This is a genomic window from Fructobacillus apis, assembly GCF_023893635.1.
GTDB lineage: Bacteria > Bacillota > Bacilli > Lactobacillales > Lactobacillaceae > Fructobacillus > Fructobacillus apis.
On the sequence record NZ_JAMWYK010000004.1, the window covers coordinates 1 to 57,065 of the forward strand.

57 protein-coding genes, 1 pseudogene and 3 riboswitches (1 of these 61 running past the window's edge) are annotated in these 57,065 nt (G+C 48.4%); of the genes and pseudogenes, 50 read left to right on the plus strand and 8 right to left on the minus strand.

The window, feature by feature from the left end:
* Positions 1–100: 100 nt before the first annotated feature.
* The 7 genes and pseudogenes from NFX39_RS06455 to NFX39_RS04225 all read left to right on the plus strand — a co-directional run bounded on the left by NFX39_RS06455 (position 101) and on the right by NFX39_RS04225 (position 4,861).
* Positions 101–1,262 (plus strand): annotated as a pseudogene (locus NFX39_RS06455) (tyrosine-type recombinase/integrase).
* 316 nt (positions 1,263–1,578) lie between these two features.
* Positions 1,579–1,800 carry a hypothetical protein gene (locus NFX39_RS04200; protein WP_252443312.1) on the plus strand — a complete coding sequence of 74 codons (222 nt, stop codon included), beginning with the start codon at positions 1,579–1,581 and terminating at the stop codon, positions 1,798–1,800.
* Positions 1,781–2,350 carry a hypothetical protein gene (locus NFX39_RS04205; protein ID WP_252443314.1) on the plus strand — a complete coding sequence of 190 codons (570 nt, stop codon included), beginning with the start codon at positions 1,781–1,783 and terminating at the stop codon, positions 2,348–2,350. The genes NFX39_RS04200 and NFX39_RS04205 overlap by 20 nt, the downstream gene beginning before the upstream one ends.
* A 111-nt stretch (positions 2,351–2,461) precedes the next feature.
* The gene (locus NFX39_RS04210; protein ID WP_252443316.1) at positions 2,462–2,959 is read left to right on the plus strand and encodes a YbhB/YbcL family Raf kinase inhibitor-like protein; all 498 of its coding nucleotides are present in this window, start codon (positions 2,462–2,464) and stop codon (positions 2,957–2,959) included.
* Between the two features lie 46 nt (positions 2,960–3,005).
* Entirely contained in the window at positions 3,006–3,191 is a 186-nt protein-coding gene (locus NFX39_RS04215; protein ID WP_252443318.1) for a hypothetical protein, read from the plus strand.
* 102 nt (positions 3,192–3,293) lie between these two features.
* The gene (locus NFX39_RS04220; RefSeq protein WP_252443320.1) at positions 3,294–4,265 is read left to right on the plus strand and encodes an amidohydrolase family protein; all 972 of its coding nucleotides are present in this window, start codon (positions 3,294–3,296) and stop codon (positions 4,263–4,265) included.
* A 17-nt stretch (positions 4,266–4,282) separates the two neighbouring features.
* The gene (locus NFX39_RS04225; protein ID WP_252443479.1) at positions 4,283–4,861 is read left to right on the plus strand and encodes a uracil-DNA glycosylase family protein; all 579 of its coding nucleotides are present in this window, start codon (positions 4,283–4,285) and stop codon (positions 4,859–4,861) included.
* A 43-nt stretch (positions 4,862–4,904) separates the two neighbouring features.
* Here NFX39_RS04225 and NFX39_RS04230 read toward each other — a convergent pair whose 3' ends face one another.
* Complete coding sequence (locus NFX39_RS04230; protein WP_252443322.1) at positions 4,905–6,017, minus strand: SLC13 family permease; 1,113 nt, start codon at positions 6,015–6,017, stop codon at positions 4,905–4,907.
* Positions 6,018–6,583: 566 nt separating this feature from the next.
* On the opposite strand from NFX39_RS04230, the gene hisS reads away from it, so the two are divergent.
* From hisS to NFX39_RS04245, 3 genes are all read left to right on the plus strand, one after another.
* The gene (hisS, locus tag NFX39_RS04235; protein ID WP_252443324.1) at positions 6,584–7,891 is read left to right on the plus strand and encodes a histidine--tRNA ligase; all 1,308 of its coding nucleotides are present in this window, start codon (positions 6,584–6,586) and stop codon (positions 7,889–7,891) included.
* On the plus strand, positions 7,891–9,675 hold the full coding sequence (aspS, locus tag NFX39_RS04240; RefSeq protein ID WP_252443326.1) for an aspartate--tRNA ligase: 1,785 nt from the start codon (positions 7,891–7,893) through the stop codon (positions 9,673–9,675). Before hisS ends, aspS begins: the two co-directional genes overlap by 1 nt.
* Before the next feature lie 249 nt (positions 9,676–9,924).
* Complete coding sequence (locus tag NFX39_RS04245; RefSeq protein WP_420842957.1) at positions 9,925–10,791, plus strand: YitT family protein; 867 nt, start codon at positions 9,925–9,927, stop codon at positions 10,789–10,791.
* A 36-nt stretch (positions 10,792–10,827) separates the two neighbouring features.
* Here the strand turns inward: NFX39_RS04245 and NFX39_RS04250 are convergent, their stop codons facing one another.
* On the minus strand, positions 10,828–11,205 hold the full coding sequence (locus NFX39_RS04250; protein ID WP_252443328.1) for a GNAT family N-acetyltransferase: 378 nt from the start codon (positions 11,203–11,205) through the stop codon (positions 10,828–10,830).
* 142 nt (positions 11,206–11,347) lie between these two features.
* On the opposite strand from NFX39_RS04250, the gene NFX39_RS04255 reads away from it, so the two are divergent.
* The 23 genes from NFX39_RS04255 (at position 11,348) to NFX39_RS04365 (ending at position 31,700) form a co-directional block, all read left to right on the plus strand.
* On the plus strand, positions 11,348–12,025 hold the full coding sequence (locus NFX39_RS04255; protein WP_252443330.1) for a DUF6198 family protein: 678 nt from the start codon (positions 11,348–11,350) through the stop codon (positions 12,023–12,025).
* A gap of 111 nt (positions 12,026–12,136) precedes the next feature.
* Positions 12,137–13,327 carry an MFS transporter gene (locus NFX39_RS04260; RefSeq protein WP_252443332.1) on the plus strand — a complete coding sequence of 397 codons (1,191 nt, stop codon included), beginning with the start codon at positions 12,137–12,139 and terminating at the stop codon, positions 13,325–13,327.
* Between the two features lie 180 nt (positions 13,328–13,507).
* Positions 13,508–13,858: an MmcQ/YjbR family DNA-binding protein gene (locus tag NFX39_RS04265; protein WP_252443334.1), complete on the plus strand. Its 351-nt coding sequence runs from the start codon at positions 13,508–13,510 to the stop codon at positions 13,856–13,858.
* Positions 13,859–13,984: 126 nt separating this feature from the next.
* Positions 13,985–14,173, plus strand: a complete 189-nt coding sequence (rpsU, locus tag NFX39_RS04270) for a 30S ribosomal protein S21 (protein ID WP_213808379.1) — start codon at positions 13,985–13,987, stop codon at positions 14,171–14,173.
* A 94-nt stretch (positions 14,174–14,267) separates the two neighbouring features.
* Entirely contained in the window at positions 14,268–14,714 is a 447-nt protein-coding gene (locus tag NFX39_RS04275) for a GatB/YqeY domain-containing protein (RefSeq protein ID WP_252443336.1), read from the plus strand.
* 71 nt (positions 14,715–14,785) lie between these two features.
* Positions 14,786–15,676, plus strand: coding sequence for a CvfB family protein (locus NFX39_RS04280; RefSeq protein ID WP_252443338.1), 891 nt, complete (start codon positions 14,786–14,788; stop codon positions 15,674–15,676).
* On the plus strand, positions 15,676–16,563 hold the full coding sequence (xerD, locus tag NFX39_RS04285) for a site-specific tyrosine recombinase XerD (protein WP_252443340.1): 888 nt from the start codon (positions 15,676–15,678) through the stop codon (positions 16,561–16,563). Before NFX39_RS04280 ends, xerD begins: the two co-directional genes overlap by 1 nt.
* A gap of 8 nt (positions 16,564–16,571) precedes the next feature.
* The gene (locus NFX39_RS04290; protein ID WP_252443342.1) at positions 16,572–16,928 is read left to right on the plus strand and encodes a riboflavin biosynthesis protein RibT; all 357 of its coding nucleotides are present in this window, start codon (positions 16,572–16,574) and stop codon (positions 16,926–16,928) included.
* On the plus strand, positions 16,903–17,694 hold the full coding sequence (locus NFX39_RS04295) for a segregation and condensation protein A (RefSeq protein WP_252443344.1): 792 nt from the start codon (positions 16,903–16,905) through the stop codon (positions 17,692–17,694). The genes NFX39_RS04290 and NFX39_RS04295 overlap by 26 nt, the downstream gene beginning before the upstream one ends.
* Positions 17,672–18,382, plus strand: coding sequence for an SMC-Scp complex subunit ScpB (gene scpB / locus NFX39_RS04300; protein ID WP_252443346.1), 711 nt, complete (start codon positions 17,672–17,674; stop codon positions 18,380–18,382). The genes NFX39_RS04295 and scpB overlap by 23 nt, the downstream gene beginning before the upstream one ends.
* A 42-nt stretch (positions 18,383–18,424) precedes the next feature.
* Positions 18,425–19,174: a pseudouridine synthase gene (locus NFX39_RS04305; RefSeq protein WP_252443348.1), complete on the plus strand. Its 750-nt coding sequence runs from the start codon at positions 18,425–18,427 to the stop codon at positions 19,172–19,174.
* Positions 19,175–19,299: 125 nt separating this feature from the next.
* A riboswitch (FMN riboswitch) is annotated at positions 19,300–19,433 on the plus strand.
* A gap of 80 nt (positions 19,434–19,513) precedes the next feature.
* The gene (locus NFX39_RS04310; protein WP_252443350.1) at positions 19,514–20,101 is read left to right on the plus strand and encodes an ECF transporter S component; all 588 of its coding nucleotides are present in this window, start codon (positions 19,514–19,516) and stop codon (positions 20,099–20,101) included.
* Between the two features lie 72 nt (positions 20,102–20,173).
* A complete protein-coding gene (locus NFX39_RS04315) occupies positions 20,174–20,659 on the plus strand; it encodes a peptidoglycan-binding protein LysM (RefSeq protein ID WP_252443352.1) in 486 nt (161 codons plus the stop codon).
* 17 nt (positions 20,660–20,676) lie between these two features.
* Positions 20,677–21,354, plus strand: coding sequence for a (d)CMP kinase (gene cmk / locus NFX39_RS04320; protein WP_252443354.1), 678 nt, complete (start codon positions 20,677–20,679; stop codon positions 21,352–21,354).
* 204 nt (positions 21,355–21,558) lie between these two features.
* Positions 21,559–22,749: a 30S ribosomal protein S1 gene (rpsA, locus tag NFX39_RS04325; RefSeq protein WP_252443356.1), complete on the plus strand. Its 1,191-nt coding sequence runs from the start codon at positions 21,559–21,561 to the stop codon at positions 22,747–22,749.
* Positions 22,750–22,809: 60 nt separating this feature from the next.
* Positions 22,810–24,120: a ribosome biogenesis GTPase Der gene (der, locus tag NFX39_RS04330; protein WP_252443358.1), complete on the plus strand. Its 1,311-nt coding sequence runs from the start codon at positions 22,810–22,812 to the stop codon at positions 24,118–24,120.
* A 179-nt stretch (positions 24,121–24,299) separates the two neighbouring features.
* The gene (locus NFX39_RS04335; RefSeq protein WP_047974521.1) at positions 24,300–24,575 is read left to right on the plus strand and encodes an HU family DNA-binding protein; all 276 of its coding nucleotides are present in this window, start codon (positions 24,300–24,302) and stop codon (positions 24,573–24,575) included.
* A 236-nt stretch (positions 24,576–24,811) separates the two neighbouring features.
* On the plus strand, positions 24,812–26,149 hold the full coding sequence (locus NFX39_RS04340; RefSeq protein WP_252443360.1) for an FAD-dependent oxidoreductase: 1,338 nt from the start codon (positions 24,812–24,814) through the stop codon (positions 26,147–26,149).
* 442 nt (positions 26,150–26,591) lie between these two features.
* Positions 26,592–28,049, plus strand: coding sequence for an ABC transporter substrate-binding protein/permease (locus tag NFX39_RS04345; protein WP_252443362.1), 1,458 nt, complete (start codon positions 26,592–26,594; stop codon positions 28,047–28,049).
* Entirely contained in the window at positions 28,042–28,785 is a 744-nt protein-coding gene (locus NFX39_RS04350) for an amino acid ABC transporter ATP-binding protein (RefSeq protein ID WP_252443364.1), read from the plus strand. The genes NFX39_RS04345 and NFX39_RS04350 overlap by 8 nt, the downstream gene beginning before the upstream one ends.
* Positions 28,786–28,889: 104 nt before the next feature.
* Positions 28,890–28,979, plus strand: a riboswitch (TPP riboswitch).
* 88 nt (positions 28,980–29,067) lie between these two features.
* On the plus strand, positions 29,068–29,640 hold the full coding sequence (locus tag NFX39_RS04355; RefSeq protein WP_252443366.1) for an ECF transporter S component: 573 nt from the start codon (positions 29,068–29,070) through the stop codon (positions 29,638–29,640).
* A gap of 6 nt (positions 29,641–29,646) precedes the next feature.
* Positions 29,647–31,035 carry an ABC transporter ATP-binding protein gene (locus NFX39_RS04360; RefSeq protein WP_252443368.1) on the plus strand — a complete coding sequence of 463 codons (1,389 nt, stop codon included), beginning with the start codon at positions 29,647–29,649 and terminating at the stop codon, positions 31,033–31,035.
* Positions 31,032–31,700, plus strand: coding sequence for an energy-coupling factor transporter transmembrane component T family protein (locus NFX39_RS04365; protein ID WP_252443370.1), 669 nt, complete (start codon positions 31,032–31,034; stop codon positions 31,698–31,700). Before NFX39_RS04360 ends, NFX39_RS04365 begins: the two co-directional genes overlap by 4 nt.
* Positions 31,701–31,739: 39 nt before the next feature.
* On the opposite strand, the gene NFX39_RS04370 is transcribed toward NFX39_RS04365, so the two are convergent.
* Entirely contained in the window at positions 31,740–32,609 is an 870-nt protein-coding gene (locus NFX39_RS04370) for a LysR family transcriptional regulator (protein WP_252443372.1), read from the minus strand.
* A gap of 118 nt (positions 32,610–32,727) precedes the next feature.
* Between NFX39_RS04370 and NFX39_RS04375 the strand changes: the two genes are divergently transcribed.
* The 5 genes from NFX39_RS04375 to NFX39_RS04395 all read left to right on the plus strand — a co-directional run bounded on the left by NFX39_RS04375 (position 32,728) and on the right by NFX39_RS04395 (position 38,671).
* A complete protein-coding gene (locus tag NFX39_RS04375) occupies positions 32,728–34,068 on the plus strand; it encodes an amino acid permease (RefSeq protein ID WP_252443374.1) in 1,341 nt (446 codons plus the stop codon).
* Positions 34,069–34,183: 115 nt separating this feature from the next.
* Positions 34,184–34,948 carry a pyrroline-5-carboxylate reductase family protein gene (locus NFX39_RS04380; protein WP_252443376.1) on the plus strand — a complete coding sequence of 255 codons (765 nt, stop codon included), beginning with the start codon at positions 34,184–34,186 and terminating at the stop codon, positions 34,946–34,948.
* Positions 34,949–34,996: 48 nt separating this feature from the next.
* Positions 34,997–35,467: a PH domain-containing protein gene (locus NFX39_RS04385; protein WP_252443378.1), complete on the plus strand. Its 471-nt coding sequence runs from the start codon at positions 34,997–34,999 to the stop codon at positions 35,465–35,467.
* On the plus strand, positions 35,457–36,974 hold the full coding sequence (locus tag NFX39_RS04390) for a PH domain-containing protein (protein WP_252443380.1): 1,518 nt from the start codon (positions 35,457–35,459) through the stop codon (positions 36,972–36,974). Before NFX39_RS04385 ends, NFX39_RS04390 begins: the two co-directional genes overlap by 11 nt.
* A gap of 353 nt (positions 36,975–37,327) precedes the next feature.
* Positions 37,328–38,671 carry an MFS transporter gene (locus NFX39_RS04395; protein WP_252443382.1) on the plus strand — a complete coding sequence of 448 codons (1,344 nt, stop codon included), beginning with the start codon at positions 37,328–37,330 and terminating at the stop codon, positions 38,669–38,671.
* Between the two features lie 104 nt (positions 38,672–38,775).
* On the opposite strand, the gene NFX39_RS04400 is transcribed toward NFX39_RS04395, so the two are convergent.
* Genes NFX39_RS04400 through NFX39_RS04410 form a run of 3 tightly spaced genes read right to left on the minus strand, consistent with a single transcriptional unit; the run spans position 38,776 to position 40,373 of the window.
* On the minus strand, positions 38,776–39,309 hold the full coding sequence (locus NFX39_RS04400; protein WP_252443384.1) for a GNAT family N-acetyltransferase: 534 nt from the start codon (positions 39,307–39,309) through the stop codon (positions 38,776–38,778).
* 49 nt (positions 39,310–39,358) lie between these two features.
* Positions 39,359–39,880 carry a GNAT family N-acetyltransferase gene (locus NFX39_RS04405; RefSeq protein WP_252443386.1) on the minus strand — a complete coding sequence of 174 codons (522 nt, stop codon included), beginning with the start codon at positions 39,878–39,880 and terminating at the stop codon, positions 39,359–39,361.
* Between the two features lie 49 nt (positions 39,881–39,929).
* Entirely contained in the window at positions 39,930–40,373 is a 444-nt protein-coding gene (locus NFX39_RS04410) for a MarR family winged helix-turn-helix transcriptional regulator (protein ID WP_252443388.1), read from the minus strand.
* 217 nt (positions 40,374–40,590) lie between these two features.
* On the opposite strand from NFX39_RS04410, the gene NFX39_RS04415 reads away from it, so the two are divergent.
* From NFX39_RS04415 to pyrE, 8 genes are all read left to right on the plus strand, one after another.
* Positions 40,591–40,983, plus strand: coding sequence for a tautomerase family protein (locus tag NFX39_RS04415; protein WP_252443390.1), 393 nt, complete (start codon positions 40,591–40,593; stop codon positions 40,981–40,983).
* A gap of 346 nt (positions 40,984–41,329) precedes the next feature.
* Positions 41,330–42,259 (plus strand): aspartate carbamoyltransferase catalytic subunit, encoded by a 930-nt coding sequence (locus NFX39_RS04420; RefSeq protein ID WP_252443392.1) that lies wholly within the window; start codon positions 41,330–41,332, stop codon positions 42,257–42,259.
* Positions 42,256–43,518, plus strand: coding sequence for a dihydroorotase (locus tag NFX39_RS04425; protein WP_252443394.1), 1,263 nt, complete (start codon positions 42,256–42,258; stop codon positions 43,516–43,518). The genes NFX39_RS04420 and NFX39_RS04425 overlap by 4 nt, the downstream gene beginning before the upstream one ends.
* 10 nt (positions 43,519–43,528) lie before the next feature.
* A complete protein-coding gene (locus NFX39_RS04430) occupies positions 43,529–44,635 on the plus strand; it encodes a carbamoyl phosphate synthase small subunit (RefSeq protein WP_252443396.1) in 1,107 nt (368 codons plus the stop codon).
* Positions 44,619–47,777, plus strand: a complete 3,159-nt coding sequence (gene carB / locus NFX39_RS04435) for a carbamoyl-phosphate synthase large subunit (RefSeq protein ID WP_252443398.1) — start codon at positions 44,619–44,621, stop codon at positions 47,775–47,777. Before NFX39_RS04430 ends, carB begins: the two co-directional genes overlap by 17 nt.
* A gap of 1 nt (position 47,778) precedes the next feature.
* A complete protein-coding gene (locus tag NFX39_RS04440; protein WP_252443401.1) occupies positions 47,779–48,705 on the plus strand; it encodes a dihydroorotate oxidase in 927 nt (308 codons plus the stop codon).
* A 98-nt stretch (positions 48,706–48,803) separates the two neighbouring features.
* Entirely contained in the window at positions 48,804–49,517 is a 714-nt protein-coding gene (gene pyrF / locus NFX39_RS04445) for an orotidine-5'-phosphate decarboxylase (protein WP_252443403.1), read from the plus strand.
* 108 nt (positions 49,518–49,625) lie between these two features.
* The gene (gene pyrE / locus NFX39_RS04450; protein WP_252443405.1) at positions 49,626–50,255 is read left to right on the plus strand and encodes an orotate phosphoribosyltransferase; all 630 of its coding nucleotides are present in this window, start codon (positions 49,626–49,628) and stop codon (positions 50,253–50,255) included.
* Positions 50,256–50,360: 105 nt separating this feature from the next.
* Here pyrE and NFX39_RS04455 read toward each other — a convergent pair whose 3' ends face one another.
* Together NFX39_RS04455 and NFX39_RS04460 are read right to left on the minus strand one after the other, a co-directional pair.
* Positions 50,361–52,046: a glycoside hydrolase family 13 protein gene (locus NFX39_RS04455; RefSeq protein WP_252443408.1), complete on the minus strand. Its 1,686-nt coding sequence runs from the start codon at positions 52,044–52,046 to the stop codon at positions 50,361–50,363.
* 122 nt (positions 52,047–52,168) lie between these two features.
* On the minus strand, positions 52,169–53,542 hold the full coding sequence (locus tag NFX39_RS04460) for an MFS transporter (RefSeq protein WP_252443410.1): 1,374 nt from the start codon (positions 53,540–53,542) through the stop codon (positions 52,169–52,171).
* Positions 53,543–53,791: 249 nt separating this feature from the next.
* Between NFX39_RS04460 and NFX39_RS04465 the strand changes: the two genes are divergently transcribed.
* The 4 genes from NFX39_RS04465 to brnQ form a co-directional block, all read left to right on the plus strand.
* A complete protein-coding gene (locus NFX39_RS04465; RefSeq protein WP_252443413.1) occupies positions 53,792–54,196 on the plus strand; it encodes an alpha/beta hydrolase in 405 nt (134 codons plus the stop codon).
* A complete protein-coding gene (locus NFX39_RS04470) occupies positions 54,193–54,648 on the plus strand; it encodes an alpha/beta hydrolase (RefSeq protein ID WP_252443415.1) in 456 nt (151 codons plus the stop codon). The genes NFX39_RS04465 and NFX39_RS04470 overlap by 4 nt, the downstream gene beginning before the upstream one ends.
* 138 nt (positions 54,649–54,786) lie before the next feature.
* A riboswitch (TPP riboswitch) is annotated at positions 54,787–54,883 on the plus strand.
* A 79-nt stretch (positions 54,884–54,962) separates the two neighbouring features.
* The gene (gene thiT / locus NFX39_RS04475) at positions 54,963–55,535 is read left to right on the plus strand and encodes an energy-coupled thiamine transporter ThiT (RefSeq protein WP_252443417.1); all 573 of its coding nucleotides are present in this window, start codon (positions 54,963–54,965) and stop codon (positions 55,533–55,535) included.
* A 734-nt stretch (positions 55,536–56,269) separates the two neighbouring features.
* Positions 56,270–57,065: the 5' portion of a branched-chain amino acid transport system II carrier protein gene (gene brnQ / locus NFX39_RS04480; RefSeq protein ID WP_252443419.1), read on the plus strand. The gene runs 536 nt beyond the window's last position; 796 of the gene's 1,332 nt are visible here — the first part of the coding sequence; it begins with the start codon at positions 56,270–56,272; the stop codon falls past the right edge of the window.

Here is a 57,065-nt window from a genome sequence, read left to right on the forward strand (position 1 = left end):
GTGATATTTTTTGCATAAAAAGCTCCTATGATTAAATTATATCGAACATTTTTGTCCATAATTTAATCATAGGAGCCATCCCCGCTATCGGAGGTAAACAATGCAATTAAAAGAATTGAATACAAAGGATGGAAAGACTTGGGAGGTAATAGGTTATCTTGGTAAACATCCAGACGGCACGAGGGCACGAGTAAAAAAGCGTGGTTTCTTGTCCCGAAAGGTTGCACGAGACTGGTTTAATAACGAGATGGCACTGTTTAAGGCTGGGGAAAGCGAGTACAACAAAAAAGAGCGCCCGGCCGTTTTAACGGTCAAGGCACTCTATGAGCTTTGGCTAGATAGTTACCAAAGTACTGTAGAAGAAAGCTCACTTAACAAAGTACTAAGCTACTTTGATATACACATTTTACCTGTATGGGGCGATACTCCAGTAGATGAGATAACCCCTATCGCTTTACAAAAATATCTTACCACAATGCAGGCCAAACTCATCAAGTATAAAAAGCCAGTGTTGTACTTTCGTAAAGTGGTAGATATGGCCGTACGCATGGATATGATAGCAGTAGATCCTTTTACCAAGGTTGTGTTTCCCAGAGAGGCGAACCAAAAAGAAAAAGCGATCCATGAACCTTGAAGAATTTAGGCGGTTTGTTGAGGTGCTTGATAGTCAGTACCGAATTATTAACCACCAGGCCTATGTTTTACTTAGGTTGGCAGCTTTTACCGGTATGCGTTCCGAGGAACTAATCGCCTTGCAGTGGAAGCATGTAGACTTTGATGGTGGCTATATAACCATCGAGCAAGCCATAGGGAGAGGCCTACACGGTGTAGGGTATTTGAAAGAGCCAAAATCGTCAGCAAGCTATCGAACAATTAAGATAGCCTCTGACATGGTCAGGGTATTAGCCGACTACTATGATGAAAGTAGTTTTAAAAAGCCAAATGACTTTGTTTTTAATAACGAAGGACATTTTGTACAGCCAACCAGACCTAAAAAGTGGATGGATGACGTCAAAAAACGCTACAACGTGGCTGAGGGGATAACACCTCACGGCCTACGCCATACATGGGCAACCCTTGCCCTTGAACGTGGCGCAACCGTTAAACAAGCACAAACCTATCTAGGCCATGCTGATGCCTCAATTACGCTAGATATTTATAGCGAAGTGACCAAAGAGGCCAGCGAAAAACAGCAAGCGTCCTTGATGATATCGTCCCAAAAATTGAATAAAATAACACATAAATTAACACAAAACCCGTAAAACGTTGATATGACAGGCTTGTTTGGAATCCCGCTATCTCCTTAAGACGATAAAAAGAGGATGAGCTTGGGCTCATCCTCTTTTTTGTTATCGTTATGTGATAAATCAGAGGAAAGAGGATGAGCTCAGCTCATCCTCTTTTTATTTTGCGTGTCCTAAACGACATTAAAAGACGAAATCTTTTGACAGGGTAAGTGGATGGTCATAAGCTACAGGTGTAAATGACACTAATTGTTAAATCACTGCCGAGTTTGTGATTGATTCGAAGGCATTGCAGTGGTTTTTACAGATTGAAAAATGAATAAAGGAGAATACCATGACAGGGAAAGAAAAAAGTCTGGAACTAGCTCGAAAATTTAAGGAACAAGCAAAGACAGAAACCGTTGAGGATGTGCTTGAACGTTACCGTAGGGCTTTTTTTCCAACGGAGGAAGAGTCGGACGAAAATGCAGCTAAGTTGAAAGCTCGTTTTAAGAAAATTGATGAAGATGCTGATCGTTTTATGAAGGCGGTGAAAGATGGGAGAATTAAACTTTGATGTTTATCCGGTTTCGTCATTAATTGAAGTAAAGCCGGTAAATCAGTATACTTGTGCAGTTGATAAATTGGACTATTTTGTAAAAGAGGGTTACAAAGAGCTGGAAAAATTACATCTCACAACCTTGAGTTCGGTCTTCTTGGAGAGCGAATTAGTTGGTATGTATGCACTATCCACTTCGGATAGTACAGATTCATTTTCAGACATTAACCGATATCGAATTTTTGGGAGAGCGAGTATGCATCGTTCGGTACCAGTGGTAAAAATCGATCATTTATCAGTGAATAAACCTTATCAGCATGACAACATAACAGAGCATAGTCGTATTGGTAGTAGCATTTTAAAACATATTTTTCGAATATTATTAAACATCGGGACAGAATACGGAGTTGCTTTTGCTGGTGTGGTAGTGGACAGCATACCTGATGCAATTGACTTCTACTTAAAAAATGGTTTTAGATATGTCAATCTTCAGGAAGAAAATGCATTGGACCAAGATACCTACAAACTCGCAATCAGTTACGATGACATGCTCAAAGCCTACGATTAAGCCGTAACATGTAGTAAGACAAAACAAAAAGAGGACCTTTGACCCATTCCAGTCGACATCCTCTTTTTTTGTTATCATAGAGATGTAGAATTCTTGAAAGGAGAGAATTGAATGGCGATTAAAACAGTTAACGGGGCGCTCCCTGATAAATACGGGAAGCATGCACCAGAAGAATACAAACAAGAAGGTAAGCCGGTTTGCTCACTGCCAATCGACTTGTCTGAATTACCATCTGGTACAAAAGATGTCGCAATTACCTTTATCGACTACGATGCCGTCCCGGTCTGTGGTTTTCCTTTCATTCACTGGACGGCATGTAACTTCGGCCCAGTGACGGAGATTCCTGAAGATTCGAGTCGAACCAACAAGGACATCATCCAGGGAAAGAACAGCTTGGCTTCCAAGTTTTATCCTGATTTCTCAGAAGCGTTGACCGAACATTACTCAGGACCAATGCCACCAGATAAGGATCACCAGTACACGCTCACGGTGTACGCCTTGGATGAAAAGCTGGATTTGAAACAGGGCTTCTACTTGAACGAAATGTACAAGGCCATGAAGGACCATATTATTGATCAAACGGAGATTGATATCTTAGCAAAGGCCTAGAATCCTGCTATAATTGAAGGACGAAATGCTGAAAGGATAAAAAACGATGTTATCACTCATTGGATTAGCACTTGTCTTCATCGGAATCATCGTGTTGATTTTCGGAAGCACGGCACCGCTTTTGCGTTTGTACTTCGGTGACCGTTCCGTCATCTCACAGTTGTTCTGGGGAACCATCATCTTCCTGTTGGGCGCTGGAACCTTGATTTTAAATAACGTTTACATGATGTAAGATTTTAAAAGTCAGATGCGCGGGCGATGCGGGTCTGACTTTTCATTTGTCATCACAGAGAGTGTACAATGGACTTAGCACATACTTTGAAAGGGGACGACGATGAAGAAGATTGATGGACACCTGCACTTGGTGCAAACGATTGCTGGCTTGAACGGTAAAGGCCGCTTGAACATCTTAGGCGACGGCCGTGCTGTCTGGGACGACGGCGAAGTGATTAAACTCATTCCGGACGGTTCGGGGGATGCTTCCTTTAAGGCCGAAGCGGCCATGAAATTGATGGAAGGTTCCGAAGTCGATAAGGCTGTTTTGCTGCAAGGTTCTTTGAACGGTTACCAGAACTACTACTCTTACCAAATGGTGAAGAAGTACCCAGGACGTTTCGTCGCAGCCTTCTCGGTTGACCCCTTTGCCGAAAACGCCATGAAAATCGTGAAGCGGCATGTTGATGACTTGGGCTTTCGTGCTATCAAGTTTGAAATCTCCGAGGGTGGCGGTCTCCATGGCTACCACACGGAGCACCCATTCAAGTTGGACAGCGAACCCAAGTGCCTTCAAATCTTTGATTACTTGGCACAGTACGAGGGGATGACCGTGACGGTCGACTACGGTGCCTCTGATCAAATTTCCTATCAACCGGATGCCATTGCTAACTTGGCTAAGCGCTATCCAAACATGAACTTCGTGGTCTGCCACTTGTCCTTCCCAAACTTCGACCACTTGGACCGTTTGAGCTATGCTTTGAAGCTATTCTCCGAGCAGGAAAACGTCTACACGGATTTGTCCGCCATCCAAGACATCATGGGGGAAACGACTTTCCCATACGAGAAGTGCCAGAAGGTGGTCAAGATGGCTAAGGATGCGCTCGGTGCCGATCACTTAATCTGGGGAACGGATTCCCCATGGTCCGCCACCTTTAACACTTATCACGAGCTTTCAACATGGCTTGACGCCGCAAACATCTTCTCAGAGGCCGAATTGAAGGACGTCATGTTCAACAATGCCAACCGCGTTTACTTTAACAAGCACGCGGTAAAGGCTGCTGAGAAAGCTTCTGACCCCGCAATGAAGTAAGGAGTACCACCATGTCCTTGTCCTTGTTCGACGACATAAAGGCTGACCCCGAAAACAGCGAATATACGAAGCAGGGAATCGACCCGATTTTCGTCACACCGAAGACCGCTAAGATTCTGATTATTGGTCAAGCACCGGGTCTCAAGGTGCAACAAACCGGCATCATGTTTAACGACGCCTCTGGTGATCGCCTTCGTGAATGGCTCGGCATTAGCAAAGAAGAATTTTACGATTCCGGTGACATCGCCGTTTTACCCATGGATTTCTACTATCCTGGAAAGGGCAAGTCCGGTGACCTGCCACCGAGGAAGGGAATCGCCGAGAAGTGGCATCCAAAGCTGCTGGCTGAGATGCCAAACATTCAGCTCACGATTCTAGTTGGTTCTTATTCCCAGCGCTATTATCTGCAGTTAAAGTCCAGTGCGACCATGACTAAGACAATCAAGAACTGGCAGCAATACTGGCCACAGTATTTTCCAATCGTTCACCCGTCACCACGAAACAACATTTGGTTGGCGAAGAATCCTTGGTTTGAACAAGAAGTTATCCCAACGCTTCAAAAGCGTGTTCGAGATATTTTGAATTCGAAATCATAAGTAAAAAGACCGCCCGATTAAACGGACGGTCTTTTTAGATGCTTTAAAACAGAATGTCGAGATAAGAGAGGGCGAATCCAAGGATGAGGAACAAGACATTGTGCCAAGTAAATGTCTTAAAGAATTTCTTGGTCGTTTTCTGAGGGTGGTTTGCTTTTATTTGGCGATAGGCAAGCAGGTTAGCTAGGGAAGCAACTAATGTTCCGAAGCCACCGACGGAAAGAGCCAAGTAGAGTGCTTGAACGTGCTCAGTAAACGGTGCTAAGAGGGCGGCTGCAGGAACGTTTGAGATGATTTGGCTGACCACGGCACCAAAGGCGAAGATACCCGCTTGACTCGAACCGATTGCTGAAAGTGATTGGTAAATAAATGGCCAAGTCATCAGTGCACTTACTAATAGGAAGAAGTTGGCGATTGAAATGACCACACCGTAGTCGACTTTTTCAATGACCGACTGGTCAAAGTAGCTGCTAACCATGAAGGTCATGACGAGCGTTACGGATAAGTTCTTTTGCGTGATGAGCGAAAGGAATGCAACGGCCGTAAAGGTAATGAGCAGAATCACATCAAAGCGGTTAAACTTTTTAACCGGCGCTGTTTCTACTAATGAACCAATTGACGTCTTGGGGATGGTCAAAGCAAAGAGAGGCATCGTGGCGAGTCCGAGAATCAAGAGCAAGGCAGCTGTCTCGAACAGGTGGGTGAAGGGGATGCCGTAGTGCGCCAATAAATAGATGTTTTGCGGATTCCCGATGGGTGACGCCGCTGATCCAAGGTTGGCGTAGATGGCGGTGAGCGAAGCCGTCTTAATTAATGGCAACGCGCTCTTCTTTGCCAAGGCAAAGGTCAATGGCAGTAAAGTCAAAATCGCCACGTCGTTTGTGACCACCATCGCCGAGAAGAAGGCGAGGAGGAATAAAATAACGGATAGGGAGCGAGTTGTCTTGGCCTTCTTTAAGAGATAGTCGGCCAAGGCGTCAATTAAACCAAGGGACTGGTAGAGGGTCACCATCGTTAATAAAGATAGGAGAGAAAGCACGGTTGACCATGAAATGGCAGAGAAGTTGATTCGACCGAAAAGAGAAAGCAGTATGACAGCGACTGTCGTTCCGATGAAGAGTTGGTCTTGTTTGAGTTTTTTTAAGACGGTTGGCATGGTGTTTTCTCCTTGAATGTATGTCCATTTTACCGGAAAACAAGCAAAAAAATAACTGTCTCAGATTTCGCAGTCAGACGGTTATTTAACAATAGCAAGAGGATAGCCACCGTTTTACGGGTTTGCTAGGGAGGAAGGTTAGCGCTTTGCCGCCTTTTCTATACCCACATTTTCATCCTTTCCGCATCTCCTTGAATCGCCCTTTATGACCATTGAATTCCCTTGAATACGCTATTCTATCTTGACAGGCTAACCTAAACTGCTACAATAAAGTTAACAAATAGCCGATGACGTAGTAAGAGCTAGCGAATTCTTGTTTTAGAGACCTGACGGTTGCTGAGAGTCAGGCAAGAACCGTTATCATGACAGCTACAAAGGCGCTGTTAACCCAGCCGTAAGTCTTCGTTACAGACTAAAGCGTGTGTTTTGCACACGAAAGTAAGGTGGTACCGCGCCAAAGCGCCCTTAGAGATGCAGGATTTCTGTGTTTCTAGGGGCGCTTTTTTTGGTTACTTGGTTCATTCATTAAATAAAATGGAGGCGACGCAAAGCGTCAATTATTAGATATGGCAAAAGCAAGTTTTAAAAAGCCAAAAGGAACGGCTGATTTATTTGATACCCAGGTCTTGGCCTGGCAAAAAATCGAACAACAAGCGCGTTTGACTTTTTCACGCTATGGCTACGGTGAAATCCGTACGCCAATCTTTGAATCATTTGACTTATTCTCACGCTCAGCGGGTGATACGTCAGATGTCGTGACAAAGGAAATGTATGACTTCATGGACAAGGGAGACCGCCACATGGCGCTCCGTCCAGAAGGAACAGCGGGTGTTGTTCGTGCGTTTGTTGAAAACAAGCTTTTCGGACCTGAACACGAAAAGCCATACAAGACATTCTACATGGGCCCAATGTTCCGCTACGAACGTCCACAGGCTGGTCGTTTCCGTCAGTTCCACCAAATCGGTGTGGAAGCTTTTGGTTCAGAAGAACCAAGCTTGGACGCGGAAATCATCACGATGGTGGTTAAGTTCTTGTCTTCATTGGGGTTGAAGGACTTGAAGGTGGCCTTGAACACCTTGGGTGACCAAGATTCACGTGCTGCCTACCGTCAGGCCTTGATTGATTACTTGAAGCCACACTTTGACGAGTTATCAAAGGACTCTCAGACTCGTTTGGAAAAGAACCCATTGCGTGTCTTGGATTCAAAGGACGAAAATGACCAAGCCATCGTCGAAGGGGCACCAACGATCTTTGATTACTTGTCAGAAGAATCAAAGGCCCACTTCCAAGCGGTGCAAGATTACTTGGACGCCTTGGGTATTCAATATGAAATCGATTCAAGCATGGTGCGTGGGTTGGATTACTACAACAACACCATTTTTGAAGTGATGACAACGGATCCAAACTTGAAGGGGGCTGCTACCATCGCTGGTGGTGGTCGTTACTCTGGTTTGGTCGAAGAGTTCGGTGGACCTGAAACGCCAGGAATCGGATTTGGTTTGGGTGTGGAACGCTTAATTGCCTTGTTGACAGCCCAAGACCAGTTGAACTTGGAAGATGACGGGCTTGACTTTTACATCGCCCACATCGGGGACAACAGTGTTTTGAAGACTTTGGAACTGGCCACAAGCCTACGTGACCTTGGTTACTCAGCGGACATGGATTTTGCGGGTCGTTCCGTGAAGGCCCAGTTCAAGACGGCTAACCGTCGTAAGGCACGCTTTGTCATCACGATTGGTGATAGCGAAGTGGAAACAAACCAGGTCAAAGTCAAGGACATGGTCACGGGAAACCAAGCCGATTTGAACTTGGCAGACGTGAAGGAAAAGATGGAAACTGTGATTGCTGAATTGTCAGCAGAGGAGGAAGGATAATGAAGCGGACGACCTATGCAGGTTTAGTCGATGAAAAGTACGTTGGACAAAAGGTCCAACTAGCTGGTTGGGTGCAAAAGCGCCGTAACTTCGGAGAATTGGTCTTTATTGATTTGCGTGACCGCGAAGGAATCGTTCAATTGACTTTCTCAAACAAGGAAGCTGAAGCCTTGGAAGTTGCTCAAAAGGCACGTAACGAATACGTTATCGCCGTTGAAGGTGAAGTCGTTGCCCGTGCCGAAGGACAAGAAAATAACAAGATTAAGTCTGGTCGCGTTGAAGTGAAGGTGACGAAGGCTGAAATCTTGGCTGAATCAAAGACGCCCGTCTTTGATATCGAAAACGACGTGAAGGCTGGAGAAGAATTGAAGCTCCAGTACCGTTACTTGGACTTGCGTCGTCCAATCATGCAAGAGAACTTGAAGGTTCGTTCAAAGATTATGTCTTCGGCCTACCGTTTCATGGAAGACCACGACTTCATCAACATTGAAACGCCATACTTGGCCAAGTCTACGCCAGAAGGTGCGCGTGACTACTTGGTACCATCACGTATCTATCCAGGTTCTTTCTACGCCTTGCCACAGTCACCACAGCTCTTCAAGCAACTTTTGATGGGTGCTGGATTCGACCGTTACTTCCAAATCGCTCGTTGCTTCCGTGACGAAGATTTGCGTGGTGACCGTCAACCTGAATTTACGCAGCTCGACTTGGAAACGTCATTCTTGTCAGCGCCTGAAATTCAGGAATTGGTTGGCCACTGGGTCCAACACATCATGAAGGACGTCAAGAACTACGATTTGAAGTTGGAAGACATCGATCGTTTGACTTGGCAAGAATCAATGGACCGCTTCGGAACGGACAAGCCTGACCTTCGTATTCCTTTCGAAATTAAGGACTTGTCAGAAGTTGTGAAGGATTCAGACTTCGGTGTCTTTGCTAACGCCGTGAAGGATGGGGGAGTCGTCAAGGCTTTGGCCGTTCCTGGTGCAGCCGACAACTACTCACGTAAGGACATCGACAAGCTTGGTCAGTACATCGAACGTTTCGGTGCTAAGGGTCTTGCCTGGATGAAGGTCTCAGACGAAGGATTGACTGGTCCAATCGCGAAGTTCTTCGACGATGCCAAGGCCGAGGAAGTCATGGAAGCTGCCGGTGCTAAGGTCGGCGACCTCTTGCTTTTCGGAGCCGGACGCGCAGACGTTGTGGCCGCTTCACTCGACTACCTCCGTCGCCAAACGGCAAAGGACAACGACTTGATTGACCAAGAAACGCCATGGCGCTTTGCTTGGATCGTTGACTGGCCACTCTTCGAGTACTCAGAAGACTTCGACCGTTGGATTGCGGCCCACCACCCATTCACGATGCCAAACGAAGAAGACTTGCACTACTTGGACGAAGGCGAAGACCCACACAAGGCTCACGCTCAGTCATACGATTTGGTCTTGAACGGTTACGAATTGGGTTCAGGTTCTATCCGTATTCACCGTACGGACATTCAAGAAAAGATGCTCCGCGCTTTGGACTTCACGCCAGAACAAGCACAAGAAGCCTTCGGATTCTTGCTTGAAGGAATGGAATACGGATTCCCACCAATGGGTGGAATCGCCCTCGGATTGGATCGTTTGGCCATGTTGTTGGCTGGACAAGACAACATCCGTGAGGTGATTGCCTTCCCTAAGAACTCAAAGGCAACGGAACCAATGACGGAAGCACCAACGCCTGTTGATCCTAAGCAATTAGGTGAATTGGGTTTGGAAGCTGATGTAGAAGATTCAGCCGAATAAGTTCACTTATAAAAATAATGATAAAACACCGAGTTTGAGTCGAAAATGACAATGCTCGGTGTTTTTTATTGGTTCTTTTATGACAATTTAAAGACAAATGCGATTTTTGTTCCCACATTTTTTTGTTTCTTGTTAAAATAATAGGGTAGTTCAGAGCAGGGCTTTGAACCCAGTCAACGGCCAGGCTGAATTTTGGCCAAAAAACGCTAAGAACAAAGGGGAAACCCGAGTTAACTTAGCGACAAGATCATGCTAATCAAATTAGGAAAAAAACTAAATCACCACTATTATCATCAGATTATGGGGGCTACCTTATACGCCTTTGCGGTGGCCATTGCCTTGAATTACTTCTGGATTCCAGGGCACATCTATTCATCCGGTTTTAACGGTTTAGCCCAATTGATTGATACCTTGACGCATGGCCATTTCCCAGTAGCCTGGGGAATTGCTTCGGCAAACTTACCACTGCTGATTCTCGCTTGGTTGATGCTTTCAAAGCGTTTTGCGATTTTCACCGCAATGGCCGTTGGTTTGTCAGCCGTCTTCGTTCCTCTTTTCCAGACGCAAACTGTTTTGACGACTGATCCGTTGATGTGTGCCATCTTTGGTGGAGGGTTAAACGGAATGGCTGTTGGAACGGCCTTGCGCTGTGGTCTTGGAACAGGTGGGCTAGACGTCATCGGAATGATTGCCAAGCAACGCTATCGCACGAAGGTTGGTTCCGTGAACCTGGCTTTCAACGCCATGATCATGGTGGGAGCCGGCTTGACCTACGGTTGGCAGTACGCCTTGTACTCCATTATTGGAGTTGTTGTTTCCGCCCACTTCATCGACGTCTTCTACACGCACCAGCAGCAGATTCAGGAAATGATTATCACGAACAAGCCTGAGATGATGTGCGAGCACATCCAGCAGAAGATGCGTCGCGGTGTGACGATCATTGATTCCGCCCACGGTGGTTACACGGGGAAAGACAAGTCCGTCTTGCTCACGGTGGTCACACAACACGAATTGAATGATTTGCGTGAAGCCATTCAAGAAGTCGACCCAACCGCGTTCTACTCCGAATCAAAGGTGGAACATACCGGTGGTCGTTTCTACGAACCAGAACCTTAAAACAAAAGCAGCCTCGAAAGGCTGCTTTTTTTGTGCTTATTTTTTAATCATCTTTTGGTGGACAATGCCTTCTAGAATAAAGGTGTCACCGACGGATTTAAAGCCGAACTTCTCGTAGAGACCGACGACTTGGTGTTGAGCTTCGATTTCGATGGGGACGTTTGGCCACTTGTTTTCGCAGTGGGCGAGGATGGCTTTCATCAAGGCTTTCCCGTAGCCCTTTCCACGCGCCGAAAGGGCAGTGGCAACGCGCCCAAAGTGAACGGCATCCCCGTTCTTAAAAATTCGTGCGTAAGCCAAGCAGACCCCATCTTCAATAAAGCCGAGGTGGTCAGCGGTTAAGTCAACGGCATCGAGCTCATGGTAGTTAATCTGCTGTTCAACGACAAAGGTGTCGATGCGCAGCTTTTCCATGGCGTAAAATTCTTGACTTGTGAGTTGTTCAAGTGTTTTGTTGATTCACATGGCTTTGTCCTTGTGTCTTTCTTTGGTATATTTAGGTTAATCAATATTATATCGTAGTCATCAATAAAAGTGAGGGGGTTATGAGGGAATTATGATAGAAGAGAACACAGTAAGCAAACGAATTCTTTTCTTTTTCATCGGCCTCGTCTTCGTCGCTGCGGGAAATGCCATGACCATTGTCTCGGGCTTTGGTAACGGCATTTGGACGGCTGCGAGTCTTGGCGTTGGCCAGGTCATTCACCAGCCCTTCGCCCTCATGTGGTTCTGTCTGGGCGTCGCCGTCATTCTCGTAAACGTCGTTCTTATTAAAGAGTGGGATTGGTTCACAGTCGTGGGGGACTTCATCTTCGTTTTGTTTTTTGCTCAGCTTATTCATGTTTTCGTGACGACTTTTTCTTTTTGGTCTGACCAAGTCCAACCCGGCCAGGGCACAAGAATCTGCCTCGTCATCCTGGGAATCGTGATTGTCTGCCTCGGCACGTCCTTTTACCAAAGAGCCAACCTCTGGATGTACCCGACGGATTCTTTGACCGATATTTTGGCCTACCGCTTCTTTGCCGGAAACGTCTTTTACGGCCAGATGGTGGCCTTTATTCCAGCCATCCTTGTCATCCTGACCGTGGCATTAAAGGAGCAACAATTCATCGGTGTGCAGCTGGGTACGCTGTTGGCCTTACTCTTTAACGGAGAGTTGATCAACTTCTTCAATCACCACGCCGTCAAAAGTTTGCGCCACAATGCCCGCTTCACGCTGCATCATGACGTTTGAAAGCCTGCTTTAGCAGGCGTTTTTTTATGATTACAGGTGAAATGCTACATTTAATTTCTGTATCAAAAAAGAGTACAATGGAACGTAGAGAGAAATGAAAGGATGTGTTCCATGTCTCAATCAGGACAAAAATGGGACCCGAAGGCGGCCTCGCACCGCTTTTGGATTCTGGCCGTTTCACTAGTCATTACTTCTGGGATGGCGATTTCACCAGCGTTGCCAGCCATGCAAAAAGCATTCGCGGGCTACCCAAGCACGCTCGTTAACATGGTAGCCACCATTCAACAGGTGCCTGCCTTTATCGTCTTAATCTTCTCGAGCAAGTTAGCCGCTCGATACGGCATCAAAAAAATCGTCAGCATCGGGATGTTGCTGATGGGCTTTTCCGGAATAGCACCAGCTATTTTGTCTAACATCTGGCTCGTCTTACTTTGCCGGATTATCTTTGGTATCGGAATCGGAATGACAAATTCCTTGGCCTTTACCTTAATCAACATGTACTACGAAGGGGACGACCAAGCCCAAATGCTGGGTGAACGTTCAGCCTTCGAGCCGGTCGGCATCTGTATCATCAACTTGCTTGCTGGATTCCTCGTGAACATTTCATGGCAGGCCTCATTCTTGGCCTACGGCTTCATTTTGTTAGTCTTCTTAGGCTTCTACAAAGTCGTACCCGAATACCACATGCCAAAGAAGGAACAAAAGAAGGCGGGCAAGGCAAAACTGTCCTGGCCAATTATCTGGTCGGCTGTCTTCTGTGGTTCCTTGACCATCGGAATGGCCATCGTCAACGTCTTAACGCCATCCGTTGTGGTGGCTAACCACATGGGAAACGGAACGACCGCTTCCTTCATCATCACGGCCTACACTTTGGCCTCCATGCTGATGGGATTCCTCTTTGGATCCTTCTTCAAGGCCCTGCGCCGCTATGTCTTGCTCGCCGGCCTTGCTTGCATGGTTGTTGGTACTTTGATGATGAACTACGCGACAAACATCGGCATCTTGGTGGTGGCGGTTGCCATCATCGGTTTTGCCTACCCACTAGCTGGAACCTACGTCTTCAACACCATCGATAATCGCATTCCAAAGGAAGCCGATGGGTTGGCCAACTCCATCCTTTTGATTGGATGTAACGTTGGAACGGCCTTTGCGCCGGCCATTGTTTCCTTCCTCGGTTTCTTCTCCCCAATGGGCGGGGTAAACCCAGGAATCGGTCTATACGGTGTGCTCGTCTTAATCATGGCGATTATCATCGCCATTGCCTTAGTTGGAACGGGAGTGAAACGAAAGGTGACGCGTTAGGCGGCAGGATTTCATCAGACACATCAGTCTGGGCTGTTCTAGAAATTGATATTAAACAAAAGAAAACGCTTTGTGCGTTTTCTTTTTTTGTGGTGGAAATGCTATCAGAATGGGATATTGAAGAGTAAAATGGGAGTGTCGAATGCAAATCAGTGAATGGTTTAGGAAAGGAGAAAACACATGCACTTTGAAAGAGAAGGGCTCATCGACTTTGTCTTAGCGCACACGGATGGTTACGTTGACCACCCGTTTAATGGCGAGAAGTCTCGGCAGCGGATACTCTGGTCAGTGATTAAGCAAAAGAGCAACCACAAGATGATCGCCATGGTCTTTGAAAAAGACGGGCATCTACTCATTGATTTCAAACTGGATCCGGAACACGGTGCGGAAGTGCGCGAGCTGAGGGGCGTGCACCCCGGTTATCACATGAACAAGCGTCACTGGAATACGGTTGAAGTCAACGATACGGAAGTGAGCGAAAAAGAGCTCGCTAGCATGATTGAAGAAAGCGCCAAACTCACCGCTGATTAAATCGAGAGCTTTTCAAAATAAATCCAGGTTTTTCTTGACTTTGACAGGGCATGTTGCCATAATAGTTTAAGTTAAGTGCATATCGTTATAGACGAAATAAAATGCCGGAAAGGAGGGGAATCGCACATGGCAAAGGTTGTTGTTCGTAAGAATGAATCTTTGGATGATGCATTGCGCCGTTTCAAGCGTGGTGTTTCTAAGGACGGTACTCTCCAAGAATACCGGAAGCGCGAATTCTACGTTAAGCCTTCAGTTGAACGTAAGTTGAAGTCTGAAGCTGCACGTAAGCGCAACAAGAAGAAGAACAAGCGTTAATTCGTTTGTAAAAACGTCAACATTTGTTGGCGTTTTTTTTGTGCCCCCGTGGTAAACTATAAGATATGTAGAACGTTTAAAAAGGAGCAGGTAGATGAGTTTATTAGAAACTGTACAAAACGACATGAAGGAAGCCATGAAGGCAAAGGACAAGGCGAAGTTGGCCGTTGTCCGTCAAATCAAGTCCGCTGTGATGAACGAACAGATTAACTTGGGACACGATTTGAACGAAGACGAAGAATTGGCTGTCTTGGCTCGTGAAGTCAAGCAACGCAAGGAATCATTGTCTGAATTCAAGGACGGAGGCCGTGACGACTTGGCCGAAGCCACACAAGCTGAATTGGACATCTTGGCTTCTTACATGCCAGAACAAATGTCTGATGCAGACATCGACGCAGCCGTTGCCGCAGCCATCGAAAAGACTGGTGCAGCATCAATGGCTGACATGGGGAAGGTCATGGGTATCGTTTCTGCCCAAACAAAGGGCCGCGCTGATGGTAAGGTTGTTGCCGACAAGGTAAAGGCCGCATTGTCAAAGTAAAGAATTGAACAGAGTCGGACGAAAAGAGGGGAAGCCTTCTTTTTTGACTTGGATTGAAAGGAAGTTTGAACATGGCAGAAGAACGTTTAGGACAGGTCGTTAAGGCCAAGGTCACAGACGAAAACGACGATTATTTCTACGCGCAGGTCGATGGCGGCCACACGTATGAAATCGATAAGCTGGAGCTCGAAAAGCCCCTGAAGCTTGGTGGAATGGTGACTGGTTTTGCTTACCAAAACGACCAACACCGTTTGCAGATCACAAAGAACATCCCCAATGTCCAAAAGGACATGTACGCCTGGGGGAAGGTTGTTCTCTCCCGTTCTGATTTGGGTGTCTTCGTGGACATCGGATTGTACAACAAGGACCTCGCGGTGTCATTGGATGATTTGCCAACCATCAAGGAACTCTGGCCAAAGAAGGGCGATCAACTGTTGCTTTCCATCAAGGAAGACAACAAGGGCCGCCTTTGGGGTCAACCAGCGCAACAAGATATCGTGAAGGCGGTTTCCCGCCGTGCCCGCGAAGGGGCCGGTATCAAGAAGGGTGACAAGATTAAGGCAACGGTTTACCGAAACAAGATTGTTGGAACCCTCGTCTTGACCGAGGACTACTGCCTCGGTTTCATCCACCCCTCACAACGTGAAGTTGAACCACGCCTTGGAGAAGTGGTTGAAGCCCGTGTACTTGGGGTCAACGAGCACGGTATCGTGAACTTGTCTTTGAAGCCATTGGCCTACAAGGTCATGGACGAGGATGCTAAGTTCTTGCTCCTCCAATTGCGTCGTAAGCCAAACCACTTCTTGCCATTCAACGACAAATCCAATCCTGACGACATCAAGAAGCAGTTCGGCTTCTCCAAGTCCCAGTTCAAGCGCGCCCTTGGTCGTTTGTACAAGGACCGTTTGATTGAACAGGTCGAAGACGGTATTCAGTTGACGGATAAGGGGATGGAAGGCTAATGCTTCCCGCTGAAATGGAAGACTACCTGCGTGCCATTCAGGTGGAACGTGGGTTATCAAAGAACACCATCACGGCCTACCGTCAGGACCTTTCCACCTTTTCCAAGTTCTTGGACAAGAAGGAAAAGAAGGTGCGCGACGTTGACCATTTATTGGTGCTGACCTTTTTGAACGAGCTCCGTTCCCTCGGACGGGCCAATTCATCGGTTGCCCGGATGGTAACAACCTTGCGCAAGTGCTTTGCCTACTTCAAAAAAGAGGGCGTGGTCGAACACGACCCCATGCAGACCATCAAGCCACCGAAAAAAGCGCAACACTTACCTGCTGTGTTGACGGTGGACGAGGTGGATAAGCTGCTCGACCTGCCGGACATCACAAAGCCTTTGGGGCTCCGAAACAAGGCCTTGCTTGAGCTGATGTACGCAACAGGACTGCGTGTCTCCGAACTGGTGGGTTTGACTTTGGCAGACTTACACTTAGACTTAGCCATGATTCAAACCATCGGTAAGGGAGACAAGGAACGAATCATCCCCGTCGGCGAAGTGGCCATTGATTGGTTAACGCGCTACCTGCGTGATTCAAGACCTTTTCTTTTAAAGGGGCAAAAGTCCGACCAGATTTTCTTAAACGATCACGGTCGTTCCTTATCCCGGCAAGGGGTTTGGCAAATCATCAAGAAGCTCGTCGAACAGGCGGGCATCACAAAGGATGTCTCACCGCACACGCTGCGTCATTCCTTTGCCACCCACATTCTCGAAAACGGGGCTGATTTACGGATTGTTCAAGAGCTCTTAGGGCACTCCGACATTTCAACCACACAGATTTACACCCATATCTCAAAGGGACGGTTGACTCAGGTTTACGATGAGTTCCATCCCCGCGCTTAGGAGGGCATATGTTAGTACAACCAAGACCAGACGACGAAAAGACCATCATGGGTCTCTTCTCATTGGTACCTGAGTTGAAGGACTTCAACCACTTAAACCAGGTCGTAAGCGATTATGAAAAAGAGGGGCATTTCCTCTACTTCTTCCAAGATGAAGTTCAAGATCCCATTACCGGTTTACTCGGCTATGAGACCTACAAGGAAAACATCCTCTTGGTACGTCGCATTATTGTGACGCCTGGTTCGCCGAAGAAGGCGACGCAATCACAGATGTTAACGGACTTGCAGGAACAAAATCCTGACAAGACGTTAATGGGGACGCTCGAGACCCAGACGGCCATTGATAAGTGGAGAAAGCACTATTAGTAACACTGATTTAACAATTAAAATCACGGACTTCGAAGGTCCTTTGGATTTGCTTTTGCACTTGATTAAAAAGCACGAGATGGATATCTTGGCTTTACCAATCGCTGAAGTGACGGAGCAGTACCTTTCCTTCATCAAGGAACAACAGGCCATGCAATTAGACGTGGCGGCTGAGTACTTGGTGATGGCCGCCAAGCTCATTCGGATTAAGTCAAACGACCTCTTGCCACAGCCAGAGATTGAAGAAGAGCTTGATGACGAAGAAGGCTTGGATCCAAAGGAAGAGTTGATTAACCGTTTGCTCGTGTACCAACGCTTCCAGCAGGCAACCGAATTCTTCGACGACCGCCAGGAAGTGGGGATGCAGTCCTTTGGACGTCCCGCTTTGGTGGATGAGACACCAGACGATGAGAAGCGCCTGGTCTTAGCACCGGGGCTTTCACTAGTGGACTTGCAGTTGGCCTTTGACAACGTGGTGGCCCGTCAGAAGGACTTAGTGCCAAAGACGCGTCAGGTCCATTCCGAGTCTTACACGATTGGGGACGGAATCAAGGCCATCAAATCAAAGCTGGCGGTGTTGCCAAGGGAGTCGTCTTTGACTTTTACAGAACTCTTTGACGGCGTCTTTGGAGCAGAACGATTGGTGATGACCTTCCTCGGCCTCTTAGAAATGGCCAAGAGCAAGGAACTGTCCATCTGGCAGGCATCTTTAACAGACGAGATTTTAATTAAAGCGGTGAACCATGAAGACGATTTCGCAAATTGAAGCCCTGCTCTTTGTCGCAGGAGAAGACGGTCTCTCAACCGCCGAATTAGCTAAATTAACCGGCCTCGAAAAGGGGGCCATTCCTGCCTTAGTCGATGAACTCTGGCAGCAATTGAATGACAGTGACCGCCCGTTGACGATTCGTTCTGCGGACGGACGCTACGTGCTGGTGACCAAGCCGGCATACGGCAAGTTGGTTTCGTCATACTTTGACCTGCCCGTTAACACGAAGTTAACCCAACCACAGTTGGAGACATTGGTCATCGTGGCCTACCAGCAGCCCATCACACGAGTTGAGATTGATCAGATTCGTGGGGTGCGCTCAGCCGGTACCTTGCAGAAGCTGATGCTCCACCAGTTGATCGAACCGGTCGGACGAAAAGAAGAAGTCGGCCGTCCCATCCTGTATGGCACGACCACGGACTTCTTGGACTACTTCGGCTTAGGCTCATTGGACGAGCTGCCTGAGTTGCCTGACATCAAGGACGTTATCTTGTCCGAAGACCAGCAACAAGAAGTGGCCCTCTTTGACGAGATTGACGAAGACGGGGATGTCGCTGACCAGGAAGCTGCCGAAGCGGCGGTTGGTGCCGTTGACAAGACGTCCATATCAGAGGACGCTGTCCAAGCAGTGGACGGGGATGAAGCAGACAAAGCAGTCGGTGAGGAACTCACGGAAGAAGATTAAAGAAAAACGCTAAAAACGCTAAAAACGGTAAAGGAAGAAACGATGGAAGAAAAAGCAGAACGCTTACAAAAAGTCATCGCCCAGGCTGGGGTTGCTTCCCGCCGGGCGGCTGAACAGTTGATTTTGGAAGGCCGTGTGGCCGTCAATGGTGAACAAGTGTCAAAGCTTGGAACCAAAGTGACGTCCCGTGATGAGGTCAAAGTGGATGGCGTCCCATTGGACGGGGATGAAAAGAAGGTTTACTACCTGCTGAACAAGCCTCGCGGCGTTGTTACGACGGCCTCGGATGACAAGGGCCGCACAACGGTTGTGGACGTGTTGGATGACGTTGACGCCCGCGTTTATCCCGTTGGCCGTTTGGACTACGACACCACCGGTGCCTTGATCATGACAAATGACGGTGAGTTGGCCAACCAACTCATGCACCCGAAGGGAAAGGTCGACAAGGTTTATACCGCAAAGGTGAAGGGGATTGCCACCATGGAAGCCCTTGCGCCATTGAAGCGTGGTGTGGTGATTAAGGGAAAGAAGACCGCTCCAGCCCGCGTTGCCATCGAAAAGGTGGACACGGACAAGAAGGTCTCCTTTGTCACAATTACGATTCACGAAGGTCGGAACCACCAGGTGAAGGACATGTTGCAAAAGGTCGGACTGCCAGTTGAAAAGCTGCGTCGTGACCGCTACGCCTTCTTGGATTTGGTGGGCTTGCAGCCGGGTGCCTACCGTGATTTGAAGCACGATGAAATCAAGCGCTTGAAGGCGGGGGATTACCGCTTCTTGCGTCGTAAGTAAACGAATAAAAAAGAGTAGCGGATGCTACTCTTTTTTTGTGCTTGAGTGCCTCTTTTGATTGTTCACTTGAAAAATTCCTTGCCTTTTTTTATCAAAGTGCTAAACTAAAAAATGTTCAATATGAACACAAACTTCGGGGTCGGGTGCAAGTCCCAACCGGCGGTAATTCAGCTTGACTGATAAGCCCGTGACCTGCTTTTGCAGTTGATTTGGTGAGAATCCAAAGCCGACCGTACAGTCGGGTATGAAGAAGTTTAAAGACAGCTTTTTTAGGCTGGCCTTTATTTTGCCCCGCGTGAAAGCAAAGGTCATTTTTTTTGGCCTAAAAAGGAGAATAATATGAATATTCACGCGACAAAACGTCTCACGGTGCTTTCGGTGTTAACGGCAATTTCCTTTGTCTTAACGATTTTTCCGAAGGTGGCCTTACTCCCAGGAGCTTCATTTTTGAAGCTCGACTTTTCCATCGTGCCCATCTTCTTGGCCTTAGCCTGGTACGGACTTGGTTCCGCAACCATGGTCTTACTGGTTCGCACGCTCTTAAAGGTCATCCTCTTTAACGAAGGGGTGAACACGTACATCGGAATGCCAGTTAACTTTTTCGTTGCTTGGTCCTTTCTCTTCATGTACGTCTTGATCGTTAACAGCCCAATGGTTAAGAACTGGAACGAATTGGCAAAGGAAGGGGCGGGGCTGCTTGCTTCTGTCATCTTTATGACCATCGTTGCCGTTGTTGTGAACGTTATCTGGGCCATTCCGCTCTACGCATCCTTTGCCCATTTTGACATCGCCAAGTTCATCGGAATCAAGCCTTACTTGCTTGGTATGGTTTTGCCATTCAACCTCGTGCAGGGGATCATCTGGTACTTGGCTTGCCAGGTGGTCGTCAAAGCATTGGCACCTTTTAAGAAAAGTTATCGAGCTTAAGAAAAGGTTATCAATTTCTCTTGTTCATTCGTGTTAGACTAAAAATACGAAGGAATTGGAGGCATTATCCCAATGAATAACGATGGAGCAGTTCTTTCCCGCAAAAACCGTTTTGAAGGTTCAAAGCAGGGAAATGAAAACCAAACAAACAATGGAAACCACGGTGGCTTGTTAGTCTTCTTGGTCTTCGTTTCACTCTTCTTACTGGCATCAGCGCCGGTTTACGGAATGGTTCGAAACCAACCAAAGTTGACCCAGGAAACAAAGACAAGTTCATCTTCGAAGTCTGATTCAAAGAAGGCTACGAAGTCCGCAACGTCAAACGATGATGAAGAAGCGGCATCTTCTTCAGAAGCTAGCTCATCTTCATCAGCTCAAGCAGCTCAGCAAGACGCGGCTGCTGCCGATGCCAACACTGCGGTGTTGGGCGCTAACCAGACGTTGTACAACTTCGCCGTGACCCATAACACAAACGCCCAAGCAGTCATCAACTTGAACCCAGGTTTGACGACGCAAAACTACTCACAGTATGCTGGGCAATCACTGAAGATCAAATAATAGGAAGTAACGTTTTTATGACTAACCCCGCTTTTTTCCAAGTTGCCATTGATGGTCCAGCCTCAGCTGGAAAGTCAACGATTGCTAAGATTTTAGCTTCAAACCTCCACTACGTATACGTGGACACTGGAGCAATGTACCGTGCGATCACCGTAGCTGCGAAGAAGGCGGGGCTTTCTTATGAAGACGAAGCCGGTATCACTGCCTTACTTCCAAGCACAACAATTGAATTTAAGCCTGGCAATCCCGTTCAAAAAGTCTTTTTGAACGGTGAAGAGGCGACGGAAGAAATTCGCTCAACGGAAATCACGAATAACGTTTCCTTGGTTTCTTCTTACGCAGCGGTTCGTTCCGACATGGTCGACAAGCAGCGGCAAATGACGGAAGAAAATCCCGTTATCATGGATGGTCGTGACATTGGAACGACCGTCTTGCCAGATGCTCAAGTGAAAATTTTCCTTGTTGCTTCTGTCTCTGAACGAGCAGAACGCCGTTACAAGGAAAACAAGGAAAAGGGCATGGACGTCGACCTTGAAACCTTAAAGAAGGAAATCGAAGCGCGTGATTACAAGGATTCTCACCGTGAGATTTCACCTTTGACGAAGGCTTCAGACGCCGTTGAAGTCGACACCACTGGTATGTCTATTGACGAAGTGGTTAACACCATTCAAGACTTGATTCAAAAGCAACAGTAAAAGCTGTTGCTTTTTTCTTTGCTTATTGGGGGTGTTTCCTGCTAGAATAGTAGTAATAAGTCGGTAGGAATCAATAATTATGTCTGCATAGCTCAATAAGAGTGGTGGATGGCTTTTGACTTTTTCAAATGTTTTACTATGAAAAGTCGGCAAGCTCTGATAAAATACCCTTATAAGTGTAAATGTAGGAGGACGTTTGACGTCATGAGTGATACAAACAGCGAATTACTAGCAGCTCTAGAAAGTGCTGATCAAATTAAGGTAGGCGATGTCGTAACTGGAGAAGTTTTGGCAATCGACAACGATAACCAAGCCGTTATCGGTTTGCATACCGGTGAAGAAGGAGTTGTGCCAGCGCGTGAGTACTCTGACGATCGTAGCGTTAACTTGGCCGACGACTTGAAGGTTGGAGACTCAATCGAAACGGTTGTTGTTTCTAACGTTACGTCAGACAAGGAAGGGGTTGCATACCTCTTGTCAAAGAAGCGTTTGGAAGCCCGCAAGGCATGGGAAAAGCTCTCATTTGCTGAAGGTGATGTTGTTGACGCCACTGTATTGAACGCCGTACGCGGTGGTTTGATCGTTGACGTTGCTGGTATCCGCGGATTCGTTCCAGCTTCAATGGTTGCAGAACGCTTTGTTTCAGACTTGGGTCAATTCAAGGGCCAAGACATCAAGGCAGAAGTAATCGAAATCGACCCAGCCAAGGCACGGTTGATCTTGTCTCGTAAGGCTGTTGCTGCACAAGAACGTGCAGAAAAGTTGCAAGAAGCATTCTCACGCCTTACGGTTGGCGAAGTTGTCGAAGGTACAGTTGCTCGTTTGACTGACTTCGGTGCATTCGTTGACTTGGGTGGTGTTGATGGATTGGTTCACGTTTCTGAAATCTCACACGACCGTGTGAAGGACCCAGCTGACGTATTGTCAAAGGGTGACAAGGTTAACGTTAAGATCTTGGCCTTGGACACTGAACGTGGACGTATTTCATTGTCAATTAAGGCAACTCAACCAGGACCTTGGGACGAAGTTGCTGAAAAGGCACCTGCTGGTACTGTTCTTGAAGGAACGGTTAAGCGCGTGAAGGACTTTGGAGCATTCGTTGAAATCTTCCCTGGTATCGAAGGATTGGTTCACGTTTCTCAAATCTCACACAAGCGTGTTGAAAACCCAGGTGACGTTTTGAAGTCAGGTGACAAGGTGAAGGTACAAGTCTTGGACGTTAAGCCACAAGAAGAACGTATCTCATTGTCAATGAAGGCTTTGGAAGAAAAGCCAGCTAACAAGCAAGAAGATAACGACAACGCAAACGGTGCATCACGTGCCGACGTTGCCGCTTACCAACAAGACGATGAAGGTGCCGCTACTTTGGGTGACATCTTCGGCGACAAGTTGTAAGATCACATAAAAAGGCTGGCTTGCCAGTCTTTTTTTATTGTAAAGAAAGGAGCAGTTCTTATGGCAGCACCAATAGTAGCTGTTGTTGGCCGACCAAACGTCGGTAAATCAACTCTCTTTAACCGAATCGTAGGGGAACGCATGGCCATTGTCGAAGACATGCCTGGTGTAACCCGAGACCGTTTATATGCAAAGGCAGAATGGTTGAACTATGACTTCCGTGTCATCGATACCGGAGGTTTGGAAATGGGAAACGCCCCATTTTTGACTGAAATTCGTGGCCAAGTTGAATTGGCCATTGATGAAGCCGATGTCATCGTCATGGTTGTTTCTGGACGAGAAGGAATGACGGCTGATGATCAAGCCGTCGCCAACCTTTTGTACGGAACGGATAAGCCGGTTGTTTTGGCCGTTAACAAGGTCGATAACCCCGAAATGCGTGCGGACATCTACGACTTCTATTCCCTTGGGTTAGGCGACCCATACCCAGTTTCTGGTTCCCACGGAATCGGATTGGGTGACGTCTTGGATCAAGTGGTGAAGCACTTCCCAGACGAAGCCGCTGTTCAAGATGATGACGCCGTTCGATTCTCCATTATTGGTCGTCCAAACGTTGGAAAGTCATCCATCGTTAACGCCATTTTGGGTGAAAAGCGAATGATCGTTTCTGACGTGGAAGGAACTACTCGTGACGCCATCGATACGCGTTTCATGACCCCGGAAGGGGACGAATTCGTGATGGTCGATACGGCGGGAATCCGGAAGCGTGGTAAGGTCTACGAAAACACGGAGAAGTACTCCGTTATGCGCGCTATGAAGGCCATTGACGACTCTGAAGTTGTTTTAATGGTATTAGACGCAGAGACCGGAATTCGTGACCAAGACACGCACGTTGCCGGTTATGCGCATGATGCGGGTAAGGCCGTGGTCATTGTCGTGAATAAGTGGGATGCTATCGAAAAGGATACGCACACCATGCACGACTTCGAAAACGTCGTACGTGACCGCTTTAAGTTCTTGGATTACGCGCCAATCATCTTTGTTTCGGCAAAGACGAAGCAACGTTTGGATCGTTTACCAGACTTGATTTTGGCCGTTAACGAGAATCACAGCAAGCGTGTGTCATCCTCAATGTTGAACGACGTCTTGATGGATGCCTTGGCAACCAACCCAGCGCCGTCTGATAACGGGCGCCGTTTGCGCGTTTACTACGCCACACAGGTTGCTGTACAGCCACCAACGATTGTTGTTTTCGTAAACGACGTCGAATTGATGCACTTTTCTTACCAACGATTCCTGGAAAACCAAATCCGATCCGCTTTTGACTTTTCAGGGACGCCAATAAAGCTGATTATCCGGCAACGGAAGTGATTTTCTGTAATATTTGATACATATAATGTTTCAAATGTTAAATTATGGGGAATTGCTACACATTTTAATTTAGTTGTGCTAAGCTTGTCGTATGGAAGTTGCTACGGTAGCTTTTCCAGCCCACCGACGATTGTCACGCCGTGGGTATTCTAAATTAATTTTTTGCAAGGAGAAAAGGAATGGCAAACAAGCAAGAATTGATCGATTCAGTCGCAATGAAGACTGGTTTAACTAAGAAGGATGCTGACAAGGCTGTTGCAGCCGTATTGTCATCAATCGAAGACGCTTTGAAGAAGGGCGAAAAGGTTCAATTGATTGGTTTTGGTAACTTCGAAGTACGTGAACGTGCAGCCCGCAAGGGACGCAACCCACAAACTAAGGAAGAAATCCAAATTCCTGCATCAAAGGTTCCTGCATTCAAGCCTGGTAAGGCTTTGAAGGATGCTGTAAAGTAAACCTTTTAAAAGACACCTCTTCAGGTGTCTTTTTTTTGCCGAAAAAAGTTATCGAAAGAATGAGCAAAGATTATTGGTCATTTTATCCGAATATTTTTGATAAACAACGGGTTTTAGCGCTTTTTTAAAGCGCTTTTTATTTTTTCAAAAAACATCGTGAATTCGTTGACATGGGTGTTTTGCATTGTATAATTGAAATAGAACTGTAACATAACGGAGCAACAAAGGAGTTTCTCATGAAAGTAGCAATTATTGGTGCCACCCACGCTGGAGTATTCTCAGCTAAGCAAATTAAGGCTGAACATCCTGACGCCGAAATTCACGTCTTTGAAAAGAACGACACGGTTTCTTTCCTTTCTTGTGGAATCGCACTTTGGATTGGTGATCACGTTTCATCCCCAAACAAGATGTTCTACGAATCACCAGAATCAATGGCCAAGCAGGGCATTACGATGCACATGAACACGGAAGTGTTGGAAGCCAAGTTGGCTGACAAGCACTTGGTCTACAAGGACCTTGCCTCAGGCGAAGAAACGGCCGCTGACTTCGACAAGATTGTCATCACGACTGGATCAAAGGCCATCAAGCCAAACTTGCCAGGAATCAACTCAGACCGTGTCTTTGACTCGAAGAACTGGCAAAACGCCAACGACTTGAAGAAGGTGACCCCTGAAATCAAGTCTGCCATTGTGATTGGAGCCGGATACATCGGTGCCGAATTGGCGGAACAATTGTCAGTTAACGGTAAGAAGGTGACGTTGATTGATGGTTTGGACCGTGTCTTGGCTAAGAACACGTCCGAAGAATTCTCATCAGTCTTCCAGGAAGCCTACGAAAAGAATGGCGTACAGCTTGAATTGAACCAAATGGTTTCATCTTTTGAAGACACTGAAAACGGTGTGAAGGTAAAGACGGACAAGGGTGAATACGAAGCCGACATCGCCATCTTGGGAATTGGTTTCTTGCCAAACACTGGTTTGTTCCAAGGACAAGTCGACATGTTGAAGAACGGGGCCATCGAAACAAACGAATACATGGAAACGTCAGTTCCTGGTGTGTTCGCCGCTGGAGACGCCGCTACGGTCTTCTACAACCCAACGCAAAAGTACGACTACATCCCATTGGCAACGAACGCCGTTCGCCAGGGTGTCTTGGTTGGTAAGAACATCGAAAAGAACACGGTGGCTTACCAAGGTACGCAAGCAACGTCAGCCGTTGAATTGTACGAATTGGCCTACGCTGCAACTGGTTTGACGAAGGAATCAGCTGCTATCAAGGGTGTTGATGCGGAATCAGTGACGATCGAAGAAGACTACCGTCCTGACTTCATGTTGACGACGACGCCTGTGAAGGCTTCCTTGACTTGGGAAAAGGGTACGCGCCGGATCGTTGGTGGAGCCTTCATGTCAAAGCACGACATCTCACAGGCTGCTAACGTGGTCTCATTGGCTATCGAAAACAAGATGACGATTGACCAATTGGCGATGACGGACTTCTTCTTCCAGCCAAACTTCGGTCAACCAATCAACTATGTTTCTTCAGTTGCCATGGCTGCCCAAGCAAAAGCAAATTAATTTATAAAAACAAAAAGAGCCTCGCTTCAAACGCGAGGCTTTTTTTTTACAACGTGATACCGGCGATTTAAACGCTTTTTCCAACTGTTCATTAAATAAATTTCATAAAAGTGTTGCATTATGAGAAATAGATGATATAGTTAATAACAAGTTAATATTCAAAAACATTTTTAGGAAGTAGTAGTCTTCAACTTGTTGCACAGTGAAGTGTTGGTTAGTGAGAAACACAGGACAAGCAAGACGAACGTCGCCTATTGGTGCATGTGAGAAAAACCATGCTGGGTGCTCCCATTAACGAGCTGACGATTAGTAGTTTTGATCGAATAAGAGAGGTATGCTTTTTGGCGTACAAACTAGGTGGTACCGCGTGCAAACGTCCTTTAGTCATTTTGACTAAAGGGCGTTTTTTTTGTTATTAGCGAAAAGAAAAAGGAGAAGGAAGATGAAAAGGAAAGTAGGATTAGCACTCGCAACGTTGCTGGTGTTTACGATGTCACTGTTTGCTGGAAGCACAAAGGTTTCGGCAGACGACAATAGTTTGCAGAAGGTAAAGGAAGCAGGTGTGTTGAAAGTCGCCACTTCACCGGATTACCCACCGTTTGAATCTGAGGCAACCATCAAGGGAAAGAAACAAGATGTCGGATTAGACATCGACGTTGCCAAACAAATTGCGGATGACCTCGGCGTGAAGCTTGAAATCAAGAACATGGACTTCGGTTCCGTGCTTGCAGCCATTCAGACTGGAAAGGCTGATATTGCCATTGCCGCCTTGTCACCAACCGCCGAAAGACGTCAATCCGTTGATTTCTCAAACATTTACTACACGGGTGGGCAAACCTTTTTGATTAATAAAAAGGATGTCGCCAAGTACAAGACGGCTAAGAGCCTACACGGTAAGAAGATTGGGGCACAGACGGGTTCTCTTCAGAACACGTTGGCCCAGAAGTACTTCGAAGACAGCGCCGTTTCAAGCATGGACAAGAACCCTGACTTGATCTTCGCTCTTCAAAACCAAAAGATTGATGCCGTTGGACTCGAAAAGCCAGTGGCTCAAGCCTACGTTGCGCACAACAAGAACCTTGCCATGATTGACGCCGGTTATGAAGACGATGCGGACGAAAGTGGAAAGGCGATTGCCGCACCGAAGGGTTCTAGTTCATTAATCATGGCCATTAACCAAAGCATCGACAAGATTACGAAGAACAAGTTGACGGACCAATACTTAAAGGCAGCGGGGGAACACCTCGACGAAGGAGCCGAGGACAACTCCATGCTGAAGTACTGGAAGGATTTCTACAACGGTTTCCTGAACACTTCATTGATTGCGCTATTGGCGGTTATCTTTGGAATTATGCTCGGTATCCTCTTGGTGCTGATGAAGTTGTCTGCTTGGAAGCTTCTTTCTTGGCCAGCAACGGCGTACATCGAAATCGTTCGTGGAACGCCGATGATGGTTCAGGTGCTTCTGGTGTACTTCGGATTGGGCGCCGTCTTTAACCTTTCAGCGCTTGTTGCTGGAACAATCGCCGTTGCCTTGAACTCAGCTGCCTACGTGGCCGAAATCATCCGTGGTGGAATCAACAGTCTGGATAAGGGGCAAACGGAAGCAGCAAAGAGCATCGGCCTTTCAAAGGTTGATACCATGCGCTTTGTCATCCTGCCACAGGCCTTTAAGAACATCTGGCCATCACTTGGTAACGAGTTCATCTCCGTCTTGAAGGAAAGCTCCATTGTTTCCATCATCGGAGTCACGGATTTGATTTACCAGCTGAACGTGGTACGTGCCAATACCTACCGTGCGGTTGCACCAATCGTCGTGGTGATGGTGATTTACTTCCTCATGACCTTTACGTTAACCCGTGTCTTGAATTACTTTGAAAGGAAAATGAACAATGCCTAAAACGACCATTGAATTACAAAACGTGCAAAAAGCCTACAAAGGAAACCTCGTCTTACGCGGCGTGAGTGGGAAAATTGAAGAGGGGAAAACCTTGGCCATTATTGGTCCTTCCGGTTCTGGAAAGTCAACGCTCTTGAAAGCCATTAACCAGTTGGAGAAGCCAACGTCAGGTAGCGTGCTATTCGATGGTCAAGACCTTGTCAAAGCCTCTAATAAAGAATTGCAGCACCTTGGCGAATCCATTGGAATGGTCTTTCAAAGCTTCAATCTTTTTGAAAATCAAACGGTCTTAAAAAACGTGACACTCGGTCTAATTCGCGTTAAGAAGATGGGTGAAAAGGAAGCGGAAGAACTTGCCCACACCTATTTACAAAAGGTTGGCATGGACGCCAAGGCTAAGGCCTATCCTTCAGCACTCTCTGGTGGTCAAAAACAGCGGGTGGCGATTGCCCGTGCGTTGGCCATGAAGCCGAAGGTGTTACTGTTTGACGAACCAACATCAGCACTGGATCCAGAAAACGTTGGGGAAGTGTTGAAGGTGATTTCGGAGTTGGCCGAAGAACACATGTCCATGGTTGTCGTGACACACGAAATGAACTTTGCCAAAAAAATTGCGGATAAAGTTTGGTTCATGCAAGACGGTCAACTGATTGAAGAAAACGATCCAAATGCCATTTTCGAACAACCGAAGGAAGCTGAAACGAAGCACTTCATCGAACAAGTAATCATCGATTAATACGAGTTGAAAAAAGTCATTATTCCAAATGAATATCATGAATTTTAGAAAAAGCGCTTGCTAAATACGAAATTACCAGCTAATATAAAACTCGTATTTAATTGCATACAGAACTGGGGTACCTTTTTGGTTGAGATAACACCCATTGAACCTGTCCGGTTAACACCGACGTAGGGAGTTCGCACAATAACGCTTTTTAGCGACCGCTTGTGTTAGACTCCGTCTAATGCAGGCGGTTTTTTATTGCGATCAATGGTTCCCCTTCAAAAAAAGGAGGATAGCATGAAAAATACAGTTTGGAAATTGAAAGACGTCATCTTGTTGGCGTTGATTGGAATCATCTTCTCGGTGGTTTACTTTATTCTGGCGCCCTTGTGCCAGTTCTTGACGGGTGGGCTAGCAGCCGTTGGTTTGCAGCCCTTCAGTTATGACATCACCTGGGGTGCTTGGATGATGGCCGCACCGCTCGCTTCTTACATTTTGAAGAAGCCGGGTGCCGGATTCTTGGCTGAAGTCATCGGGGCTGCTGGTGAAATGTTCTTGGGTAGTTATTGGGGTGTTTCAGCGCTTATCTCTGGTGTCATTCAGGGAATCGCCTCAGAACTTGGATTCACCCTCACGCTCTACAAGAACTACAACTTGGGGCTTTGGCTCTCAACTTTGACCGGGACGGTTGTGACTTTTACATGGAGCTTAATCAGCATGGGTTATGCCAGCTACGGCTTTTTCATGCTCGTGATGCTCTTCATCGTTCGTTACCTGTCCATGCTCTTCTTCGGTGGGGTTTTGGTTTATGGTATCCAACGTTTACTTGACCGTTCGAAGTTCCTTTCAAGAGGAGAAGAAGAGGAGTAAGCATCCATGACGCTTTCAGCCGAGTCATTATCTTTGTCTTATCGCAAGGAAGCCGTCTTTCAAAACGTGAACCTCACGGTTGAAGAAGGCGACTTTGCCTTAATCATGGGACCTTCCGGTTGTGGGAAGTCAACGTTGTTTAAGTGCTTGGCTGGTTTGTATCCGCAGTATGGTGGTAAGGTGACTGGCAAAGTCGTTGTCGATGGCGACCCCATCGACAACATACCCGCCAATCATCGGGTTGAGAAGGTCTCGATGCTCTTTCAAAACCCGAGGGAGCAATTCGTCTTGCAAAAAGTGGAAGAGGAATTGGCCTTCGCCCTTGAAAACCTTGCCGTCGATGCGGGTTCGATTCAACAACGAATCGACGAGGCACTCGAAACCGTTCACATTCGCCACCTTAAGAAGCGTCAGTTAAATGAGCTTTCCGGTGGCGAGATGCAGAAGGTCGCTTTAGCCGAAATCATTGCACTTGGTGCCAAGCACCTCATCTTTGACGAACCCTTCGCGTCCGTTGACATCACATCGCGTGAAGAATTACAGCAGCTCTTTCAGGAGTTAGCACAGTCCGGCTACGCCGTGCTCGTGTGTGATCACGACGCCTCGGGTTACGAAGATAAAATCACGTCTTTTTATCGCTTTGAGGACAGCGTGGTTCAAAAGGTTGAAGCAAGTGGCTGGCCAAAGAGAGCCGAAGCTGCACCAATCTTGCTTGCCGAGGGTGAAGCAGAGGCAGAACCTCTGTTGAAGGCCAGTGATTACTGTCTGGTAAATGACGAGCGACTGCTGATTTTTCAAAAGGAACTCGCGCTTAAAAAGGGCGACTTTGTTTTATTAACTGGCGACAACGGTTCCGGTAAGTCGACCTTTCTGCGTTCCATCGCCAAGTTAAATGATTACACGGGCCAGCTGTGTTACTTGAATTTGAATCTGAAGCAGTGGAAGAAAAAGCCTTTTTACGAAGTGATTGGTTTGACCTTTCAAAACGCTTTGGATCAATTCTTGACCATCACGGTCCAAGAAGAAATCGAGCAGGTGCGCGCATACAAGAAAGAACGTGCATACTGGACCGATGAACGGGTGCATGAAGCCTTGAAGGCCTTGAACCTGGACGCACTCATGAAGCGTTCCGTTTACACCTTGTCCGGCGGGCAACAAAAGAAGTTACAAGTACTCCTAATGCTCATAACTGAAAAGAATCTTTTGCTGCTGGATGAGCCTTTCTCCGGTTTAGACGCCGCTTCCGTGAAAACGGTGGTTCGATTAATGAAGGAAAGCCAGCTGGCGCTGAAGCAAACCATTATCATCGTTTCACACCAGGTTCGGCCGCTAATGGGCGTTGTCACGCGCCACTTGCGCTTAACGGACCGACAACTGGTGGAGGGAGAATCATGATGAATGCCAGTCAACGTTTATACTTAGCTATTTTACTTTCATTCGAGGTGGCGCTCACGCGTTCTTTGACCTTGAACCTCGCGCTCTTTGTCCTGTTCTTCTCGCTTTTATTGTTCCAAAAAGTCTCGATAAAGCGCTGGATGACCTATCTGGCGGTTGCGACTTTGCCGACACTTGGAACCTTTTGGTCCTTTTACCTCTTCGGGGTGGGGGATTTGGCGAGTCGAACACACTTCGGTTTGGTCATGGGCTCTCGGATTTTGCTCTTTATCCTGATTAGCGCCTGGCTAAACAACTCGGTCACGCCGACCGTTCTACTGCAATTCCTGCAGCAGAACTTGAAGTTGTCGGCGACCTTTACCTACGGCATCTTAGCCGCCTTGAACTTTGTACCGCGCTTCAAAGAAGCCTTCAAAAGCATTCAAGCCGCGGGGCTGATGCGTGGTGAAGTGCTGACTTGGTATACGCCATCACTTTACTTTAAAGCCATCGTTCAGTCGATCAACTGGTCGGAAATGATGGCCATGGCGATGACCGCCCACGGTTTTCAGGAGGGGGCCAGTCGCTCCGCCTTGAAAAGTTATCCGTATCAAAAGGCGGGATTTGTGATGATAGGTGCTCTGCTCATTTCAACCTTTGTTCTATTGAAATACAGTTCGTTTTAAAAAAAGGCCCACAAGACATCGTCTTGTGGGTCTTTTTGTTTATCCCTTAATATCAGCCAAAATCACTTGCTTCATCGCCTGAACCAGCGGGTCCTCGGCCGCTGACGGATTCGTGACCAGCCCCAAGTGCCGGAAGTAGTGCGTCTCAAATGGGAAGGCCTTCACTTCACCTGACAGTCGCGTCAAGGCCAAGTCCGGAAGGATTCCCCATCCAAGGCCCGCCTCGACCATTGCCAGAATCGACTGATCATCAATTGAGTAGTTGATGGCCTGCGGCTTCACCTGGAGTTCATCCAAGGCCGCCTTCGTATCAGAATCGTAATCGGCCTTCTGCAGGATGAAGTGCTGCTGTTCCAAATCTTCCTGCGTCACCGTTTTACCATTGATTGGCTTAAAATCCGCCTGCGTAATACACTTGATTTCATCATCCAAGAGGAAGGTCGTATCCAGCTGTTCATTGGCTGGCAGGGCGGAAAAGCCAATATCGATTCGGCCCAGTGCCACGCCTTCTTCAATCTCCTTGAAGGAACCCTGGAACACCGTGATACTGACGTTCGGATAAGCCTTCTTAAAGCGCTGAATAATTGTTGGCAGCCACGCGATGCAAACCGAAGAAATCGCCCCAATGCGCAGCTTTCCAGTCGCAAGACCAGCGAGATTTGCCGCTCTGTCGTGAATTTTTCGATCTTCGTTCAGCAATCGCTCAACCATCGGCAAGATGTCGGCACCCGCCTGGGAAAGAGCCATCTCCGAACGGTTACGGACAAGAAGGGGGAGGCTCAATTCCTTTTCTAAGGAAGCAATCGCGTGGGACACGGCCGATGGGGTGATATTCAACTGGTCGGCTGTCTTCTTAAAGGAAGCTGTCTCAGCCACGGTCGCAAAGATTTGATAGGTAAAGGTTTTCATTGGTTCGCCTTTCTGAAAACGAAGATGAATTTTTCTAACTTTAAATTGAAAAGGTTTAGTTTTACTTATTTACAAGCTAAGTATAAACTACAAGTAAGGATATTTAAAGGAGTATTGTATGGATGAACAACAACAAGGGTTTGCCCGCACGCTTTCACACCGCCACGTGGCGATGATTGCGTTGGGTGGAACCATCGGAACCGGTCTCTTCCTTGGAGCGGGTTCTGCCATTCAAAAAGCCGGACCAGCCATCTTGCTGGTCTACATCATTACCGGACTCTTTGTCTTCGCGATGATGCGAGCGCTTGGTGAATTACTCGTTTCCGACGATTCCAAGCCCGTCTTCGTTGATTTCATGACCCAATACCTCGGTGAAAAGGCCGGCTTTGTGCTCGGTTGGACTTACTGGATTGGTTGGATTGTCATCGCCATGACGGAGTTGACGGCCATCGGAACATACATGAAGTTCTGGTTCCCAAGCATGGACACCTGGCCATTCGAACTTGGTTTCCTGATTGTCTTGTACCTCGTGAACGTCATCGCGGTAAAGGCCTTCGGTGAAGCCGAATTCTGGTTCTCAACCATCAAAATCATCGCCATCTGTGCCATGATTGGAACGGGATTGATTTTGGCCCTTGGCCAAGTGCACACGCCGCTCGGTAAGACGGAATTCTCAACGCTCTGGTCACACGGCTTGATTGCCAACCACGGAAAGACGCTCCTTGCGGCCTTCCAAATGGCTTTCTTCTCCTTCTTGGGAGTTGAATTCGTCGGGGTAACCGCCGCCGAAACAAAGGATCCATTGCAAACGATTCCGAAGGCCGTGAACTCCATCGTCGTTCGTATCTTGATTTTCTACATCGGTGCCTTGTCCGCCATCATGATTATCCAACCATGGACGAACTATGAAGGGGGACGTTCACCATTCGTTCAAGTCTTTGCTGGAATCGGAATTCAATCCGCCGCTGCTTTGATTAACTTCGTCGTGTTGACGGCCGCTGCTTCTGCCATTAACTCCGCCTTCTTCACGACTGGTCGGATGCTATACTCTTTGGCCGGCCCTAAGTCACGCTTCGGAAAGTTGAACCACAACCAGATTCCACGTGCTGCGATTAACGTTTCAACGCTCATCGTTGGTCTCTCCGTTGTTGTGAACTATTTCTACCCAACGGACGCCTTTAACTTGATCTCATCAACGGCTTCCGCCGCCTTCTTGATCATTTACATGGCGTTGATGCTCACGCACATCGTTTACAAGAAGCGTGTGAAGGAAGGGACGGCAACTGCTGCACCAACATTTAAGCTGCCTTTTGCACCATTCTCAAACTACCTGACGATTGCCTTCTTGGCCCTTATTTTCGTCTTGATGTTGATTGGTAAGGCAACGATGTTTACCACAATCTTAGCCATTGTCTGGCTCCTTGCCTTGACTTTGGTTGCCTATCTCAAAAAGAAGTAAAAGCCTCACCCAAGTCGAAAGCTGGTCTTTCGGCTTTTTTCTTATCCTTTTAAAATCGTTATCCCAGGTATCTGTGATAAAATAGCTACTAGTAAAACACCTTTGGAGAAAGCATATGCAAGTAGGAATCGTCGGCCTCGGCCACATGGGAACCGCCCTCGCACAGGGCTTCCGACACGTTGAAGAAGTCTCATTGTTGGCGCTGTCTTCAAACCCAAACAAGGCGTCAGAGTTGGAAATATCCGTCTTGTCTGATAAGCAGGACTTTGTTTCTGATAAGCTCGATGCGCTGATTTTAACTGTCCCTGCTCGGGTTACGGTCAAGGTGTTGGAGCAGCTCGTTTCAGCTGGTCTGCCATCAAGCACCATTGTTTTGTCCGCCGCTGCTAACGTTTCAGCAGAAAGCTTGCATGACGTCGCACAAGACAACCCAATCTATCCCTTCATCCCAAACATTCCCGCAGCAGTTAATGCCGGAACCACGGCACTCGCTGTGACCGACTATGCAAACGATGAAGCGACAACGGCCGTGCAAACGTTATTGGAGAGCGTGGGAGACGTACTTGTTGTACCAGAAGACCAACTCGCCATTGCCGGTACGGTCGGTGGTTGTTCACCGGCCTTCATTGACGTCATGATGGACGCCATGGAAGACGCCGCGGTTTCTCAAGGTTTGGACCGACAAAAGGCGGCTGACCTGATTGCCTCCGTTGTGATGGGAACAGCTAAGTTGGCCAAGACCTCAACATTGTCAACGGGGGACCTTAAGGGGCAAATCACATCACCTGGCGGCACGACCATTAAGGGGGTTTTGGCCCTGGATCAACACGGCTTCCGCCACGCCATTCACGAAGCTATTTTAAAGGCTTCTGGAAAGTAAGTTCACTTACCAAAACGCTTATTCAAGTGCTCGAAAGAAAGGATTATCATGCAGTCATTACCCAAAAACGTCAAAGGAGTCTGGTATCTCTCTGAACTCTTTTCTGGAATCATCATCTTTGCCATCCTTTTTGGACTGACTTGGGCCTTACCACTCTTTACGACCTGGACCATTCCGGCATGGGGGCTTTCAGTGCTCTACGTTTTGGCGGCAGTGGCTGTTATCTTTGGCTTCGTCATGGTGCACTACCGCTATGCCGTATACCGCTATCAAGTGAACGATACGGATGTTGAAATCAAGCGTGGTTTCTTCTTTCGTCGCTTGACGGCGATTCCCATTGACCGCGTGCAAAACGTGGACTTGGATCAGGGGCCGTTTTTGAAACTCTTTTCATTGCAACAAGTTGTCTTGGTTACTGGAGGAGGGCACCACGCTGTTGAAGCTTTGACTGAAGAAGATGCCATTGCCTTCAAGAATCAAGTCATGACCTTGGCCAAGGAGGCCCGTCATGAAGCCTAAACACCTCCATTTCCTGGCCTATTTGGAGCAGCTCTTCATCGATGGTCGGACCATCTTCTTTGCCATTGTGGGAATCATTGCCTTCTTTCATCTGACTTGGTGGCATTTTTTCATTCTTTTTTTCGGTTGGTTAACCTTTGAAACCCTCGACTTTTGGAAGCGCCGCTACTGGCTAACAGAACATGAGCTTGTGTTAACCTCTGGAATACTTAGACGTAAGTGGCGCCATTTGCCATACCAAAAGATTCAAAACATTCACCGTTCCCAGTGGTTCTTCTTGAAGCCATTCGCCCTCGAAAAAATCGCGGTTGATTCAGGTGGACAGGGGGGTGAGCGTTCCAATCAAATCAACTTACCGGTCATTCCTATTTGGGTGACTTGGGTCTTGCAACAAAAGCACCAGGACCCGGACATCGCCTTGTCACCACTTCTCGAAGTCGTGAGTGAGAAGAGGGCAGCGAAGTCTTCGGACTTTGACCAAGGCTTAGCTCAGAAGAATGGTGATAAGACCTTGCGGACAAAGCGAGTAGAAGACGATGCTGACGAACGTTACGAAACTAGTATTAAGGATTTGTTCTTCTACGCCTTGACCGCTCCGGAAGTACTCTTGCAGTTCGCCATTGTTTTCGGTTTTTTGGGTCACTTGGATGATCAGTTCCACTTCTTCCGTCGCCTGAGCGATGAAGTCTTGGCTCAAAGCTTACTCATCATCGGGGCTGCCTTTGTTGCTTTTTTCTTTATCCTCTTCGTCTTTAACATTATTAAAACGATTGTCCTGTATTATGGCTTCTCCTTAACGAAGCGAGATGGACATTTGAAGATTCAACGCGGACTCTTTGAGGTTCGTCAACTGACCTTCGCGGAGGCGCGCATCCAATCCGTTCAAGTTGAACAAAACATCTGGCGTTACCTGCTCGGATTGGCCACGATTCGCCTTCGTCTGATCACGGACAAGAGCGGCGACGATGAAGTGAATCGTAAGTTGCCAACACTCTTACCGCTCATTCGAGTGAAACGAGCAACTAGAATCTTACATCGTTTTCTACCAGGTCTTGTGCCTGAAGAAAACGTGACGATTAAGCCCGACTCCCTCTATCCCGCCTGGGCGATGGCCCGGAATGCGGTTTGCTGGTTAGTTGTCATTTCGGGCATCGGCTTGTCCTTCTGGTTGAAAACCTACACAGTAGTCATCGCCATCTTTTTGATCGTGATTGGTGGCTTTGCCGGCTTCTTTAAGGGGAGTGTTACTGGCGCGACCATTGTGAAAGAAGGGGAGGTCTTGGTTCTTCAGTCCGCCCGTCTGTTCACAAAGAAGACCGTTTATCTTCGCTGGGCAAACATTCAGTCCATGACGGTTTCACAGTCCGTTTGGATGGCTTTCTTTAAGAAGCGTGCGCACTTAGAAGTGGTGGTGCGAACAGACGATGCGTCAACGGAAATCAAGACGCGCTACCTGCCGTTACCAGAAGCAAAAGCGGTATACGCGGCTTACCAAAAAGCCTATTAAAAATAGGGCTCTCGGCGAAAAATTAAAAAATATTTTTTGAAAAAAGGCAGTCAAATTTTCTTGACTGTCTTTTTCTTAATTTTTAAAAAAATTGATAAAAAAGTTCTTTTATTAACCGTTTTCATTAAAAAAATCAAAAAGAATGTTGATATTTATAAAATGAAAGCCGTTACATTGTCTATTTTCACTTCGAAAAATTTGAAATGCAATTGACAGTTTCACAAAGATTAATTAAACTTTAAATATAGCAGATCGGAATGAAAGGTTTCGCTGCAACACTGAATCCAACGTTTTGAGGTGAAAGGCCAAAGAACCACGGTTTCACACTATTTTATAGATACGAGGATTACAGTATGTTTTCATTCAACAAGAAGGCGCAAGTAGCGCCTGTTGCAGAAGACAAGGTTGCCGGCGTTTACAAGCGTCGTCAATTGGGAGTCTTGATTGCAACGTCATTCTCATACATCGGTTACTACATCATCCGTCTGGTTTTCACCACGGAACAGGTATCGATTATGAAGAACTACGGATTTGACATTGGTCAAATCGGTTTGATCTTATCAACCTTCGGTGTTGGTTACGGAATCGCCAAGCTCTTCATGGGAGCCTTGGCCGACAAGTCCAACGCCCGTTGGTTCTTGGCAGGTGGTTTGTACCTCTCAGCATTCTTTAACTTGCTGATTGGATTTACGCAAAACTTCTTTGTCATCTTGTTCTTGATGCTCTTCATTGCCATCACACAGTCAATGGGTGCACCTGCTTGTCAGCGTCAAATTTCCATCTGGTTCTCAAAGAAGACCCGTGGAACGGCCTACTCAATCTGGTCATCAGCCCACAACGCTGGAGCGTTCTTCTGTGTCTTGTCAATCGAATTGGCAACGTTCTTGTTCGGTGGTTCATTGACGATGGTCTTCGTAACGGCTTCCGTTATCTCCATCATCTTGGCTACTTTGATGTTCTTCATCAACACGGACAAGCCTGAAACAGTTGGTTTGCCTGACATCGGAACTTACTCAGGTTATGTTGAAGTTGATGCCAAGGGAGAAAAGACGAACAAGGCAACGACTGACATGTCAATCTGGAAGATTTTGGTTAACAGCATCTTGTTGAACAAGGTTGTTTGGTTGGTTACGTTGACGTCAATGTCTTTCTACATTGTTCGTTACGGTGTCATGTCATGGATTCCTTCATACTTGCCTACTAAGGGCTTCTCAGTTACTTGGGCCAAGTGGTTGGTTGGTATCTTTGAAGTGACTGCCGTTCCTGGTGTTATCATCTTGGGTATGGTTTCTGACTTCTTGGACGGACGTCGCGCGATGATCTGTTTGATTTCTGCCCTCGGAACGTTGGGCTGCTTGACGGTCTACTTCACGACTGGTAACCACATCGCTTTGCTGATTGCCTTGTTTGCAATGGGAACGTTGATTTACGCACCAATTACTTTGGTTGGTTTGATGATTAACGAAGCGGTTCCAAACTACGCCGTTGGGTTGTCATCCGGATTCATGGGATTCTTCCAGTACATCTTCGGTGAAACGATTGCCACTGCCGTTATCGGTACGTTGGTTCGTTCATATGGTTGGAGCATGGCTTCAAACGTGATTTACGGGGCAACGATCTTTGCCATTATCTTGCTTATCATCTTGGTCTTCGAAGAAAAGAAGATCCGCGCGATGGAAGCATCTGTGAACCACTAAAAGGCTAGTAAAAAGTCGCTCGAGTGAAAGGCTCGGCGGCTTTTTTTGTTGCCTAAAAATGAAAAGTGGTCAAATAAAAAAGGCGTCTCGAATGAGACGTCTTTTTAATCTTCCGTGAGACCGTCCGTCCACTTAACCAGCATTATGGTGCCGTCAGGTGTCAAAGGGTCATTCGAAGGGTTGTGTTCGTTGAAAACCTGCGTTCCTCGAAAGCCACAGCGATTAATGAAGAAGTTGAGTAAGGGTTCGTCGAATTCGTGAACAAGGCTAGTCCAGCAGTCATAATCGGGATAGGACTGGAGAACGTAGTCAATTACTTGCTTTCCAATGCCACGTCCTTGGTATTGGCTTTTGACGTAAAAGAAAACGATGTGGGCAAAGCGATGGTTGCCTTGCGGGTGAAAGAGGATACTAGCCACCATTTCACCGTTTAACACGACTTTGATGGCGACGGCTTCCGGATAATAATAAGCCTGTAAGATGTTCTCGTTACTTGGCAAATCGTCTTCGTCAAAGGAGGGGTGTTCTTTTCGCTTAATAGCAGAATAACGCATGGCGTCGTACATGTCCCACTTAAAGTCATTGAGATCATCTTCCGTTAGAAAAGAGAGCAGTAGTTTATCTTTTTCTTCTGACATAGTTACCTTTCTTGTCATCGTTGATTAGGAGAAGGATTTATTAAAGCTTTTACGGCTTTTTCTTTTGGATGATGAACTTTCCTGCGTTGGGTAACTGCTTATCATCTTCAGGGTGACGCTCATTCATAAATTCGCTGATCTCAAAGCCTAAGCGGTTGATGAATAAGTTCATGCTTGCGCTATCACCTGGAACTAGCCCATATTCCCAAGTCTTAATGTCATCGAGTTGTTGATCTAACTGAAGGAAGAAACGTGTCATCAAGCCTTGTTCCTGATAGGCCGGAACCGTAAAGATTTCGTTCACGTAAGCCTTGGAGGAACCTTCATCCTGTCGAAAGGAGATACCAGCAATGATGGCCCCGTTTTGAAGGGCGACAAATGATCTTTCGATGTCGGACTTTAAGATGATGTTGAGGTATTCGTCTTCCGGCATCAGTAGGTCAACGGGAAAATCTTCGCCGTAACGATTGGGCAGACCATGTCGGTAGGCCGCCTTTAAGCTGCTTTTGTACACCACGAGATCGGCTTTTGCTAAAGGCGCAATCTGAAAGTCCGTGTTTAGCTGTGTCATGGGACATCCCTTCGTGTTCTTATTGGTCTGTCAAAGTCAAAGACGACCCTTAAATCTTTGTCTTGAAGGATTGAATTAAATCCTGTCGATTTGGGTTCTGATCCTTCCAGTAGTCCTTGTCAAAGTCAGCCATGACCACCAGGGCCTTCTCCAAGTTGTCCTGGCCGTGCTGGGTGAGGCGAATGGCCTTTGAGCGCGGATTCTTCTTACCAGGGAAACGGTCCAAAAAGTCTTCCCGGGCGAGCTTCGTGATGATGGCAGAGGCCGTCATGGGGTCGATGTCTGCCGCCTTTGCAACCATGGCCTGTGTCACTTCGTCGTTTTCCATGCTCAACGCTTCAACCGTTGAGAGAACCTGCACCTGTGGGTGTGTCAAATCAAGTCGGCGAAGCTGACTTTTGGTCTGACGGAACCAGTCCGTGTAGAGGGCAAAGAAGGCCTGGGACGTTGAACGTTGATAATCGCTAATTAATTCTTCATGAGATTTTGTCATTGTGACCCTCTGTTGTGTTTGGTAAGTATACTTATAATATAGGGGATAAAAGCGTCTGGTTCAAGAGCTGAAAAGAAAATTTCCCCTCTTTTTGACGCCCTTTTTTAACGCGCTTTTTCTTATGTCAAAAACGGTCCTGACTTTTTAAATAAATCACGCTGATGAAGCAGAATTGTGCTAAGCTAGGTTTATTCGTTTCAATTAAAAGGAGTCTATTATGCCACTATTGAAGATGGATTTGATCAAGAATCAATACCAACCAGAAGAAATCAAGCACTTGATGCAATTGTCATTCGACGTTGCCAAGGAAACGTTGAACTTGCCTGACCGCGACCGTTTCCAAATCGTGACGCAACACGAAGATTACGAAATCTGCTTCCAAGACGTTGGTTTGGGCTACGAACGCACGAACAAGGCCTTGTTCTTCACGGTCTTGTCAACGCCACGCCCAATGCCTGCTAAGAAGGCCTTCACGAAGAAGTTGGTCGAAGTGTTGGAAAAGGAAGCAAACGTTCGTCCACAAGACGTGATTATTTCCTTTGCCACGAACCACGCAGAAGACTGGTCATTTGGAGAAGGTAAGAACCATTTCTTGGATGGCAGCCTTTAATCGAAAGAATGAACGAGCAGCTCTTGATAAAGGGGCTGCTTTTTTATTGAAGAAACCGCCAATATTCTGTCTTTTTTAAATAATGCTTGTTTCTTTTGAAAAGTAGTGCTAAGATTTCAGTAACTCAAATCAAACCTTTAAAGTCGATCAGAGAATCGCTAAGGGCTTGGTTGGATTGTTGCCGCATTGTTTACCGAGGAAGTCCAGAGAGGCGGAGGTAGGCAAGCCTTTTTGGCGAATCCTGAATTAAAACCCAGGGACTCAGTCCAACTAAAATGAAAGCCTTTTTCGCAAGCTCTGATCGTTGATCAGGGCTTTTTTTGTAGCAAAAAAAGGGGGCGTCACGATGACACAAGAGAAAGATTGCTTGGACTTGTCGAACAAGAGCGTTGAAGAAATCCTGGAATTGGTTGCCTTAGCCGAAGCTTACGAGGCTGGACAAAAGCCGAAAGCGTTGAATAAGGACGTGAAAGTCGCCAACCTCTTCTTCGAGAATTCCACTCGTACGGTTACATCCTTTCAGATGGCGGAACACAACTTAGGGTTGAGTCGCTTCGACGTCAACCTGGCCGCTTCTTCCGTTAAGAAGGGTGAGACCTTGTCCGACACTTTGAAGACAGTCGAAGCCATCGGTATGGACATCGCGGTGGTTCGCCACTCGGAAGACGGCTGGTTTGACCAGGTGAAGCAAGAGGGCGTCAAGCTCGCCCTAGTCAACGCCGGGGACGGTGCTGGGGTCCACCCATCGCAAACGATGCTCGACCTGCTCACGATTAAACAGGAATTCGGGCGTTTTAAAGGCTTGAAGGTCATGATGGTCGGCGACCTCAGCCACTCACGGGTGGTTAACTCCGATGCTCACGTGTTCAAGAAGCTCGGGATGGGCCTGACTTTTGCAGGGCCTAAGGAATGGTGGAACGACGACCTGAAGCACTATGGTAAGTACGTTGAATTGGACGACGGCATCAAGGAAGCCGACGTCGTGATGTGCCTCCGAGTTCAAAACGAACGCCTGGACGACAAGGAAGCCTCTTCTTTCTCAGCAGAAGACTACATTAAGCACTACTCGGTCAACGAAGCACGCGCGGCCATGATGAAGCCGACGGCCATCTTCATGCACCCGGGGCCTGTGAACCGAGACATCGAAATCGAATCCGCCTTGGTCGACGGTGCACGGTCCCGCATCTTTAAACAAATGAAAAACGGCGTATTCGCCCGCATGGCACTACTAACTAAGGTGCTTGAAGCCAACGAATGGATGGAGGACGAAGCATGAAAACATTAGTGAAAAACATCGTCGTCAACGGCGAAGCAACGGACTTAATCGTTGAGGACGGCCAAATCAAGGCCTTCCTCACGGGCGCGGACGCGGCCGACTTTGACAAAGTGGTCGAAGGGGAAGGGAACACAGCCATCCCAGGACTCGTCGACGTCCACGTGCACTTCCGTGACCCAGGTCAGGAAGCTAAGGAAACAATTGCGACCGGTTCCAAGGCAGCCGCGGCTGGTGGCTTCACCTCCGTACTCGCCATGGCCAACACGAAGCCGGTCATCGACAACGTCGAACGGTTGGAAAGTCAGCTGAAGCGAAATCAAGAAAACGGCTTGATTAAGGTCGGTCAAATCGCCGCCATCACGTCCGACCTGACGGGGAAGGAAGTCGGCCCAATCGAAGAGCTTGCCGCTGCCGGTGCCGCCGCCTTCTCAAACGACGGACACGGCTTGCAGTCAGCAAAGACCATGTACGAAGCCCAGCTTGCCATCAAGGCTGCTGGAAAAGTCCTTTCCGCCCACATCGAAGACGACGACCTCGTCGACGGTGGGGTGATGAACGCGGGGGCTAAGGCCGAATCACTCGGCTTGCCTGGCATGAACAGCCTTTCCGAATCGAGCCAACTGGCCCGCGACCTGATGATGGTTCGCCAGACGCGCTGTTCTTACCATGTTGCGCACATCTCGACGAAGGAGTCAGTGGACTTGGTTCGCCAGGCCAAGAAGGAAGGCCTTCCGGTAACCGCCGAGGTTTCACCGCACCACTTGTTCTTGGACGAAGAGGACATCCTCACAGACGACCCAATGTTCAAGATGAATCCGCCGTTGCGCTCGAAAGAAGATCGCTTAGCACTGATTGCCGGCTTACTTGATGGCACGATCGACATGGTCGCCACTGACCACGCCCCACACCAGGCCCACGAAAAGCAGGGTTCCATGTGTGGTTGTGCCTTCGGAATCGTCGGACTCGAAACCGCCTTTCCACTGATGTACACGCGCTTTGTTAAAAGCGGTTTGGTCGACTTGCAGACGCTGATTAAGTGGATGGTGGTTAACCCAATCAAGGTCTTTGGCTTGAAGAACGCCGGTGAGCTCAGGGTGGGTGATTCAGCAGACCTCACGCTAGTTGACCTCACGGAAGAATTTGAAATTGACGCAGCAGACTTTTACTCCAAGGGCAAGAACAGCCCGTTCATCGGAGAAACGGTGTTTGGACGAGTGAAGAAAACAATGGTCGATGGCAACATCGTCTTTGAAAAATAAGGGGAAGCAGATGAAACGGTACTTAGTGTTAGAAAACGGCTCCATCTACAGCGGTGAAGCGTTCGGATCAGAAGAAGAACTGCTCACGGAAGTGGTCTTCTCAACCGGGATGACCGGTTACCAAGAAACCATGACCGACCCGTCTTACTTCGGTCAAAGCATGGTCTTCACTTATCCTTTGATTGGAAACTACGGGATTAACTTGGACGACAACGAAGGAAGCCGCCCAGCGGTCGACGCCATTATCGCCAAGGAAATCTGCAAGCGTCCATCCAACTTCCGCTCCGTGATGTCGGTGCCCGAATACGCCAAGCAAAACGGTGTCGTTGGAATCGAAGGGGTGGACACGCGCAAGCTCGCCAAAGAACTCCGGACACAAGGTTCCATGAAGGGTGTCTTGGTTAACAGCCTGGACGAGACAAAGATTCAGGAATTGTTTGCTGAAGACTACGACCAACTGCTCTTAGAGCGCAGCCAGAAGGAAGAGTACGTAGCCGGTGCTGGAAAAGTCGAAAACGAGGACGCCTTGAAGATCGCGCTCATCGACTTCGGGTTGAAGAACTCGATTGCCCAGGCGTTAGAAAAACGTGGCGTGCGGGTCATCCACTTCGACTGGCGAAGCGATATCGAAGCGATACGGGCCTCGAAGCCGGACGGCGTTTTACTATCCAACGGACCTGGAAACCCCGAAATGTACGCTGATTCCTACCCCATGATTCGGGCCCTCCAGGACGAGTACCCACTCCTTGGCATCTGCCTCGGCCACCAGCTCTTTGCTTTGGCCAACGGTGCTTCAACCTACAAGATGAAGTTCGGTTACCGCGGTTTCAACCACGCCGTTTGGGACATCGATATGCAAGAAAAGCACTTCACCTCCCAAAACCACGGATACGCGGTTGACCGCGACTCTGTTGCAAACACGAAGCTCGAAGTCACCCACGAAGAAATCAACCAAAACACGGTCGAAGGGGTGCGCTTGAACGACCGCACCGCCTTCTCCGTTCAGTTCCACCCAGATGCCTGTCCCGGTCCCCACGACTCGGAATACATCTTTGATAAGTTCTTAGCCGCCGTAAAAGCTGCCAAAAAGGAGCCATTCTATGCCAAAGCGAACTGATTTAAACAAGATTCTCGTCATCGGATCCGGACCAATCATCATCGGTCAGGCCGCCGAATTCGACTACTCCGGTTCCCAAGCCTGCCTCGCCTTAAAGGAAGAGGGCTACGAAGTGGTCTTGGTCAACTCGAACCCCGCCACAATCATGACGGACGAAGAAATCGCCGACCGCGTCTACGTCGAACCTGAAACAACCGGCTACATTAAGGAAATCATCTTAAAGGAAAAGCCCGACGCCATCCTGCCGACGCTTGGTGGTCAGACCGGTTTGAACATGGCCAAGGAACTGGCCGACTCTGGTTTGCTTGACGAACTCGGCATCGAATTGCTCGGGACGAAGTTGAAGGCCATCGAACAGGCCGAAGACCGCGAGTCCTTCAAGGAATTGATGGCGGATTTGAACGAACCAGTTCCCGCCTCAGCCATCGCTACTTCAATGGACGAAGCGCGCGAAATCGCTGCCCGCATCGGCTACCCGCTCGTTGTTCGCCCAGCCTACACACTCGGTGGTTCCGGTGGGGGATTCGTCCACAACGACGAAGAACTCGAACACATCGCCGCCCACGGGTTGGACCTCTCGCCAGTAACCCAGGTTCTGATTGAAGAGTCCATCGCCGGCTTCAAGGAAATCGAGTTCGAAGTCATGCGTGACCGTGAAAACAACGCTTTGATTGTCGCTTCCATGGAAAACATCGACCCCGTCGGTGTCCACACGGGTGACTCGGTCGTTGTGTCACCAACGCAAACGCTCGCCGACCGCGAGTTCCAAATGATGCGCGACTCCGCCTTGAAAATCATCCGCGCTTTGAAGATTGAGGGAGGGGTCAACATTCAAATGGCCCTCGACCCACAGTCCTTCAACTACCGCATCATCGAGGTGAACCCACGAGTTTCCCGTTCTTCGGCCTTGGCTTCCAAGGCCACGGGTTATCCAATCGCCAAAATGGCCGCCAAGATTGCGGTCGGCTTGAACCTTGATGAAATCAAGAATCCCATCACGATGACGACCTGGGCGGCCTTCGAACCGGCCCTCGACTACGTTGTCGTAAAGATTCCACGCTTCCCATTCGACAAGTTCAAGGACGTGGCGCCAACGCTCGGTACGCAGATGAAGGCGACCGGGGAAGTCATGGCCATCGGTCGAAACTTCGAAGAAGCCATGCAAAAGGCCGTTTCCTCTTTGGAAAGCGACCACAACGACTTCTCGGGTGACGCCTACGCCGACTGGTCAATCGACGAACTGAAGAAGAGTTTGATGCCGGCAACGGACGACCGCCTCTTCAAGATCGCGGAACTCATCCGCCGCGGTGTGAGTGTTGAAGAAATTCACGCCATCACGCAGATGGATTTCTTCTTCCTTGATAAAGTCGAATCCGTGGTCCGCTACGAACGCAAGCTCAAGCAGGACTTTAGCGCCGACGATTTGCGACGCGCCAAGGAACTGGGCTTCCCGGACGAATACATCGCTAAGTTGAGCGGACAGCCAGAAGAGGCTGTTCGCAAGCTGCGCAAGGACGAAAGTATCACGCCAGTCTACAAGATGGTCGACACGGCCGCCGGAGAATTCGAATCAAAGACGCCTTACTACTACTCAACCTACGAAGAAGAAAACGAATCCGTTAAGTCGGCCAAGCCTTCCATCCTGGTGGTTGGTTCCGGACCAATTCGGATCGGGCAGGGAGTCGAATTCGACTACGCCACGGTTCACGCCGTAAAAGCCATCCAAAAGGCCGGCTACGAAGCCATCATCATTAACTCAAACCCCGAAACGGTTTCCACCGACTTCGCCATCTCAGACAAGCTCTACTTCGAACCGTTGACGCGCGAACACGTGTTGAACGTCATCGATTTGGAACAGCCCGAAGGCGTCTTGCTCCAGTTCGGTGGTCAGACAGCCATCAACCTGGCCTTCGCCATCAACGAAAACGGCACGAAGATCATGGGAACGGACTTGAAGGCCATCGACCTGGCCGAAGACCGTGACAGCTTCAACCAGATCATCAAGAAGCTGGGCTTGCACCAACCAAAGGCCGACTTCGCCAACTCACAGGAAGAGGCGAAGGAAAAGGCCAAGGAAGTCGGTTACCCCATCTTGATCCGCCCATCCTACGTGATTGGGGGCCAGGGGATGGCCGTCATCAAAAACGAAGGCGAACTCCAGGACTACCTGAACGCAGCCGCCTGGGTTTCAAACGACCACCCGGTCTTGATTGACTCCTACCTCGCTGGACAGGAAGCCGAATTAGATTTGCTCTCAGACGGTCAGGAAGTAAGCATTCCTGGAATCATGGCTCACATCGAACGCTCCGGTGTTCACTCGGGGGATTCCATGGCGGTTTACCCAGCAGTTACCCTGGCAGACGACGTGATTGACCAAATGGTCGACGCGGCAACAAAGCTCGCCAAGGAACTCGGGGTCATCGGTTTGATGAACGTGCAGTTCATCATTCACGAAGGGAAGGCCTACGTCATCGAAGTGAACCCACGAGCATCCCGGACGGTACCGTTCTTGTCCAAGGTCACGAAGATGGCCATGGCACAGATTGCCACCTGGGTTTCAATGGGCAAGACACTGGCAGACCTCGGCGTGAAGCCGGGCCTCAAGGAAGCAGGCAACATGATTCACGTGAAGGCGCCGGTGTTCTCCTTTGAGAAATTGAACGACGCCAACACGAAGCTTGCCCCAGAAATGAAGTCGACCGGTGAAGTGATGGGGTCTGCACCAGACTTCGAAACGGCCCTCCAAAAAGCCTTCGTGGCGGCGGGAGTGTCTTCACCTAAAAATCAGGTGCTGGTGTTGAACAACCTGGCGGATGCTGCTACTGAAATGGCAGAAACGCTGAAAAAGATGGCCGGGTCGGGTTGGACTTTGGAAGCATCGGAGGGAACGGCAGAAGCGCTTGAATCAGAGGGCGTTAACGTAAGTGCACGTATCCAAAATGAAGAAGTTGAAGCCCAAATGATCGACGGAAAGGTCGACTTACTCGTCGACTTCGGCGCCGACGAAGAAATGGCTTGGCGCGGCATGGCCGTTGCACAAGGCACGGCCTTCGTATCCGCCATCGACACATTCTTCGCCTACGAAAAGGCCTTTGAACAACTGGACACCGAGAAGAAAGTTTACGAATTAGGAGAGATGTAAGATGAACTTGAAGACGACTGTTGCTGGCAATCAATTTGAAACGCCTTTTTTGAACGCATCTGGGATTATCTGCCAGACTCAAGAAGAGTTGGATTCCTTGGAAGCAACCAAGGAACTGGGTGGAATCGTGACGAAGTCCGCGACCTTGCAACCACGTGAGGGAAACGAGCAACCACGTTACTACGACTTGGCCCACGGTTCGATTAACTCCATGGGATTGCCAAACCAGGGCTACCCATTCTACCTGGACTACGTCCAACACGAGCACAGCAAGCCAACCATCTTATCTGTTGCCGGAATGTCTGCGGCCGACGCCATCGAATTGATGCGCAAGGTGCAGGACTCCGACTACGAAGGGTTGACGGAACTGAACTTGTCTTGTCCAAACGTCATCGGACACCCGCAGACGGCCTACGACTTCGAAGCAACCGAAAAGATTTTGGAAACGGTCTGCTCCTTCTTCACGAAGCCATTCGGGGTGAAGTTGCCACCATACTTTGACTTGGCCCACTTCGATGGTATCGCCAAAGTCTTGAACAAGTTCCCACTCACGCACGTCAACACGATCAACTCGGTTGGAAACGGCTTGGTCGTCGACGTTGACAAGGAACAGGTTGTCACGAAGGCCAAGGGTGGCTTCGGTGGGCTTGGTGGGGCAATGGTCTTGCCAACAGCCTTGGCTAACGTTCGCGCCTTGCGCCTCCGCTTGAACGACGACATCGCCATCATCGGAACCGGTGGGGTGACGACTGGTGCCGACGTCTTCGCCCACATTCTCTGTGGGGCCGACATGGTTTCAGTCGGAACGCAGGTCATCAAGGAAGGTTTGGGCGTATACGCCCGCTTGCAAAAGGAACTCGAAGATATCATGGCCGAAAAGGGCTACGAATCACTGGAAGACTTCCGCGGTAAGGTGAAGGAACTGTAAGGGATTCGGATTATAGGGCGGCGCTTTGAATGATGAAAGGCGCACGGGTTTAGATTCAAGGTGCCTGAAAAATTGGCGCGCTGTAAAGGAGAGACAACATGGCAAAACCACTGATGATTGCACTGGACTTCCCGTCTGGAGAAGAAGCCTTAGCTTTTTTGAGCCGCTTCGACGAACCGTCCAAACTGACGGTCAAAGTCGGAATGGAGCTTTTCTATGAAGAAGGCCCAAGCATTATTGAGAAAATCAAGGCCCTCGGCTGCGATATCTTCTTGGACCTGAAGCTCTTTGATATTCCAAACACGGTCAAGCAGGCCTCTAAGCGTTTGGCTAAGCTTGGCGTGAACTACATGACGGTTCACGGACTCGGTGGTTCCGAGATGATTGCGGCGGCTCGAGAAGGGCTGGATGAAGGGGCCAAGGAAGCGGGCGTTGAAGCACCAACGCTGCTTGCGGTTACCGAACTCACGTCCATCTCGGATGACGTCTTGAAGAACGAGCAAAACGTCGACCTGCCGATGAAGGAGATGGTCTTGTCACTTGCTCGGACTGCACGCGGAGCTGGAGCCGACGGTGTTGTCTGCTCGAGCCAGGAGCTTGAAACGCTGAACAACGCCCTGGACGACGGCTTCTTCTACCTCGTACCCGGCATTCGCTTGCCAGAAGACGGCGTGCAGGATCAAAAGCGAGTGGCAAGCCCAACCTTTGCCCGTGAAAACGGTGCCTCAGCCATTGTGGTTGGTCGTCCAATCACGAAGAACGCCTACGTGAAGGAAGCATACGACCGCTACCTGTCGGACTGGGAAGGTTAAGCTGGCAAAGTCAGACCCGCCCGTGCCCGATTTTCATGAACGCCGCCAACCGCTTTCATTAACGGAAGCAACCATTCTCACACCACAAATCTGAAAGGACAACCAAACATGACCAACGTAAAAGAAATTGCCAAGCAACTCCTCCAAAAGAAGATTGTTTCCTTCAAGGAAAGCGGCCACTACGAATTTGCTTCCGGCATCTACTCACCAATTTACACGGATTTACGCCAGACCATTTCGTATCCTGAATTGCGCAAGGCCATCACGGTGGCTTTGGCGGAGCAGATTAAGGCCAACTACCCAAACGTCACGGTTATCGCTGGTGTTGCCACAGCCGGTATTCCTCAGGCTGCTTTGGTCGCCGAAGAAATGAACCTGCCAATGCTTTACGTTCGCTCAAAGCCAAAGGACCACGGGAAGGGTAAGCAGATTGAAGGTGTCTTGAACGAAGACGACCAAGTTGTCTTGATTGACGACTTGCTTTCAACCGGTGGTTCCGTGATTAAAGCTGCCCAGGCAGTTCAAGAGGACGGCTACAAGGTTGCCGGTATCGCCGCCATCTTCTCATACGGCTTCACCGACTTGAAGAAGAACATGGACGACGCCGGCTTTGCCTACGACACCATGTTGACCTACCAAGATTTGCTGGAGGCAGCACATGAGGGCGATTGGTTGTCAGCCGAACATTTGAAGGCCTACAAGGCCTTCCAGTCGGACCCATGGGGCTTTGACCGCTAATCGGTTGGATGCTCATGGAGGCTGACTGTTAGCGAGCCGTTTCATTCAAAAGATACACATTAAAAAAAGAACCCCCGAGAAGGGGGTTCTTTTTGTTTTTATCGATTACTTAGCGTAACGGTAAACCTTTGATTCGTAAGGGCGCAGCGTGTGACCCGCGTCGTCCTTGTAGTTTGAAATCAAGATTTCTGCGTTTTCCGGCACGTCGAATTCACGCACGATGCTTTCTTCCGCAAAGGAGTTAATCACGAGCAATTCCTCGTTTTCGCCCACACGCTTGTATGCGTAAACCTGTTCGTCTTCCGGATCCAACAATTCGTAGCGACCCGTCGTCACAATGTCCAAATCATGGCGGAAGGCAATCAACTTCTGGTAGTGGTAGAAGATGGAGTTTTCGTCGTTCAACGCCGCGTCCACGTTAATCGTGTCGAAGTTGTTGTTCATCTTCAACCATGGCGTTCCCGTCGTAAATCCAGCGTTTTCACCGTCCGTCCACTGCATTGGCGTACGCGCGTTATCACGTCCCTTGTAGTGCACGTAGTCGAGCAACGTATCGGCATCAATCAAGCCATCACGTTCCACGAGGTAACGACGGGCGTTCTTGATATCGATATCGTTGAAGTCGTCCCAACCGAGGTTGTAGGCGTTCGTCATCCCGATTTCTTGTCCCTGGTAGATGTAAGGCGTTCCCTGCATGAAGTGCAAGAGCGTCGCCAACATCTTAGCTGAAACGTTGTGGAATTCCGGCTTATCAGAACCAAAGCGGGAAACCGAACGTGGCTGATCGTGGTTTTCCCAGTAGAGGGAGTTCCAAGCCACACCGGCCAATTCGTTTTGCCACTTCGTCAAGTTTTTCTTCAACTTAGGCAAGTAAAGAGGGGCGTTGTCCCACTTTCCCAAGGCAGGGTTGGGGTTGTCATCCAATTCCATGTGTTCGAACTGGAAAACCATGTTCAATTCAGAACCGTCCTTGGCCGCGTAACGCTTGGCGTTTTCGATGTCCACGTTTGACGCTTCTCCAACCGTCATGATGTCGGCGTTGTTCAAGACCTTTTCACGCATTTCTTGAATGTAGTCGTGAATCTTAGGCCCGTTTGCGACCATGTCGTTTGATGAGGCGTAGTGGGCGTCTTCAGGGATTGGACCGTCAGGCAAGCCGTCTGGCTTTGACAAGAGGGAAATCACGTCCATTCGGAAACCATCGATTCCCTTGTCCACCCAACGGTTCATCATGTCAAAGACCGTCTGGCGCACTTCAGGGTTTGCCCAGTTCAAGTCCGGCTGACCTTCGGCAAAGAGGTGCATGTAGTATTGACCAGTCGTCTCGTCAAACTTCCAAGCCGGACCAGCAAAAAATGAACCCCAGTTGTTTGGTTCGTGACCATCCACTGGATCGCGCCAGATGTAAAAGTCACGCTTGTCGTTGTCCTTTGAAGACTTTGATTCAATGAACCACTGGTGCTTTGAAGAAGAGTGGTTGACCACCAAGTCCATCACGATCTTGATGCCACGGGCGTGGGCTTCTTCCAAGAGTGATTCGAAGTCTTCCATTGAACCGAATTCAGGGTTAATGGCTTCGTAGTCGGAGATATCGTATCCGTTATCTTCGTTTGGTGAATCGTAAACCGGGTTCAACCAGATCACGTCGGCACCCAGCTTCTTCACGTAATCCAAGCGGGATTCGATTCCCTTCAAATCACCGATTCCATCGTTGTTGGAATCTTGGAATGAGCGGGGGTATACCTGGTAAACGACGGCCTTTTGCCACCACTTAATTGCTTGTTCTGTCATAAAAAACCTCCAATGGTTTATGCATTGTTTCTTGAGTTATCTATACGGCAGTTGTCTGCCATTATAAAGGAATCTTGTTCGTTCGTAAACAGGTTAAAACGGTGTTTCGCGCCTTTTTAGCCTTAGTTTTCATCCGGCACCAACCAAATCATGGCCGCACCCAGCACAAAGCATAGCGCGTTCACATAGAACATGTTGGCCATGGAGCTGCCGAGCAATGGGAAGAGGTAGAAGGAGACGAGCGAGGCGAAGATTTGGGGGATGCAGATGAAGCAGTTGTAGCAGCCCAGTAAGAGCCCGTTGTTCTGCCCGTCCAAGGCGTTCGTCAGAATCGTAAACGGCACGGTAATGATGGCAATCCAGGCAATACCAAAGAGCGCAAAGGCGAATACGGAGACCCACTTGCTGCTTCCGGTGGCAATCAGCAGGAAACCAACCGCACCGAGAAGAAGCGCCGTGGTGTAAACCGGTCGACGCGTCTTCTTACCGAGCTTCACGAAGAAGAAACCGGCCAAAACGGACGTAATCGAGTAGACGGCCTGAACAATCCCAAACCAATTGCCCGCTTCCTGGAAGGCGGCGCTCGTTGCGTCGGTTGTCTGCCAGATTCTTTCTGCTAAAGCACCGGTTGAATAAGTCCACATATACGGAATGGCAATCCAGACAAAGAAATCCGCCAATCCGAGGAGCCAAAAGACCTTCGGCGCGTGTTTTAGGACGTCAAAGAAGCTAGCTCTTTTGGATGATGGAAAATGGGCCCGCTTATGATGGTCAGAGTGATTTTCGAGAAGGCTTCGCTCGTCTTGACCGTGGTAGACCGCCATTTCCTCGTCCGTATACTCATCAACCGACAGCACCGTAAAGATGACCGAAAGCGCCAGGATGATAGCTGCCAGGTAGAAGGAGAGGCGAACGGAAGGTGGAATCGTCCCTGCCGGTGCCGTATTCGCGATGCCCATGCGCGTGAGCAGGAAGGGGAAGACGAAGGCAGTCAGTGCCCCAAGCGAGCCCCAGATATTTTGCATCGACCACAGCGTCTGCGACTGCTTTTCGTTTGCCATGTCTGGTATCAGCATCTTAAAGGGTTGCTGGGTGACGTTGCAGGCCAGGTCCATGAACAGGACCGTTGTGGCCGCGAAGGCAAGGGCGGTCGTCGAAGCGAAGCCAAAGCCAAAGGAGCCCGCGTTTGGCAGGAGCATCATGACAATGATGGCGACCAGAGCACCACCGACTAGGTAGGGCAGCCGCCGTCCGAGACGCGGACACCAGGTGCGATCCGAGAGGTAGCCGATGACCGGCTGAGCAATGAGTCCGGCTAGCGGCGGTAGAATAAAGAAGAAGCCGAGTTTGTTCGGGTTAGCGCCGATGGTTTGAAAAATACGGCCCATGGTACCGGTTTGCATCGAGAAGGCGAGCTGGGTACCGAAGAAGCCGAAGGTCATGAAAAAGATTTGAAGCGTGCTCAAGCTGGGCAGGGCGTGCTTCCTGCCTACCATTCCGCCATGCGGTCGATTATTACGATGTTTCGTTGTCATTATGATTTCCTCATTTCTGGAAAAGTCGCGCGCGGACCGGCCCCGTCCCTCAAGCATGGCACGGGTCTTTCCAATGCTTAGCGTACGCGCTTGCATAAAGGCCGGTCAACGCGCGTGTCCTACATTGCATATAAACGACCCTAATTGCCAGATAGGACAGAACGACCCAAAAGCGTTATAATCGATACTAGTATTTGGAGGCGTTTATTGATGAAAAAACATAGTAAAGTTCGAACCATCCTGATGATCGCGTTGGTCTGCTTGATTGGTTATGCGGGTGTCGAAAGCTTTTCCGCCCACAACCGTTCCAATCCAGAACCAGAAAAGCAGAGCCCAAAGACGGCCACGGTTTTCTTCCACGGCTATGGCTCTTCGCGGAACGCGGAGAAGTCAATGACGAAGTACTTGGTTGACAAGGGTTACTCGAACCGTCGGATGGACGTTACCGTTGCAAAAGACGGCAGCGTCACGATGGGTAGGACCCTTCAAAAGAACGATAAAAACCCGTTGATTCTGGTGCAGTTCGACGACAACAAGAACCAGGACTTTGACAAGACGGCCATCTGGGTTCAAACCATCATGGCGAACTTGAAGAAGCAGGGGGTTACCAGGTGAACCTCGTCGGTCACTCGATGGGAAACATGGCCATCGCTTCCTATCTGATGGCAAGCAAGAACGCCGACACGGCCGCCTTGCCAGAAGTGAAAAAGCAGATTGATCTGGCCGGTACTTACAACGGCTTGATGGTCTCGGAAAAGAATTCCAACTCCGCCTTGCTGGCAAACGGTCAGCCCATGATTCCAACACCATACTTCCAGCGACTGCTCGCGCTGAAGGACTACTATAGTAACCACGCCGTGCAGGTGCTAAACATTTACGGGAACTCGCAGGGTGGTGCCGAAAACGACACGACCGTGTACAACAACTCATCGAAGTCGCTCCGCTACTTTGTTTCGAGCCCATCGACCTATGAAGAAAAGCTGATTAGCGGTGAAAATGGTCAGCATTCAAAGCTGCATGAGAACAACGAAGTCAACCAAGCGATGTTGAACTTTTTGAAGAAATAAGCTTGATTAAAAAGCGTCCTGATGGGGCGCTTTTTACTTTTTTGTGAATCCGTCTCATGGATTGGCTTGATTACACGTATGCGTCTCATTCTTGTCAAGCCGACTTGATTTTGCTATAGTAAAGATACAAATTAATAACGTTCCGTTTAGGGGTGCTCATTTGAGCTGAGAGGCATAGCCGACCCTCCGAACCTGTTGTGTTAACGCACGCGTAGGGAAAACAGAAAAAGACAAACAACGTTTGGTCCACTTTTGTTGTTCCGAACGTTGTTTTTTTGTACGAGTCCATCACTTTCGCTTTATAGGAGAGAAACATGCAAAGTACAAAGCAAAGCAATTTGCACTTCATCACTGAAATGGCGCTTTTCGTCGCCTTGTCCGTTGTCTTGAGCTTCTGGTCGTTGAAGCTTTGGGGCCAGGGAGGTTCGATTTCCTTCCAAATGGTGCCAACGATGATCATGGCTTACCGTTACGGCTTGAAGGGTGGATTAACCACCGGATTCCTCTTTGGAATGATTAAGTTGATTCTCGGGGCCTACATCTTGACGCCGGTTCAAGCCTTCATGGACTACCCATTGGCCTTCACGGTCGTTGGATTGGCCGCCTTGTCACAAAAGGCCGTTCGTTTTGCCATGGAAGAAAAGAAGCAGGGGAAGCTTTACGCGGGCCTCTTCGTTGGTTTGTTCATCGGTTCATTCCTGCGCTTTATCGCCCACGTCTTGTCAGCGGTCATCTTCTTTGTACAGTGGGTGCCAAAGGGCCAAACAATCTGGGGTTACTCCATCGTCTACAATGGTTCTTACATGTTGCCATCGTTCATCGCGTCATTCATCGTCGTGGCGATCATGGCAAAGATTTACCCAGCCCTTTTGAAGGCGAAGAACTAAAAAATAAAGACAAAATAAAGGGCAAAAATTGTCCTTTTGTAGTCATAAGAAAAACCGTCATAAATGCCTTAATAAAGGCGCTTATGGCGGTTTTTATGTGGTATAATTTCGTTGAGCAGACAACTTAGGCGGTGGCTATCCTTTGCATTTAGAAAGGAGGTTCAACATGGTTCTACAAAAACCACGAACTGAAATCTAAAGAAAGGAGATGCCGAGTTTTGTCGTTAGCTGAAGCGCTGTATCTGCTGATTGAATTCATTCGCCTCTTGGTGGATATTCGATTAGTTCAGATCACGCTCAGAAAAAATAACCGTCTCAGATTTGACAGTCTGACGGTTATTTTTTAGTAACTGATTGGACAGCCACCGTTTAACGGGTTTGCTTAAGCAGGTTAGTTCGCGCTAACCTGTTTTTCTATACCTCCATTATATACCACCCCAACCCCCTGTCAACAAAACAGGTCGTCTTGGACTTTTTCATTGACAAGCATTTCTCATCATGTTTTAATAAACGTAACTTAAGAAAAGAGAAAGACCATGAACAAGAATTTGACTTTGAATTTAGCCGTCGTCGTCAGCGTCGTTATCTACGGATAGGGTGCTGAATTTTTGGCTTGCCTATCCGACCTACAGGATGGGCAGCTAGCTGATGAAGTCAAATGACAAGGCCAGTTGCTGATGCAACTGGCTTTTTTTGTGGGATAACGTCTTTTTTAAGAAAAAAGGAGAACACTTATGCAAGAGAAACAAGCGAGTAGGAGCCAAATCCTACTGATCACATCACTGATTTTCGGACTCTTCTTCGGGGCCGGAAACCTGATCTTCCCAGTTCAAATGGGACAGCTTTCAGGGGGACACTGGGTGCCAGCCGTTTTGGGCTTCCTGTTAACCGGCGCCCTGCTGCCATACTTGGCCATGCTCGGGATGTCATTGACGCGCTCCCATTCCGTTTTGGACATCGCAAAGCCCGTCGCCCCTTGGTTTGCCACCATCATGGTTGTGGCCATTCATTTCTCGCTCGGTCCTCTGTTTGCCACACCACGTACAGCCGCAACGGCCTTCTCAATGGGAATCGCACCCTTGGTTCCAGCCGGCTACCAGCAATTGGCCATGTTGATCTTCTCCGGAATCTTCTTCTGGATGATTTACCTGCTCACCATTAAGGAATCGAACTTGATGAAGTGGGTTGGTAAGTACTTGAACCCAGCCTTCTTAATCTTGCTGGCCATTATCTTGATTTTGGCTTTGATAATGCCGATGGGTGACTTGAACCAACACGTTTCCGGTGCTTACAACTCACAGGCCGCCTTCGAAGGAATCTTGGAAGGGTATAACACGATGGACTGTTTGGCATTGCTAGCCTTCTCCGTTTCCGTTGTTTACGCCGTAAAGAACATGGGCTTCTCAGACAAGCAGGTGCCAAAGCTCTTGGCTAAGTCAGGGCTCTACGCCATCTTGCTGGAATCCATCATCTACATCGCCACGGCCTTGCTGGGTGTTTCATCACTCGGTATCATGGGCGTTTCTGATA

Bases quoted from the DNA above. Each gene is read 5' to 3' on its own strand.
- NFX39_RS04415 (WP_252443390.1), top strand. From the start codon at position 40,591: ATGCCACTATTGAAGATGGATTTGATCAAGAATCAATACCAACCAGAA.
- NFX39_RS04220 (WP_252443320.1), top strand. From the start codon at position 3,294: ATGAAGAAGATTGATGGACACCTGCACTTGGTGCAAACGATTGCTGGC.
- NFX39_RS04400 (WP_252443384.1), bottom strand. From the start codon at position 39,309: ATGTCAGAAGAAAAAGATAAACTACTGCTCTCTTTTCTAACGGAAGAT.
- NFX39_RS04340 (WP_252443360.1), top strand. From the start codon at position 24,812: ATGAAAGTAGCAATTATTGGTGCCACCCACGCTGGAGTATTCTCAGCT.
- NFX39_RS04290 (WP_252443342.1), top strand. From the start codon at position 16,572: ATGTTAGTACAACCAAGACCAGACGACGAAAAGACCATCATGGGTCTC.
- NFX39_RS04455 (WP_252443408.1), bottom strand. From the start codon at position 52,046: ATGACAGAACAAGCAATTAAGTGGTGGCAAAAGGCCGTCGTTTACCAG.
- NFX39_RS04380 (WP_252443376.1), top strand. From the start codon at position 34,184: ATGCAAGTAGGAATCGTCGGCCTCGGCCACATGGGAACCGCCCTCGCA.
- pyrE (WP_252443405.1), top strand. From the start codon at position 49,626: ATGACCAACGTAAAAGAAATTGCCAAGCAACTCCTCCAAAAGAAGATT.
- aspS (WP_252443326.1), top strand. From the start codon at position 7,891: ATGAAGCGGACGACCTATGCAGGTTTAGTCGATGAAAAGTACGTTGGA.
- NFX39_RS04410 (WP_252443388.1), bottom strand. From the start codon at position 40,373: ATGACAAAATCTCATGAAGAATTAATTAGCGATTATCAACGTTCAACG.
- NFX39_RS04375 (WP_252443374.1), top strand. From the start codon at position 32,728: ATGGATGAACAACAACAAGGGTTTGCCCGCACGCTTTCACACCGCCAC.
- NFX39_RS04440 (WP_252443401.1), top strand. From the start codon at position 47,779: ATGAACTTGAAGACGACTGTTGCTGGCAATCAATTTGAAACGCCTTTT.
- NFX39_RS04395 (WP_252443382.1), top strand. From the start codon at position 37,328: ATGTTTTCATTCAACAAGAAGGCGCAAGTAGCGCCTGTTGCAGAAGAC.
- NFX39_RS04390 (WP_252443380.1), top strand. From the start codon at position 35,457: ATGAAGCCTAAACACCTCCATTTCCTGGCCTATTTGGAGCAGCTCTTC.
- NFX39_RS04350 (WP_252443364.1), top strand. From the start codon at position 28,042: ATGCCTAAAACGACCATTGAATTACAAAACGTGCAAAAAGCCTACAAA.
- NFX39_RS04365 (WP_252443370.1), top strand. From the start codon at position 31,032: ATGATGAATGCCAGTCAACGTTTATACTTAGCTATTTTACTTTCATTC.
- thiT (WP_252443417.1), top strand. From the start codon at position 54,963: ATGCAAAGTACAAAGCAAAGCAATTTGCACTTCATCACTGAAATGGCG.
- NFX39_RS04280 (WP_252443338.1), top strand. From the start codon at position 14,786: ATGGCAGAAGAACGTTTAGGACAGGTCGTTAAGGCCAAGGTCACAGAC.
- rpsU (WP_213808379.1), top strand. From the start codon at position 13,985: ATGGCAAAGGTTGTTGTTCGTAAGAATGAATCTTTGGATGATGCATTG.
- NFX39_RS04275 (WP_252443336.1), top strand. From the start codon at position 14,268: ATGAGTTTATTAGAAACTGTACAAAACGACATGAAGGAAGCCATGAAG.
- NFX39_RS04315 (WP_252443352.1), top strand. From the start codon at position 20,174: ATGAATAACGATGGAGCAGTTCTTTCCCGCAAAAACCGTTTTGAAGGT.
- NFX39_RS04265 (WP_252443334.1), top strand. From the start codon at position 13,508: ATGCACTTTGAAAGAGAAGGGCTCATCGACTTTGTCTTAGCGCACACG.
- NFX39_RS04205 (WP_252443314.1), top strand. From the start codon at position 1,781: ATGGGAGAATTAAACTTTGATGTTTATCCGGTTTCGTCATTAATTGAA.
- xerD (WP_252443340.1), top strand. From the start codon at position 15,676: ATGCTTCCCGCTGAAATGGAAGACTACCTGCGTGCCATTCAGGTGGAA.
- NFX39_RS04345 (WP_252443362.1), top strand. From the start codon at position 26,592: ATGAAAAGGAAAGTAGGATTAGCACTCGCAACGTTGCTGGTGTTTACG.
- NFX39_RS04370 (WP_252443372.1), bottom strand. From the start codon at position 32,609: ATGAAAACCTTTACCTATCAAATCTTTGCGACCGTGGCTGAGACAGCT.
- NFX39_RS04210 (WP_252443316.1), top strand. From the start codon at position 2,462: ATGGCGATTAAAACAGTTAACGGGGCGCTCCCTGATAAATACGGGAAG.
- NFX39_RS04465 (WP_252443413.1), top strand. From the start codon at position 53,792: ATGAAAAAACATAGTAAAGTTCGAACCATCCTGATGATCGCGTTGGTC.
- NFX39_RS04335 (WP_047974521.1), top strand. From the start codon at position 24,300: ATGGCAAACAAGCAAGAATTGATCGATTCAGTCGCAATGAAGACTGGT.
- NFX39_RS04460 (WP_252443410.1), bottom strand. From the start codon at position 53,542: ATGGTAGGCAGGAAGCACGCCCTGCCCAGCTTGAGCACGCTTCAAATC.
- NFX39_RS04430 (WP_252443396.1), top strand. From the start codon at position 43,529: ATGAAACGGTACTTAGTGTTAGAAAACGGCTCCATCTACAGCGGTGAA.
- pyrF (WP_252443403.1), top strand. From the start codon at position 48,804: ATGGCAAAACCACTGATGATTGCACTGGACTTCCCGTCTGGAGAAGAA.
- NFX39_RS04245 (WP_420842957.1), top strand. From the start codon at position 9,925: ATGCTAATCAAATTAGGAAAAAAACTAAATCACCACTATTATCATCAG.
- rpsA (WP_252443356.1), top strand. From the start codon at position 21,559: ATGAGTGATACAAACAGCGAATTACTAGCAGCTCTAGAAAGTGCTGAT.
- NFX39_RS04425 (WP_252443394.1), top strand. From the start codon at position 42,256: ATGAAAACATTAGTGAAAAACATCGTCGTCAACGGCGAAGCAACGGAC.
- cmk (WP_252443354.1), top strand. From the start codon at position 20,677: ATGACTAACCCCGCTTTTTTCCAAGTTGCCATTGATGGTCCAGCCTCA.
- scpB (WP_252443346.1), top strand. From the start codon at position 17,672: ATGAAGACGATTTCGCAAATTGAAGCCCTGCTCTTTGTCGCAGGAGAA.
- NFX39_RS04305 (WP_252443348.1), top strand. From the start codon at position 18,425: ATGGAAGAAAAAGCAGAACGCTTACAAAAAGTCATCGCCCAGGCTGGG.
- NFX39_RS04355 (WP_252443366.1), top strand. From the start codon at position 29,068: ATGAAAAATACAGTTTGGAAATTGAAAGACGTCATCTTGTTGGCGTTG.
- NFX39_RS04360 (WP_252443368.1), top strand. From the start codon at position 29,647: ATGACGCTTTCAGCCGAGTCATTATCTTTGTCTTATCGCAAGGAAGCC.
- NFX39_RS04420 (WP_252443392.1), top strand. From the start codon at position 41,330: ATGACACAAGAGAAAGATTGCTTGGACTTGTCGAACAAGAGCGTTGAA.
- NFX39_RS04230 (WP_252443322.1), bottom strand. From the start codon at position 6,017: ATGCCAACCGTCTTAAAAAAACTCAAACAAGACCAACTCTTCATCGGA.
- der (WP_252443358.1), top strand. From the start codon at position 22,810: ATGGCAGCACCAATAGTAGCTGTTGTTGGCCGACCAAACGTCGGTAAA.
- NFX39_RS04250 (WP_252443328.1), bottom strand. From the start codon at position 11,205: ATGGAAAAGCTGCGCATCGACACCTTTGTCGTTGAACAGCAGATTAAC.
- NFX39_RS04310 (WP_252443350.1), top strand. From the start codon at position 19,514: ATGAATATTCACGCGACAAAACGTCTCACGGTGCTTTCGGTGTTAACG.
- NFX39_RS04385 (WP_252443378.1), top strand. From the start codon at position 34,997: ATGCAGTCATTACCCAAAAACGTCAAAGGAGTCTGGTATCTCTCTGAA.
- NFX39_RS04200 (WP_252443312.1), top strand. From the start codon at position 1,579: ATGACAGGGAAAGAAAAAAGTCTGGAACTAGCTCGAAAATTTAAGGAA.
- carB (WP_252443398.1), top strand. From the start codon at position 44,619: ATGCCAAAGCGAACTGATTTAAACAAGATTCTCGTCATCGGATCCGGA.
- NFX39_RS04260 (WP_252443332.1), top strand. From the start codon at position 12,137: ATGTCTCAATCAGGACAAAAATGGGACCCGAAGGCGGCCTCGCACCGC.
- hisS (WP_252443324.1), top strand. From the start codon at position 6,584: ATGGCAAAAGCAAGTTTTAAAAAGCCAAAAGGAACGGCTGATTTATTT.
- NFX39_RS04405 (WP_252443386.1), bottom strand. From the start codon at position 39,880: ATGACACAGCTAAACACGGACTTTCAGATTGCGCCTTTAGCAAAAGCC.
- NFX39_RS04255 (WP_252443330.1), top strand. From the start codon at position 11,348: ATGATAGAAGAGAACACAGTAAGCAAACGAATTCTTTTCTTTTTCATC.
- NFX39_RS04215 (WP_252443318.1), top strand. From the start codon at position 3,006: ATGTTATCACTCATTGGATTAGCACTTGTCTTCATCGGAATCATCGTG.